This is a genomic window from Actinoplanes sp. NPDC051537, from assembly GCF_055586105.1.
The window spans coordinates 208,623-265,995 of record NZ_JBVJIU010000011.1 but is presented as its reverse complement, the minus strand read 5'-3'; the positions used below and the strand labels follow the sequence as shown (position 1 = coordinate 265,995).

Here is a 57,373-nt window from a genome sequence, read left to right as displayed (position 1 = left end):
CGCCGCCGCCAGGACGCCCAGCGCCGAGAGCAACGCGCCGATGCGGACCGCCCGGTGCGGGACGAGCACGGCCACGGCCAGGCTCGCCACCACGGCGCGGAGGGTGTCGGTGTGGCTGATGTTCATCCAGCCGCCGTCGCCGAACAGCAGGGCGGTGAGGGCGAGCGGCACCGCGGCGGGCACCGCGATCGGCAGGCCGCCGGTCACCCGGCCGGCCAGCAGCAGGGCGGCGCCGGCCAGGCCCAGGAACAGGGCGGCCACCGGACTCGTCGCGCCCGCGGCCAGGGCGGGGACGATCGCGAGCCAGCGCCAGCGGGGGACGGTGAGCAGGGTCAGGGCGGCCAGACCGAGGGCGACCCCCAGCCCGTACGTGACCCGGCCGCTCACCAGGTTGCCGGCCACGCACGCCGTCCCCACCAGGGCGCCGAGCCACGGGCGCGGGGCCGCCGTGCGCCGGAACAGGACGGCGAGCAGCACCGACGCGGCGATCAGCGCCAGCACGCCGGTCACCCGCACGCCCAGCAGCGCCATCACCGGCTGCGACAGCAAGCTGTAGCCGAGCTGGTCGACGCCCGCGTACCAGCGCAGGTCGATCGGCGTGTAGCCGTGCTGAGCGAAGAAGTCGGCCCGCGCCACCTGGGCCGACAGGTCGGACCCCATCGGCGGCAGCAGAAGGTATGCCACGCCGAGCACGGCCGCGACGACGGCCGTGCCCCACTCGAGCCGGTGCCGGGCCAACACGCGCCCGACCCTACCGGGCCGCCCGGAGGTTGCAGGCTGTCACGGTAGGGTGGCCGCCATGTCCCGCCCCGCCCTCGTCCGATACGCGGGCCTGGCAGGCAGTCTGCTGCTCGCGGTCGCCGCCTGGCTCGGCGGCGCGCACCGCCCGTGGGCGCCCACGATTACTCCCGGCACGATCGTGACCGGGAAGAACGGCGTCGTGCTGCCGATCGCCTGGTTCTTCGGCACGGCGCTGCTGATCGGGGCGTGGTGCGCCGGCCGGCGGCACGTGCCGTCGACGCGATGGGCCTACGTCACGGCGGGGCTTTGGGTGGCGCCGGTGGTCGCGTTCCTTCCGCTCGGCAGTTACGACATCTACTCGTACGCGTGCCAGGGCTGGCAGCAGGCGGCGGGGCTCGACCCGTACGCCGGCGGGGTCCATGCCCTGGGTTGCCCGTGGGCCGACGCCGTCGCGCCCACCTGGCGGGACGCGCCGGCACCCTACGGCCCGGTCTTTCTGCTGCTGGCCGGCCTGGCGGCGAAGGCCGGATCGCTCACCGGCACGCTCGCGGGCCTGCGGGTCATCGCGCTGCTCGGGGTGGCGCTCATCGCCGTCTGCCTGCCGCCGCTGGCCCGGCACGCCGGGGTGCCGCCGAAGCGCGCGGTCTTTCTGGTGCTGGCGTGCCCGCTCATCCCGATCCACCTGGTCTCGGGCGCGCACAACGACGCGGTGATGGTCGGCCTGCTGCTGGCGGGGCTGGCGTCGGCGGTCACGAGACGATCCCTTCTGGCGGGGGTGCTGCTGGGGCTGGCGATCGGGGTGAAGGCGACGGCCGTCGTCGTGGTGCCGTTCGCCGCCTTGCTCGTTGCGGGGCCTCCCGCTTTGCCTTGCTCCACACCGGGAAGCGCTCCACGGTTGCGTGAAAACGCTGCCAAAATCGCTCTGCTGCTCGGCGGGGTGGTGGGCAGCCTCGTGGCCGTCTCGTTCGCGTCGGGGCGTGGCCTCGGCTGGATCACCGGACTCGAGGGCAGCGGCGTCTCGGTGCAGTGGACATCCCCGTCCACGGCCGTCGGCATCACGATCGGCCTGTTCGGCGTGGACGCCGTCCCGGTCACCCGCGCGATCGGCGTCGTGCTGCTCGCGGTGGTGCTGATCGTCCTCTGGTGGCGCGCATACCAAGACGGGCCCAGGCTGGTCCACGCCGCCTACGCGCTGGCCGCCACGGTCGTCCTGGCGCCGGTCTTCCACCCCTGGTACGCGGTCTGGGCCCTGGCCCTGCTCGCGGCCACGGTCACGAGGGAGACGCTCTGGCTGGTCATCCCGTGCGCCGTCGTCGCCGCCCTCTGCACGCCCGACGGCTACAACCTCGCGCTGGCGACCAAGACGCAGGGCGCGGTGGTCATGACCGCTTTACTCGCCTACTTCGGCGTCAAATATGGAAAAGCGTGGCATGAAGCGAAAAATCTGGATCCTGTCGGCGCTGGCGATACTGACCCTGATCATCGACTACCTGGCCGAGAAACGTAACGGGTACTTCGACTCCAAGGTGTACTACGGCGCCATTCAATACTGGTTCCACGGCGATGGTGGCATGGTCTACGACTGGATGCGGCCGGGCACCCCGTACGGCTTCACCTATCCTCCCTTCGCCGGCCTGCTGATGTCGCCGATGGCCGTCATCCCGTACGGCGTCGTCGTGGTGATCGCCGTGGTCGCCACCGTTCTCACCACCGCGCTGCTGACCTGGTGGTTCGCCGGCCCGCTGCTGAAGCGCTGGGGCCGCCCGATGTGGTTCGGCTTCGGCATCGCCCTCTGCCTCGCGCTCGCCTTCGAGCCGATCCGCGAGACGATCAGCTTCGGCCAGGTCAACACGCTGCTGCTCACGCTGGTCGCCGGCGACATGCTGTTCGGCGTCGCGCGCGGCCGGAAATGGGCCGGCGTCGGGATCGGCCTGGCCACCGCGATCAAGCTCACCCCGGGCATCTTCATCCTCTATCTGCTGATCACCCGGCGCTGGCGGGCGGCGGCGGTCTCGACGGCGACGGCGGCGGGCGCGACGCTGCTGGCCGGCGCGGTCTTCCCGGACGAGACCCGCGAGTTCTGGACATCGGCGCTCTGGGACACGAACCGGGTCGGCGTGCTGGCCTATGTGTCCAACCAGTCCGAGCGCGGGTTCCTGGCCCGCCTGGAGATCGGTTCGATCGAGGCCCGGGTCTGGCTGGTCTGCGTCCTGCTCACGCTGGGTTTCTGGATTTGGCGCGTACGCCGTGAGCCCGGCGACGTGCTGGGCGGGCTCGCGCTGACCGGCGTCGTCGGCTGCCTGATCAGCCCCGTCACCTGGGTGCACCACTGTGTCTGGCTGATCCCGGCCCTGGTCCGCTGCGCCGACCGCGGGTTCGCCGGCCCGGACCGCCGCCCGCTCTACCTGGCCGGCGCGGCGTACCTGATCATGACCTCCCGGCTCACCTGGGCCTGGGAGTTCGAGCCGTTCCCGCCGTTCCGGATCATCGGCAGCAATCTCTATGTCTATTTCACCCTGGCCCTGCTTATCTGGACACCCATCGAAACTGTCCGTTCGACTCCCGTCCATGAACCGGACAAGATCATCGCGTAGCCAGGACACATGCCTCTACGCCGTTCCACCTCGGCGCTTGCCCTCCTCGGTCTGGCCGCCGCGCTGAACGCGACGCCGGCGTCCGCGCACGGCCGCTCGCACGACGCCGAATTCCGGCGCCTCGCGACCTTTCCCGCGTACCTGAACACCTCGATCGACGACACCGCGGCCGCCGAGATCTCCACGGTCACCGAGGACGGCCGGACCGTCGTCTACACCGACAGCCCGGGCAAGCGCCTCGGCTTCGTCGACATCACGAACCCGGGCACGCCCCGGCCCGGCGGCACGCTGGCCATGGGCGGCGAGCCGACGTCGGTGTCGCACCTCGGTCACCTGCTGCTCGCCGGCGTCAACACGAGCGAGAGCTTCGTGAACCCGTCCGGCAAGCTGGTGGTCGTCGACGACCGCAGCCACGCGATCGTCCGCGAGATCGACCTCGGCGGGCAGCCCGACTCGGTCGCGGTCGCCCCGAGCGGCCGCTACGTCGCCGTGGTCATCGAGAACGAGCGCGACGAGGACCTGAACGACGGCGCCCTCCCGCAGCTCCCGGCCGGGTACCTGTCGGTGGTCGACACCCGGACCTGGAAGGTCGCGAAGGTCGGCCTCACCGGCCTGGCCGCGATCGCACCCGAGGACCCCGAGCCCGAGTACGTCAGCATCAACGCGCGCGACGAGGCGATCGTCTCCATCCAGGAGAACAACCACTTCGCGATCGTCTCCCTGCGCGACCGGAAGGTCGTCCGGCACTTCGACGCCGGCTCGGTCACGGTGACCGGCATCGACGCGAACGACGACGACCAGATCGTGCTGGGCGACACGATCACCGCGAAGCGGGAGCCGGACGGCGTCGCCTGGCTCTCCGACGACCTGTTCGCGGCCGCCAACGAGGGCGACTACGAGGGCGGCTCGCGCGGCTGGACGATCTTCGACCGGAGCGGCAAGGTCGTCTGGGACGCGGGCAACTCGCTCGAGCACATCGCCGTCGAGCACGGCCTCTACCCGGACAAGCGGTCGGACGCCAAGGGCATCGAGCCGGAGAACGTGGCCTTCGCCCGGATCGGCGGCGTGCCGTACGTCTTCGTGAACGCCGAGCGCGGCAACTTCACCGCCGTCTACGACGTGTCGAACCCGCGCAAGCCGGTGTGGAAGCAGTTGCTGCCGACCGCGGCCGGACCCGAGGGCGTCGTCGCGGTGCCGTCGCGCGGCCTGGTCATCGTCTCCAGCGAGACCGACGACGCCGAGAACAACCTGCGCGGGGCGGTCGGCATCTACGGCCTCGGCCACGGGCAGTTCCCGTCGATCGTCTCCGGCGGCCTGATCCCGTGGGGCACGCTGTCGTCGCTGTCGGCGGTCCCCGGGCAGGGTGACCAGCTGGTGGCGTCGACGGACGCGGCCTACGTACCGACGCGTCTGGTCACCATCGATGTGCGCAAGTCGCCCGCCAAGATCTTCAAGCAGCTCACGGTGACCAAGGACGGCAAGCCGGTCGGGTACGACGCCGAGGGTCTCGTGGCCCGCAAGGGCGGCGGCTATTGGATCGCCTCCGAGGGCGACGCCAAGACCACCGCGAACCTGCTCGTCCGGCTCGATGCCAAGGGCGCCGTCCAGCAGGAGATCCCGCTGCCCGCCGACATCGCCGCCGCGGTCACCTCCAACGGTTTCGAGGGCGTGTCCGAGTCCGGCGACTACGTCTGGGTGGCCGTGCAGCGCTCGCTCAAGACCGACCCGCAGAACATCAACCGCATCGGCCGGTACGACACGAGGACCGGCCAGTGGTCGTGGCTGGGATACCCGGTCGACGCCGCGCCGCTGGGCTGGTCCGGCCTGTCGGAGATCGTCGCCGTGGACCGCGACACGTTCGCGGTGATCGAACGGGACAACCAGCGCGGCCCGCAGGCGTCGATCAAGAAGGTCTACGAGTTCGACGTCCCGTCGCGCTGGACCGGGTTCCCGACGGTCGAGAAGCGCCTCGTCAAGGACCTCCTGCCGCTGCTGAGGTCGGACAACGGCTGGGTGCAGGACAAGGTGGAGGGTCTCGCGATCGCGGGCAACGGCCGGACGTACGCGGTCACCGACAACGACGCGATCGACGACGCCACCGGCGAGACGCAGTTCTTCCGGCTCGGCCACCTCCTCTGACATCCGCTGACACGGTTTGTCAGCGCCGTGTCAGCGGGCCGGAGCATGCTGGCTCCCGTCAACGCAACCATGACGGGAGCTCACTCATGACGAACGCGATCGTCGCCGAAGGGCTGGTCAAGCGCTTCGGCGACACCGTCGCCCTCGGCGGCGTCGATCTTGCCGTACGCGAGGGGACCGTGCTCGGCCTGCTCGGGCCGAACGGAGCCGGCAAGACCACCGCGGTCCGGGTGCTCGCCACCCTGATCCAGCCCGATGCCGGGCACGCCACGGTGGGCGGCTACGACGTGGTCAAGCAGGCCCACCAGGTGCGTCGCCTGATCGGCCTCACCGGACAGTACGCGTCGGTCGACGAGACCCTGACCGGTGTCGAGAACCTGCTGCTGATCGGCCGCCTGCTCGGCCTCTCCCGGCGCGACGCCCGGGCCCGGGCCCGGGAGCTGCTCGGCCAGTTCCGCCTCGACGACGCGGCCGACCGGGCCGCCGGGAAGTACTCGGGCGGCATGCGGCGGCGGCTCGACCTCGCGGCCAGCCTGGTCGGCACGCCCCGGATGCTCTACCTGGACGAGCCGACCACCGGCCTCGACCCGCGCAGCCGTAACGACATGTGGGACATCATCCGCGGCCTGGTGCGGGACGGCGTCACCGTGCTGCTCACGACGCAGTACCTGGACGAGGCCGACCAGCTGGCCGACGAGATCGTGGTGATCGACCACGGCAAGGTGATCGCCACCGGCACGTCGGACCAGCTCAAGTCCCGCGCCGGCGCGCAGACCGTGACCGTGCGGCCGGCGTCCGACGAGGACCGGGACACCGTCGCCGCCATCGTCGGCTCGATCGCCTCCGGCGCCGTCGACCTGTCCGGGCCGATCATCAGTGCCCCGGTGACCGACCCGGCGGCGCTGGCCACCCTGGTGCGCCGGCTCGACGAGAAGGGCGTGCCGGTCGCCGAGCTCGCCCTGCGCAGCCCCAGCCTCGACGAGGTGTTCCTGACCCTGACCGGCCACTCCGCCTCGTCCTCGCCCGAAGGGAACGACGCATGAGCACCCCGACCATCGAGGCCCGGGTCAGCCCGATCGTGGCCGTGCGCAACACCGCCACGCTCGCCTGGCGCACCCTCGTGCAGATCAAGCACAACCCGTTCGAGCTGCTCGACTTCAGCGTTCAGCCGATCATGTTCCTGGTCCTCTTCACGTACGTGTTCGGCGGCGCCATCGCGGGATCGACCTCCGAGTACCTGGCGTTCGGGCTGCCCGGCATCATCGTGCAGAACCTGCTGTTCGCCACCCTGAACACCGGGGTCGGCCTGAACACCGACATCAGCAAGGGCGTCTTCGACCGGCTCCGGTCGCTGCCGATCTCGCGGTTCTCGCCGCTGGCCGGCCGGATCGTGGCCGACGTGGTCAAGCAGGCGTGGGCGGTGACGCTGCTGCTGGTCGTCGGCACGATCCTCGGCTTCCGGATCGGCACCGGGCCGGCCGAGGTGGCCGGCATGTACGCGCTGCTGCTGTTCTTCGCGTTCGCCACGTCGTGGATGTCGGTGCTGGTGGCCATGCTGGTCAGCGAGCCCGAGAAGGTGCAGATCTTCGGCTTCGTGCTGCTGTTCCCGCTGACCTTCGCCAGCAACGCGTTCGCGCCGACCGAGACGATGCCGGGCTGGCTCCAGGCGTGGGTGAAGGTCAACCCGGTGTCGATCCTCGCCGACGCGGTGCGCGGCCTGCTCAACGGCGGCCCGATCGCGACGCCGGTCACCCAGTCAGTGATCTGGGCGGTCGTCCTGCTGGCCGTCTTCGCCCCGCTCTCGGTCTGGGCCTTCCGCCGCCGCGTCTAGGCTAGCCCGGTCGCGTCGAGCAGCGTCGGCACGGTCAGCCCGGCCGCCCGCCGGTAGGCCGCTTCGAAGCCCGCGTCGCCCAGTGCGGCGCGGGCCGCGGCCGCGATCAGCGCCGTGTCCGGCACCGTCGCGTCCCGGGAGCCGCGTACCGCGTCGGCCGCGCCCAGCAGGTACGCCGCCCGCTCGGGATCGCCCTCGCGCAGCACCAGGTCGGCCCAGCCGGTCACGGCCATCGCCACCACCGGCGCGTCCCGGGAACCCACGGCGATCCGCAGCGCCTCCACGTGATGGCGGCGGGCCGTGGCCAGGTCGCCGGCGGCGGCCTCGATCAGCCCTTGCGTGTTGCGGGTCATCGCGCTGAACTGCGGCGCGAACGCCGGGTTCCCCATCATCTCGGCCGACCGGGCGATCATTTCGCGGGCCTCGTCGAGGTCGCCGCTCATCCGGGACATGGTCGCGTAGCCGTACTGCACCGAGGCCAGCACCTCGGGCAGGCCGATCTCCTCGGCCATCTCGCGCGCCCGTTTGAGCACCCGGTACGCCTCGTCGTGCTCGCCGGCCAGCCAGAGCTGGTGTGCCATCTTGGTCTCGAGCTGCGGCATGTCCTCCCGGATGCCCACCTCGCGGATGAGCGCCGCCGCCTCCCGCTGCCAGCGCACCGCCTGCGCGAAGTCGCCCTCGGCCGCGACCATGTCGGCGAGCGCGCTGAGCGTGAACCCCGTTCCCCAGCGGTCGCCGACGGCGCGGAATCCGGTCAGCGCGTCCCGCATGTCGGTGACGGCGGCCTCGCCGCTGTCGCCGAAGTTGAGCCGCAGGTGCGCGAGGATCATCTTGGCGGCCGCCCGCAGCCAGGGGTCCGGGTCCTCGAACAACGGCGCGACGACCCGGATACCGGCGTCCGGGTCGGGGTTGTCGAAGATCGCCGCCAGCGGCTTGAGCAGGCGCAACGCCGGATGCTTCGCGTCCGGGCCGGCGCCGTTCGTCTCGGCCGCGAGGAAATGCTCCTTCACCTGGTCGATGGTCAGCGCGCCCTCGAGGCCGTTGATCACGGCGAACGTGTGGGTGAGCGCGAGGTCCTCGGCGTCGGCCTCGCCGGGCATGGCGGCCACCTCGGCGGACAGGACGGCGCCCTCCATCCGGTGCCCGCGCAGCCACCAGTACCAGCCGAGCCGGGCCACGAACGCGGCCGCGGTGACCTTGTCGCCGGCGTCGACCGCGGCCCGGACCGAGGCTTGCAGGTTGTCGTGCTCGACGCCGAGGCGGCGCAGCCAGACCAGCTGCTCGGCGGTGCGCAGCCGGGGCTCGGCCTCCTCGGCCAGCGACAGCAGGTACCGGGCCAGGGTGCGCCGATGGGACTCGGACTCGCCGGCCGCGGCCAGCCGCTCGAGCCCGTACTCGCGGATCGTCTCGAGCATGCGGTAGCGACCGTCCGGGCCGAGCACCAGCAGCGACTTGTCGACCAGGGCGCCCAGCAGGCCGAGGTCGGCGTCGCAGACCTGCTCGACGGCGGTCACGTCGGCGCCGCCGTGGAAGACCGCGAACCGCCGCCACAGCCGCCGCTCGTCCTCGGTGAGCAGGTCCCAGCTCCAGTCGACCACCGCCCGCAGCGTCTGGTGCCGGGGGAGGGCGGCGCGGCTGCCGCCGGTGAGCAGCCGGAACCGGTCGGCCAGCCGGTCGGCGAGCACCGGCACGGGCAGGGTGCGCAGGCGCGCGGCGGCGAGCTCGATGGCCAGCGGCATGCCGTCGAGCGCCCGGCAGACGCGGACCACCGGCTCGGCGTTGTGGTCGTCGAGCACCAGCCCGGCGGCGCGATCGAGCAGCAGGCGTACGGCCGGAAATGCGGAGGCGGAGGCGGCGTCCGCGCCCACCGGGGGGAGAGCCAGCGGCTCGACCGGATGGATCCGCTCGCCCGGAATGCCCAAGGGCTCCCGGCTGGTGGTGAGCAGGCGCAGGCGCGGCGCGGCCCGCAGCAGCGCGTCGGCCACCTCGGCGGCGGCCGCGATCAGATGCTCGCAGTTGTCGAGGATGAGCAGCATCTCGCGGCCCGCCAGCGCCTCGCTGAGCCGGGCCACCGGCGTCTCGGCCACCGCCGGCCGGGCGATCTGCAGCTGGGACCGCAGCCCGAGCGCGCCCAGGATGGCCTGCGGCACCTCGGACGGATCGGTCACCGGGGCGAGCTCCACCCGCCAGACCTCGCCGGCGCGGCGGCCGCCGACCTCGACCGAGAGCCGGGTCTTGCCGCTGCCGCCCGGCCCGAGGAGCGTGACCAGGCGATGGGTGTCGATCAGGGCGCACACCTCACGTACGTCCGCATCGCGCCCCACGAAGCTGCTCACCTCGGCCGGCAGATTGCCCCGCGCCCGCGCCGGCGCCCGCAGCAGCTCGAGATGGACGGCGGCCAGCTCGGCCGTCGGATCGGCGCCGAGCTCGTCGGCCAGCCGGCGCCGCAGCTCCTGGTAGACCTCCAGCGCGCGCCCCGGGTTGCCCTGCTTCTGCAGCGCCCGCATGAGCAGGCCGGTGAGCGGCTCGTCGAGCGGATGGGCGGCGACCAGGCCCTCCAGCTCGGGGACGACGTCCCGGTGGCCGATCTGCGCCTCGAGATGACGGCGCAGGGTGGCGAGGCGAAGCTCGTCGAGCCGGACCGCGTCCGCCCGGGCCACCTCCGGGAACTCCAGATCGCCGCGCCAGAGGTCGAGCGCTCCCCGCGGGTTGCTCTCGGCCGCCCGGACGAACCGGATGGCATCAACGTTCTCCGGGTCGATGGCCAGGCGGTAGCCGTTGGCCGCCGACTCGACGGTCAGCGCCGGGGCCGCGCGGCGCAGGCGCGACACCAGTGCCTGAAGCGCGTTGCCCGCCGCCTGCGGAGGGTCGTCGCCCCACACCCCGTCGATCAGCCGGTCGGCGGTGACGACGCGGCCGGCGTCGAGGGCGAGCAGCAGCAGGAGGGTGCGCAGCCGGGCGCCCGCGACCGGCACGGCCTGACCGCCCCCGTCACGCAGCTCGACCGGACCGAGCACCGCGATGTCCACGTCCCGATTCTGCCTGTCCCCGCAACCGCCTTCTCGTGAGGGCGGGCTCGCTCAGCAGGAGCAGCAGTGCCACGCCGGTGAGCAGTCCGGCGATCAGGAACGTGCTGCGCAGGCCGGTGCGGGGGAGCAGCACGCTGCCGAGGAGGGCGCCGGAGGCGATGCCGACGTTGAACATGGCCGAGAAGACCGCCGAGGCGACGTCGGTGCTGCCGGGGGCCACCTGCAGGACCCGGCTCTGGAACGTGGCCGGGATCTGCGGCATCGCGAAGCCCCACAGCGCCATCAGGGCCACGGTCGCGGCCTGGCTGGTGCCGAACAGGTAGAGGGCGAGCAGGACGGGCGACAGGATCAGCAGCGGCGCCACGGTGGCGGCCCGGGGGGCGCGGTCGGCCAGCGCGCCGCCGGCGGCGACGCCGCCGAGACCGGCGATGCCGTAGACCAGCAGCAGGGCGCCGACGCCATCGGCCGGGAAGCCGCTGACCTGGGTGAGAAACGGGGAGATGTACGTGTACGCGCCGAACACGCCGGTGATCGCGACCGCGGTCGCGGCGATGAGCAGCCAGTACCGCCGGGTGTCGGGCGTCTCGCCGGTGGCCGCGTTGCCGTGCTCGGGCGCGGTGGTCGGGAGCAGCAGCGCGGTGCCGATCAGCGCCACCAGGCCGAGGCCGGCGACGGCGAGGAAGGCGACCCGCCAGCCGGCCTGCTGGCCGAGCCACGTCGCGGACGGCACGCCGAGCACGCTCGCGAGCGAGCCCCCGCCGATCAGCGCGGCGGTCACCCGGCCACGGACCCGCGGGTCGAACAGCGCGGCGGCGGCCGGCGCGGCGACGGCCCAGAAGATCGCCTGCGCGAGCGCGGTGACGACACGCCCGCCGAGCAGCAGCCGGTAGCCACCGGTCACCGACACGCAGGTCGCGACCACGAAGACGGCCAGCACCCCGGAGATCAGATAACGGCGCGGAATCCGGCGTACGAGATGGGTGAGCGGCAGCGACGCGATGGCCACCGTGACCCCGTAGCCGGTCACCAGCAGACCGGCCGTCGACAGCGAGACACCCACGTCGCCGGCGATCACCGGCAGCAGGCCGACCGGCAGCATCTCCACGGTGAAGAACGAGAACGCCGCGACCATGAGCGCCCCCAGCGCGAGCACGCTCCCCCGTCGGCCCGGCCCGTCGCTCACTTGATCATTATGCCGGGCCTGTCGGTGAGGTGACTGCCCGCGGCCGGGGATGTGGATACGTTCGGGCAATGGATCCCGCCTCTCTCGCGCTCGCCGCCGCCAGTCTGATCGCCACCAAGGCCGCCGAAGGGGCCGGGTCGGCGCTCGGCGAGGCGGTCCGCAACGGCATCAACCGGGTCTACGAGGTGGTGCGCTCGCGGTTCGGCGGCGACGCCGAGGTGACCGAGTCGATCGACCGGGTGGAGGCGAAACCGGAGAGCAAGGCCCGCACCGCCGAGCTCGCGGAGACCCTCCAGGACCGGATCGCGCACGATCCCGAGCTCGCCCGGCAGCTGGAAGACCTGATCAACGACATTCCCGCCGCGCCCTCGTTCATCACGACGGTGAAGGACAACGCGCGGGTCGGCAAGATAACCAACATCGGCGAGGTCCACGGCGACGTGACGTTCTGATCCGGCGGGCGGTGGGCGGTGGACGATCGGAAAGCGGTCCGGCCGGAGGTCGCCGCGGTGGTCAGCGGCGGCCAGGTCGAGAAGATCGTGCAGATCGCGCAGGCCGGTGACGTCAACATCATGCTGCGTTCCGGCCCGGAGCGCGCGCACGAGTTGCAGGACCTGCTCGACCTGCGTCTGGCGGCGGACGGGACCCCGCCGGCCGTGGAGGACGTCAACTACCACGACATCGGCGTCTCCCGGTCGAAGTACGTCCACCGCGCGCAGCCGTACGTGCGTCGCAAGGCCGACGCCGCGCTTCGTGAGGCCGTCCGCGACGAGTCGTTCGTGCTCCTGGTCGGTCTGTCGAAGTCGGGCAAGTCGCGCTCGCTGTTCGAGGCGCTGCTCGCGGAGGTGCCCAAGGCGCGGCTGCTGGTGCCCCGGGGCGACCCGTCGGCGCCGGCCAAGCTGCTGGCCTTCGGGCCCCTCTTCGCCTCGCTCGTCGCCGAGCGGAACGAGCGGATCGTGCTGTGGCTCGACGACATCGACCGCTACCTGGCCCCGTCCGGGCTCGACGCCCTCACCCTGGAGAGCTTCGCCGGCCTCGGCCCGTCCGTGCTGGTCGCCGGGACGATCCGGTCGAAGAGGCGCGACGACGTGCTGGCCGCCGCCGGCGAGACGGGACGCGCCGCCCACCTGATCCTCGGCCGGGCGCGGACGATCACGCTGGCCCGGAAGCTCCAGCCGGAGGAGCGGGAGGAGGCGGCACGGCTGTACCGGGACGAGGACTTCACGCAGCGGGGCATCGGCGAGCAACTGGTGGCCGCGCCCCTGCTCGAACAGCGCTACGAGGACGCGTACGAGAGCAACCCGGCCGGCTGGGCCGTCATCCAGGCTGCCATCGACTGGCGCCGGGTGGGTCTGGAGCACCCGCTGCGCCGGACGACCCTGCACCGGATGTTCGCGATGTACCTGGCCGACGCGGCGCCCGAGCTCGACGCCACCGACGACGCCTTCGCCGCCGGGCTGGCCTGGGCGCGGGAACCGATCGCCGGGTCGATCGCCCTGCTCCACACCGTGCGCGAGGACGACGACATCCGGTTCTCCGCGTTCGACTACATCCTCGCCTACGCCGACGGTCAGCGACCCGAGAGCGCGGTCGAGATTCCGGGCTCCACCTGGGACTTCGTCATCCGGGACAGCTCGCCGTACGACCTTCTCGACGTAGGCTTCGCGGCGATCACCCGGAAGGAGAGCGCGATCGCGCGGAGCGCCTTCCGGGCCGCGCTCGACGCGGACGACAGCGATGTGGCGCCCCTGGCGGCGCTGCTGCTGGGCGACCTCGAGTTCGAGGACGGCAACCTGGACCGCAGCCGGGTCCTGCTGACCCAGGCGATCGACTCGGGCGACCCCGACGTGGTGCCGATGGCCCGGACCGACCTCGGGGCCGTCCTGATCCGGACCGGCGAGTACCGGCTGGCGCGCGAGGTGCTGGAGGCCGCCATCGGCTCCGGCGACACCCGGGTCGTGCCGCTGGCGCAGGCGAGCCTCGGCGGGCTGTCGTTCAACACCGGCGAGCTGGCGCGGGCGCGTGAGCTGCTGGAGGCCGCGCTCGGCTCGGACAACCCGATCGCGGTGGCGCTGGCCCAGGCCAATCTCGGCGGCCTGCTGGTCAACGCGGGCGAGCCCGGCCGGGCGCGCGAGCTGCTCGAGGCCGCCCTCGCGTCGGACAACCCCCAGGTCGTGGGGCTGGCCCAGGCCAATCTCGGCGGGCTGTATTTCAACTCCGGCGAGCTCGAGCGGGCGCGCGAAATGCTGGAGGCCGCCGTCGGCTCGAACAACCCCCAGGTGGCGGCCCTGGCCCAGGCCAACCTCGGCGGGCTGCTGTTCAACGCCGGGGAGGTCGGCCGGGCCCGCGACCTGCTGAAGGCCGCGGCCGACTCCGGCGATCTCCAGGTCGCGGCGATGGCGCAGGTGAGCCTCGGAAGCCTGCTGGTGGCTGTCGGGGAATGGGACGCCGGGCGACGGCTGCTGGAGCAGGTCGCCGCCTCCGGCAACACCGAGCAGAGGCCGCGCGCGCTGGCCGTGCTCGGCGAGCTGCTGACCGGCCGGGGCGACGCTCCCGGCGCGGAGGATGCCTTCCGGGCGGCGATCGCCGCGGCGCATCCGAAATGGACGCCGGTCGCGGAGAACGACCTGGCCCTGCTGTACATCGGCCAGGATCGCGGCGACGAGGCGCGCCCGCTGCTGGAGCGGGCGAGCGCGTCGGACAACCCCGACCAGAGGCCGCGCGCGCTGGCCGTGCTCGGCGAGCTGCTCGCCGGCCGCGGGGACGAGACCGGCGCCGAGGAGGCCTACCGGGCGACGATCGCCACGGCGCACCCGCGCTGGGTCCCGGTCGTGCAGATCGACCTGGCCGTGCTGTACCTCGGTCAGGGCCGCGGCGCGGAGGCGCGCCCGCTGCTGGAGCAGGTCGCCGCCGCCGGCGACCCGGACCGGAAGGCCGAGGCCCTCGCCCTGCTCGGCGGGGTGCTGGCGAACGAGGGTGACGTCCCCGGCGCGGAGGCGGCCTACCGGGCGGCGATCGGCACGGCGAATCCGAAGTGGATGCCGATAGCGCGCACCGACCTGGCCGTGCTGTACCTCGGTCAGGACCGGGGCGACGAGGCGCGCCCGCTGCTGGAGGAGACCATCGCCGACGGCGACCCGGGCCAGACGCCCCGCGCGCTGACCCTGCTCGGCGAGGTGCTGGCGGCCCGGGGCGACCTGCGCGGGGCGGAGGCGGCCTTCCGGGCGGCGATCGGCACCGGCCACCCGCAGATCGCGCCCGTGGCCCGGGCGAGCCTCGGCGGCCTGCTGTTCAACCTGGGCGAGGTCGGGCCGGCCCGCGATCTGCTGGAGGCGGCCGTCGCCTCCGGCAACCCGACCGCGGTGGCGATGGCCCAGGCCAATCTCGGTGGCCTGCTGTTCAACGCCGGTGAGAACGGGCGGGCCCGCGAACTGCTGGAGGCCGCGATCGACTCTGGCAACTCGACCGCGGTGGCGATGGCCCAGGCCAATCTCGGTGGCCTGCTGCTCAACGCCGGCGAGGCCGGGCGGGCACGGGAGCTGCTGGAGGCGGCCGTCGCCTCCGGCAACCCGCAGATCGTGCCGCTGGCCCAATCCAACCTCGGCGTCCTGCTGGTGACCGAGGGCGAGGTCGAGCGGGCGCGCGAGCTGCTGGAGGCGGCGGTCGCCTCGGGCAGCGCCCAGGTGGTGCCGCTGGCCCAGGCGAGCCTCGGCGTCGTGCAGTTCAACGCGGGCGAGACCGAGCTCGCGCGGGAGACGCTGGAGGCGGCCGTCGCCTCCGGCAATGCCCACGTCCTGCCCATGGCGCAGACCAGCCTCGCCGCCCTGCTGATGGTCGCGGACGAGATCGACCGGGCCCGCGAGCTGCTGGAGGCCGCGATCGCCGCGGACGACCCGGACCAGAAGCCGCGCGCCCTGGACCTGCTCGGCGACCTGCTGGTGGGTCAGGACGACATGGCCGGGGCGGAGGCGGCCTACCGCGCGGCCGTCGACACCGGCCATCCGGGCTGGACCCCGATCGCCCAGACCGACCTGGCGATCGTTTACATCGACCAGGAGGAGTACGCCGAGGCGCGCCCGCTGCTGGAGCAGGCCATCCGGGGCAGCGCCGATCCGGTACGCAAGGCCCTGGCCGCCGGACTGCTCGGCGACGTGCTGGTGAACCTGGGCGAGCCGGCCGAGGCGGAGGCCGCGTACCGGACGGCCGGGGAGTCGGGCAACGACCTGCTCACCGCCGTGGCGCGCGCGAGATCGGCGACGCCGGGCGACTCGCCGGACCCGAACGACTGGTTCGCGATCCCGGAGTAGACATGCCCGGCGCGGTGTGTCGGATCCGCCGCGGCTCGTTCGTAGAAAGGTGGAGAGCCCGGCGTAGGGTCGGGCCGGGGAGGTTGATCACCATGACTACGTCGACCAGGTCGTTGCGCTTCGGGGCCGTTGCTCCGATCACCACCGATGTGCGGGCGTGGCGCGACCAGCTGCGTGGTCTGGCCGACAGCGGCTACTCGACCATCCTGATGCCCGACGTGCCGGAGTGGCAGCCGGCGCCGGCTCCCGCGCTGGCCGTCGCGGCGACGGTCACCGATCTGCGGGTGGGCACCTGGGTGTACGCGTCGCCGGTGCGGCCGGCCTGGAGCACCGCGTGGGAGGCGCACTCGCTGACCGTGCTCACCGAGGGCCGCTTCGACCTGGGCATCGGCACCGGCCGGCCCGGCATCTCGGACCAGCTCCGCGAGCTGGGCCTGCCGGTGGTGCCCGCGAGCCGGCGACTGGACCAGGTGCGTGCGGTCGTCAAGGCCCTGCGCGAGCTGGACGGCCCGGACCGGCACACCCCGGTGGCGATGGCCGTGGGCGGCCCGAAGGCGCAGGCGGTGGCGGCCGAGCTGGCCGACACGGTGACCTTCGTGATGCCGCACACCGAGTCGCGGGCCGACACGACGCGCCGGGTCCGCGACTTCGGCAACGGCCGCGACGTGGAGTTCGCGCTGCACGTGCCGGTGGTCGGCGACGGGGTCGCCCCGTTCATGGCCGGCCCCGACACCGACCCCGCCGCCCTCCGCGCCGCGGACTCGCTGGCCTTCCTCCCGACCGACCCCGCCGCGGCCGCCGAGGAGATCCAGCGGCGACGTGACGAGATCGGCTTCACGTACTTCGTGTTCGGAGCGGACGTCGCCGCCGCTCTCGCCCCGGTCGTGGCCGAGCTGGCCGGACGGTAAAGCAGGCACACATGGCCAAGTATCGATGGCGTACGAGACTGCGGGTCATCCTGCCGTTCTGGACCATGCCGCTGTTCCCGAAGGGCAAGAAGGACTGCGGTGCGCACGAGTGGTACCGCTCCGACGAAACCAGCTACGGCTGCTATCACTGCACGGCCGTACGACGGCAAACGACGGTCACACCGGCCGAGGGCCAGGCGTGACCGTCGTTAGTTGCTTCAGCCAACGCACCGTTGCTTCGCTGGTTTCGACTATGCCGATGTCAGGGTGGCGAGGTAGCCGCGGTCCGCTCTCGACCAAGGCCAGTGCCTTCGTTGCGGCCGCTGTCCGGGCCGGCTCGTCGCCGAGCCTGTCGGCGAGTCGTGCACGTGCGACGTTCCAGCGAAAGATGGCGTCGTTGAACGCCAGGCCCCGGCCACGTTCCGCGCATGCGGTGAGCAGCGCGTTTGCTTCCTCCAGGTGGTCTGCGTCGCCGTGTTCGGTGAGCAGTTCGGCAAGCGAGAGTTCTGCCAGGTGGCTCGTGCCGTTCAGGGTCGGCCATCGGTCGAGCAGTGTTCGGTAGTGCTCTTCGGCCGCGGCGGCGTTGCCGTGGGCTCGTTCCAGGTCGCCGAGCAGCTCGGTGGCTGACGCCGCTTCTGAGCCATCGGGATCACCCTCCAAGACGCGTCGATAGAGCTCCCGGGCGCCGTCGGCGATTCCCGCCTCGGCCAGGCTGAGAGCTTTGATCCGAAGGTACTGACCGCGGCTCGAAGGCCGCGCCCTCGCGAGGCGCCGTTCGAACTCGGCTCGGGCCGATTCGTGCCACTCCGTCGTTCGGTACCAGTCGGTCGGCATGTCGCTCCTCTCGCAGTGGCTGTGCTGACCCTACGAGCGCCGCCGAGGCTGGAGTGCGGGAATCGGCGACAGGGGCGGACAGCGGGAAGCGGCGGCCACGCCGGCTCGGAGCCGGGCATGACCGCCGCTTCGCAGCTTGTCGCCGAGTTGTCGCGGTTGCTGGGGTGTACGACGAAACCCCAGGTCAGCGAGCTGAAACGGGTCAGACGTTGTAGTACATCTCAAACTCGTGCGGGGTCGGGCGGAGGCGGACCGGGTCGATCTCGTTGGCGCGCTTCCAGTCGATCCAGGTGGAGATCAGGTCGTCGGTGAAGACACCGCCGGCGGTGAGGAACTCGTGGTCGGACTCGAGCGAGTCGAGGACGGCGTCGAGGGAGCCGGGGACCTGCTTGACGGTGCCCCACTCCTCCGGCGGGAGGTCGTAGAGGTCCTTGTCGATCGGGGCCGGGGGCTCGATCTTGTTCTTGATGCCGTCGAGGCCGGCCATCATCTGGGCGGCGAACGACAGGTACGGGTTCGACGACGGGTCCGGCACGCGGAACTCGACGCGCTTTGCCTTCGGGTTGCTGCCGGTCACCGGGATGCGGGTGCAGGCCGAGCGGTTGCGCTGGGAGTAGACCAGATTGACCGGGGCCTCGAAACCAGGGACCAGGCGACGGTACGAGTTGACCGTCGGGTTCGTGAAGGCGAGCAGGCTCGGGGCGTGGTGCAGCAGGCCGCCGATGTACCAGCGCGCGGTGTCGGACAGGCCCGCGTAGCCGGTCTCGTCGTAGAACAGCGGCTCGCCGCCCAGCCAGAGGCTCTGGTGGGTGTGCATGCCGGAGCCGTTGTCGCCGAACAGCGGCTTGGGCATGAAGGTCGCGGTCTTGCCGTTCTCCCACGCCGTGTTCTTGATGATGTACTTGAACAGCTGCATCTGGTCGCCCGCGTGCAGCAGGGTCGAGAACTTGTAGTTGATCTCGGCCTGGCCGGCGGTGCCGACCTCGTGGTGCGAGCGCTCGACGGTGAAGCCGGCGTCGAGCAGGCGGCGCACCATCGAGTCGCGCAGGTCGGAGTAGTGGTCCAGCGGCGCGACGGGGAAGTAGCCACCCTTGTACGCGGTCTTGTAGCCGCGGTTGCCGCCCTCCTCCTCCTTGCCGGAGTTCCAGGCGCCCTCGATCGAGTCGATGTAGTAGAAGGCCTGGTTCGCGGACGTGGAGTGGCGGATCGAGTCGAAGATGTAGAACTCCGCCTCGGCGCCGAAGTACGCGGTGTCGGCGATACCGCTGGAGGCCAGGTAGGTCTCGGCCTTCTTGGCCACGTTCCGCGGGTCACGCGAGTAGGCCTCGCGGGTGAACGGGTCGTGGATGAAGAAGTTCAGCGCGAGCGTCTTCTGCTGGCGGAACGGGTCGATGAACGCGGTGCTGACGTCCGGCAGCAGCATCATGTCGGACTCGTGGATGGCCTGGAACCCTCGGATCGAGGATCCGTCGAAGGCGAGACCGTCGGTGATGACGCTGTCGTCGAACGACTCAACCGGGGTGTTGAAGTGCTGCATCACACCGGGCAGGTCACAGAACCGTACGTCGACGAACTTGACGTCCTCGTCCTTGAGGTATCGCAGGAGCTCCTCGGGATTGGCGAACAACACGTCCTCCTGGCACATGATTTCGACACCGGGGCGGCGTGGTTCCGCCGCGTGGCTAGGCTGGTCGCGACGCTATGGGTACGGAGTTGCCCGGGCGTATCCCTATTGTTTCCGTCGTGTTACGGCACCGGAGAGTGAGCCGCGATCCAGGCCACGCTATCGCGGCCGTCACATACCGCGTGCCGGGTCGCGAAAACCTGCCCGGTTACGCTTGGCGTCGTGGCGACGACCAGCGAACCGAGAACCGATGTGGCGTCGTTCGCACGGCGAGCGCTGGCGCTGCTGATCGATTGGGCGGCGGCCACGCTGGTCGCCAGCTTCCTGGTCGACGACCTGCGGGCGAACCCGTGGCCGCAGCTCGGCGTGTTCGTGCTGGCGCACGCGTTCTTCGTCGGCCTCTTCGGACAGACGGTCGGCATGGCGCTGGCCCGCATCCGATGCATCTCCATCACGGACGGAGGCGCCATCGGCATCCCGCGGGCGCTGCTGCGGGGGTTGCTGATCGCCCTGATCATCCCCGCGGTGATCTCCGATGGGGACGGTCGCGGCCTGCACGACCGAGCGGCGCGCTCGGTGATGGTGGTGTCCCGCCCGCGCGAGTGACCCGCCCGCGGGGTGCGGCCACGTCGGTGGCGGGTTGGGATCTGGTCGGGAGCTCTGCTTACCTATACGCGCGTCGGGCTGTGGCCGCGTTGGTGGCGGGTTGGGATCTGGTCGGGAGCTCTGCTTACCTATACGCGCGTTGGGGTGCGGCCGCGTTGGTGGCGGGCTGGGATCTGGTCGGGAGCTCTGCTTACCTATACGCGCGTCGAGTGGCGGCTGCGGCTCTGCTTACCTATACGCGCGTCGGGCTGTGGCTGCGCGGCTCTGCTTACCTATACGCGCGTCGGGTGGCGGCTGCGGCTCTGCTTACCTATACGCGCGTCGGGCTGTGGCTGCGCGGCTCTGCTTACCTATACGCGCGTCGGGCTGTGGCTGCGCGGCTCTGCTTACCTATACGCGCGTCGGGTGGCTGCGCGGCTCTGCTTACCTATACGCGCGTCGGGTGGCTGCGCGGCTCTGCTTACCCATACGCGCGTCGGGCTGTGGCTGCTGCTGCGGCGGCGTGCGGGGACTTCGGCTGCCGGGCGCGGCGGGGTGGGTGACCCATCGCTACACGCGAGAGGCGCGCTGCGGCCCGGTGTTTCCGCCGGGTCGCGCTGCGCGGCGTGGGCTTGTCCGGACCGCGTACCTCTGCTGCTTGTTCGTGATTTGTCGTTTTGGGCTTTATCAGCGCTGACGCTGCTGCCGGAACGCGCCCTTGGCCGGCCGCATGTTCTTCGGGATCGCGCCCTTGGGCATCTGCGGGCGGGCCATGAGCGCGCCGAGGCGCTTGTCGAGGGCGTTGACGTCCTTGCCGGTGAGGTTCTTCGGGAGGCGCATGAGGGTGGTGCGCAGCTTGCGGATGTTGAGCTGCCCCTCCTCGTGCCCGATGATCCAGTCGAAGATCGGGGCGTTTCCGATGACCTTGGAGAGCCGCTTCTTCTCCTGACCTAGCAGGCCTCGTACGCGCTGAGGGTTGCCCTCGCCGAGCAGGATCACGCCGGGGCGGCCGATCACCACGTGCACCATGTCGAACTGGGTGGTCGAGCTCGCGGCGGGGCGCACCCGCCAGTCGCCGCGCATGTTTTCGATCAGGCTCGCGGCGGCGCCGGGCTGGCCCTCGGCCGCGTTCATCATCGCGGCGTTGGAGCGCAGGTTGAGCACGATCACGGCGGCCAGCAGCGTGAGCATGAGGCCGACCGGGATCCAGATGTAGCCACCCGTCAGGAGAACGACGAGCACGGTGAGCGCGACCGGGATCAGAACCGCGGCGACCAGCAGCGGAATGAACCACTTGTCCTGCTTTGCCGTGAAAGAGAACACCTGACCGATCTGCTTCAGGCGCTCGCCGAACGACACCTTCTCCTGGGGTTTTGCCATAACACGGAAGTGTAGTGGGACTGCGGTGCCTTACGCGGGCCGGGCACCGGTCGCGGGCCCGGGTAAGGAGGGTGCGGGCCCCGAAATGAGGCGGCTTCCTCATGTGGGCGGGGTGCCTTCGCGCGAAGAGTCGACATCAACAGCGAACGACCTGTCGAAAGGCGCGAAGAGATGTTTCCGAACAGCGACCCGGCCATGACCCTCCAGCTGCACCGTCAGCGGGTGGCCGAGATGATCCGTGAAGCCGCCGACCACGAGCTCGCCCGCACCGCGGGCCAGGGGCAGCACCGCCGCTTCGGCCGGTGGCGCTCCAAGCGCGAACGGGGGCGGAGCGCGCGGGTGACCGCCGCGGCATGAGCGGCGAAAAAGGGGCGCGATTCTTGTCGTACCCCCATGGCATGCTCGACCTCATGACAGCGCAAGCGCACAGCGAGGTTCTGGTCGGCCGCGAGGCCGACCTGGCCGCGCTGCGCGACGCGCTCAAACGTGCCCGCAGCGCCGAGCCGTCCACCCTCCTGGTGGGCGGCGAGGCCGGGGTGGGCAAGACCCGGCTGGTCGAGGAGTTCTGCCGCACGCTGGCCGGCGAGCCGGTGCGGGTGCTCAGCGGCCAGTGCCTCGAGCTCGGCGAGGAGGGCCTTCCCTTCGCGCCGTTCGCGGCCGCCCTGCGCGAGCTCGTGCGGGCCGACGGGACGGCGATCCTCGACGGGCGGGAGCGCGAGTTCGCCCGGCTGCTGCCCGATCTCGGTCCGCCGCCCGAGCCCGGCGATGCCCGGCGCGGCCTGCTCTTCGAGTCGGTCGGCGCCCTGCTCGAGCGGGTCAGCGGCGCGCAGCCGATCGTGCTGATCCTGGAGGACCTGCACTGGGCCGACCGGTCGACGCGCGACCTGATCGGCTTCCTGGTGCGCTCGGCCCGGGTGCCGCAGATGCTGCTGATCGGCACCTATCGCACCGACGAGCTGCATCGCGGCCATCCACTGCGGCCTTTCCTGGCCGAGCTGGATCGGGTACGCGGAGTGCAGCGCCACGAGATCGACCGGCTCGACCGCGACGGCACCGCCGAGATGCTCACCCAGATCCTCGGCGTGGAGCCGGCGGCCGCCACGGTCGACGCGGTCAACGAGCGCTCCCAGGGCAACCCGTTCTTCATCGAGCAGTTCGCGGCGGCCGCCGACCCGGCCTGCAGCGACATCCCGACCAGCCTGCGCGACCTTCTCCTCTCCCGGGTCGACCAGCTGCCCGAGCCGGCCCAGCAGGTGCTGCGGGTGGCGGCGGTCGGCGGCACCAAGTTCGGCCACGAGCTGCTGCTGCGGGTCGCGGGAATGGACGAGGCCGCCCTCGAGTCGGCCCTGCGCACGATCGTGGCCGCCCAGCTGGTGGTGTTCGACCCTGACGGCGGCTACGAGTTCCGGCACGCGCTGGTCCGCGAGGCCGTGCACGACGACCTGCTGCCCGGTGAGCACGCCCGGCTGCACGCGCGCTACGCCCAGGCGGTCGAGGACGAGCCGTCGCTGGTCGCGATGGGGCGGGCGCCGGCCGAGATCGCCCACCACTGGTATGCGGCACGCGATCATCCGCGGGCGCTGGTGTCGGCGAAGCGGGCGGCCGACGTCGCGGGGCGGCGATATGCGTACGGGGAACAGGCCCGTCTGCTCGACCGCGTGCTCGAGCTGTGGGAGGACGTGCCCGAGGCCGAGTCCCTGCTCGAGATCGGCCACCTCGACCTGCTCGAGGAGGCCGCGATGGTCGCCGTCGACGCGGGCGACCACCAGCGCGCCCTCACGCTGACCAAGGCCGCGCTGCGCGACCTCGACAAGGACGCCGAGCCGCTGCGCGCCGCCCGGCTGTTGTTGCGCCGGGTCAAGCTGCTGCGCAACACCGGCAAGAGCGACGGCGCCGACGAGTGCCGCGAGACGTACCGGCTGCTCGGGCTCGCGCCGCAGGGCGCCGACCGGGTGCGGCTGCTGGCCGACCTCGCCCGCCACTACTCCGACATCGACGAGGAGATCGCCGCCCAGATCGCGACCGAGGCCAAGCAGGCCGCGGCCGACGAGGGCGACCTGGCCACGATCGTCGCGGCCGAGGTGGTCTTCGGCGAGGTCTGCACGGGCCGGGTGCACGTGGGCGACGCTCTCCCGATCATGTACGCGGCGGCCGATCGCGCGCGGGCGTCCGGCGACCTGTCCAGCCTGACGCATTCGCTCGTCAGCATCTCCGACTCGCTGTTCGAGCTCGGGCGCTACGCGGAGTCGGCGGCGGCCGCGGCCGAGGGCGTGCCCGACGCCGACCGGGTCGGCGTGAGCCGCACGACCGGCGTCTTCCTGCTGGCCAACCACGCCGAGGCGCTCATCGCGCTCGGCCGGTGGGACGAGGCCGACGCCCGGCTCGCCGAGGCGGCCCGGCACGATCCGCCCGGCCGGCTCGAGCTGCCCTGGCTGCGGCTGCGCGCCTGGCTGCGGCTGGCGCGCGGGCAGGAGGGTTCCGAGCCGCTGGTGACGAAGGCGACGATGTGGCTGGGCAAGCCCTATCTGCACGCCGAGAACCGGCTCTACCTGTTCGAGCTGCGCGTCCTCGCGGCGCTCGACGCGGGCGATGTGATCACGGCGGCCGAAGTGGCGCGGAGCGCGGTCGCGCATCCGTGCGTCTTCGAGCGGCCGCGGTACGGGTGGCCGTTGCTCGCCACGGCGGCGCGGGCGGCGGTGGCGGCGCCGGGCGCGGAAGACCTGGCCGAGGCGGTGGCCGACGCGGCGGCGCGGCTGGCCCAGCGTTATTCGGCCGAGTGGGCGTTCGCGCTGCAGGTCGACGCGGTGCTGTCCGGGGGCGAGCAACGGTGGCGGGCGGCGGTCGAGGCGTGGCGGGCCGACGGCCGGCGCTACGAGCTCGCGGCGGCGCTGCTCGGGCTCGCGGAGGCGCAGGCCGCCGACCGGGCCGCGGCGGCCGAGACGCTCAGCGAGGTCTGCTCGATCGCCGACGAGCTGGGGGCGGCGCCGCTGGCCCACCACGCCGAGACGCTGGCGCGGCGCCTCGGGCTGCGGACCCCGGGCGCGGCGGCGGTGGTCGCGGCCGGTACCGAGATCTTGACGGCCCGCGAGCGCGAGGTGCTGCGGCTCGTGGCCGAGGGGCAGAGCAACAGCCGGATCGCGCAAAGCCTGTACATCTCACCCAAGACGGCCAGCGTCCACGTCTCCCGCATCATCGCGAAGCTCGAGGTGGCCAACCGGGTCGAGGCGGCGGCGGTCGCCCACCGGCTGGGGCTGCTCGACGAGTGAGGGCCTAGGCCAGGCGGCGGTTCAGGCGGACCAGGTAGGTGAGGGCGGCGACGCCGGCACCGATCAGGGCCAGGCCGAAGGCGATCGCGAGGACGCTGCCGGCGCCCATGCCCGACTCGGCGAGGGCGGCGGCCTCGGCCTTGGTGTCGGTGCCGTCCGGGAAGGTGGGGTAGGCGGCGGGGGCCTGGGTGTAGTTCGCGCTGGGTGAGCTGCTGGTGGTGGCCGGGGACGGCGCGGTGGTTGTGGGGGTGGCGGCCGGCGTCGTCGTTGTGGTCACGGCGGGCGGGGCGGCGGTGGTTGCGCACGTGGTCGACGGGGTGCGCCACTGGGCCACGTGGGTGGTGAAGGTGCTGTCCCGGACGGTGAACGTTGCGCCCTTGGCGACCTTGATCGTGGTGGAGCGGCCGGGGGAGAGGCGGATGCGGCTTCCGTTTGCCGTTCCCGTTCCCGTTCCCGTTCCCGTTCCCGTTCCCGTTCCCGTTCCCGTTCCCGTCAGGAAGACGGCCTGGGTGCCGGCGTCGGGGGTGTTGGCGAGGGTGGCGGTGAAGGTGCCGTCGCAGGCGTTGGCGTAGGTGACCGTGGGGGTGGCGGCGCAGGCGGTCGAGCCTCCGGTGTACGAGGCGATCGAGGCGCTGCCGTAGGGGTCGGCCATGCTCGTGGTCTCGGTGCGGACGGCGGCGCCGCGGAAGGCGTCGACCTGGGTGTAGCAGTTGGGGACGGCGACCTTGAGGGTCACGCTGCGCTTGGCGGGCGTGATCGTCGCGGCGGCGGTGTCGTAGACGAACTGGCCGGCGTTCGAACCGGGGGCGTCGCTCGTGTACGAGACCAGGGTGAACGTCTGCTTCTGACCGGCGCAGAGGGCCTTGCTCGCGGTGATCGTGACGGTGCCGGCGGGGCCGTTGAAGGTGTGGCGGTAGGTCGCGGGGGCGCAGGCGGTGGCCGTCGTCGTCGCCGCCGTCGTCGCCGCTGCGGCGGGGGCAGCGGTCAGGGCGAGGACGGATGCCACGCCGGCCAGGAACAGCAGGAAACGGCGCACGGCCGGACCACCCCTACCTTCGAACGGTTGGGGTCGGTCTCACCACTGACTCGCCGGGCCGTGGAACGGTGACCGAGGTGCTCGGCCCGGGTCTGCGTCTCCCCTCGGGGCGATTTGCCCCGGCTGATCAAGGTTAGGCCGGGCAAATCGGTATCGCCCACTGGCCGAAAGGTCCGAAAAATACGACATGCCCGGTGGGCGGGGTGCGGTGGTGGGCCGGGCGGGGTGCGGCGGGGTGGCGGTGGCCGGGAGGGGTGCGGTGCCGGCACGGGCGGCGGGTGATGCGCGTATTGGTGAGCAGAGCTAAGTGGTGGCGGGGTGCGGTGCCGGCGCGGGCGGCGGGTGATGCGCGTATTGGTGAGCAGAGCTAAGTGGTGGCGGGGTGCGGTGCCGGCGCGGGCGGCGGGTGATGCGCGTATTGGTAAGCAGAGCAAAGCGGTGGCGGGGTGCGGTGCCGGCGCGGACGGCCGGTGATGCGCGTATTGGTAAGCAGAGCAAAGCGGTGGCCGGGGTGCGGCGGTGGGCCGGAGTGCGGCGCGGCCGAGTGAGTGGGGGCCGGGCGGGGTGCGGCCGGGAGCCCAGCGGTCGCCGGGCGGGGTGCGGCGGTGGCCGGGTAAGGAGCGACGCCGGCCGGCTCGGGCGGGGTTCGGCGGTGGGCCGGGCGTGGCGCGGTGCCGGCACGGGCGGCGGGTGATGCGCGTATTGGTGAGCAGAGCTAAGCGGTGGCGGGGTGCCGGCCGGGGATGACGCGGGCGGGGAGGGCGGGCGTCAGCCGCGGGCTTCGAGGGCCTGCTTGTAAAGGCGACCGGCGCGGTAGGACGACCGGACCAGCGGGCCGCTCATCACGCCGGCGAAGCCGATCTGGTCGGCCTCCTCGCGGAGCTCGACGAACTCCTCCGGCTTCACCCAGCGCTCGACCGGGTGGTGACGCGGGGTGGGACGCAGGTACTGCGTGATGGTCACCAGCTCGCAACCGGCCGCGTGCAGGTCGCGCAGCGCCTGGGAGATCTCGCTTCGCTCCTCGCCCATGCCGAGGATCAGGTTGCTCTTGGTGACCAGGCCGGCCGCGCGGGCCTGGGTGATCACGTCGAGCGAGCGCTCGTAGCGGAAGCCGGGGCGGATGCGCTTGAAGATGCGGGGCACGGTCTCGACGTTGTGTGCCAGCACCTCGGGGGTCGCGCCGAAGACCTCGGCCAGTTGCGCGGGCTCGGCGTTGAAGTCGGGGATCAGCAGCTCGACGCCGCAGCCGGGCTGGAGCTTGTGGATCTGGCGGACGGTCTCGGCGTAGAGCCAGGCGCCGCCGTCGGGCAGGTCGTCGCGGGCCACGCCGGTGACGGTCGCGTAGCGCAGGCCCATGGTGGCGACGGACTCGCCGACCCGGCGCGGCTCGTCGGCGTCGAACTCGGCCGGCTTGCCGGTGTCGATCTGGCAGAAGTCGCACCGGCGGGTGCATTGGTCACCGCCGATGAGGAAGGTCGCCTCGCGGTCTTCCCAGCACTCGTAGATGTTGGGACAGCCCGCCTCCTGGCAGACAGTGTGCAGGCCTTCCTTCTGCACCAGGCCCCGCATCTGCGTGTACTCGGGGCCCATCTTGGCCTTGACCTTGATCCACGGAGGCTTCCGCTCGATGGGAGTTTCGGCGTTGCGCGCTTCGATGCGCAGCATGCGGCGGCCCTCGGGAGCAATAGTCACAGCCCCGAGATTACGCCTGAATAGGGCCCTGCCTAGACAGGGGCGACGAGGCTCACGTGACGGTCGGTGTGACCGCGGTCACCCCACATGCCGGTAATTCGGTTTCCCCCCAGGTCGCTTGCTGTTAACGTCCCGCCGGCAAGAGGAAAGCAAGAGCGAACGGCGTTGACGGAACCGAGTAGCGCTCCGATCGCCGGCCGAGAGAGCCGCCGTGGCTGTGATGGCGGCCCGCGCGCCGGGGCGTGAAGACACTCCCGAGCCGAGCATGACAAGAGGCGCCCCGACGAGGGGCGCGAAGGTGTGGTGGCACCGCGAGGATCCCGCTCGCCCACACCTCCCTGGGGCCGCGTTGCAGACCCGAGGAGGTAAACGCCATGCAACGCATCCTCTCCACCCAGCTGACCGCGCACCAAGGCGAGACCGTCACGATCGCGGGCTGGGTACACCGCCGGCGCATGCTGAAATCGGTGGCCTTCCTGATCGTCCGCGACGCCGAGGGCCTGAGCCAGGTCGTCGTCGGCCCCGCGGAGAAAAAAGCCCTCGAGACCATCGGCGAGGAGAGCGTGGTCGAGGTCGTCGCCACGGTCACCGCCAACGAGCAGGCGCCGGGCGGCGTCGAGCTCACGTCACCGGTCATTCGCGTGCTGTCGGCGGTGGACGTACCGCTGCCGTTCGAGCTGCATCGCCCCGAGCTGAGCGCGAGCCTGCCCACCCAGCTGGACCACGCGGCCCTCGCGCTGCGTCACCCCGCGCGACGCGCCTCACTCAGGGTGTCGGCCGCGGCGACCGCGGGCTTCCGTACGGCGTTGTCCGAGCAGGGCTTCACCGAGATCCAGACGCCCAAGATCGTCGGGTCGTCCACGGAGTCCGGCGCGAACGTCTTCCCGATCGACTACTTCGGCCGCCCGGCCTACCTGGCCCAGTCCCCGCAGCTCTACAAGCAGCTGATGGTCGGCGTCTTCGAGCGCGTCTTCGAGGTCGGCCCGGTCTTCCGGGCCGAGCCCAGCGACACCGCGCGCCACCTCGCGCAGTACACGTCGCTCGACGCCGAGATGGGCTTCGTGAAGGACCACCGCGACGTGATGGCCGCCCTCACCCGCACACTGTCGGTGATGATGGCGACCGTCGCCGCGCGCACCGGGGTCACCACCCCGAAGGTCCCGGACGAGATCCCGTCGGTGTCGTTCGCCGAGGCGCTGCGAATCGCGGGCGCCCCGGCCGACGAGGGCGACATGACTCCCGCCTACGAGCGGGCGCTGGGCGAGTGGGCGCTGCGCGAGCACGACTCCGAGTTTTTGTACGTGACCGGCTATCCGATGCGCAAGCGGCCGTTCTACACGCACCCGGACCCGGCCGACCACGCGTACTCGAACGGCTTCGACCTGCTCTTCAAGGGCCTGGAGATCGTCACCGGCGGGCAGCGGCTGCATCGCTACGACGACTACGTGGCGGCGCTGACCGCGGCCGGCGAGCCGCTCGAGCCCTACCGGGGATATCTTGACGGCTTCCGGTACGGGATGCCGCCGCACGGCGGATGGGCGATCGGTCTCGAGCGGTTCGTCGCCCGCCTGCTCGGCATCGCGAACGTGCGTGAGGTGACCGCGTTCCCGCGCGACCTTCACCGCATCACGCCGTAGCTCACCGCGGTTTGACGGGGACGGGGATCCACTGTGGCGGTGCTGATCGATCTCGATGCCACGCCGCCATCGCGGGCGCCCCGCCCCCGCCCTCGCCTGCGGGGAGTGGCGGTGCTGCTCCCGCTGCTGCTGCTCGCGTGCCTCGGCGGGGCGGCGCGGCCGGCGCCGATCGACGGCGTGACCCTGGTGGCCGGCGTCGACGGCTCCACGGCCCACCTGCTCACCGCCGACGCGGTCATCTCCGCTCACCCGCAGCCGACCGGCTCCCGGATCGAGTCGACGCCGCTGATCCCGGGCGGCCCCCGGTGGGTGGCGACGATGGCGGCCGACCTGCCGGCGCTGTCGCTCGGCGGGGACGGCCGCACGCTGGTGGCGCAGCCCCGTGATCAGGGCCGCACCACGTTCCTCGACCGGCGTACGGGAAAGGTGCTCTGGAGCGCACCCCAGTTTTCCAAGATTCACCTCGCCGGCGACGCCGTCGCCGTGTGGACCTGGGAGGACGCGAGCGCGACCGGCCGGCTGCGGATGGCCGACCTCGCCACCGGCCGGACCCGGTGGGACCGCACGGCCGACCTGCTCGCCATGGACGGGGACGCGACCCGGCTGATCATGGTCGACCCGATCGGCCTGGGCACGGTTCTCGCGGTCGCCGACGGCGCGGTGCTGTCCCCGGCGCGAGATCTCGGCCTCGACGTCGAGGGGTGGGGCTTCGACTACGCGGGACGGTCCACCGCCGAGATCGTGCTCGGCGACACGCTCTACTGGTGGTCGCCGACGTCGCTGGCCGCGTACCGGCTGGCCGACCTCGGGCTGCGCTGGCGGGCCGACGCCGCCCCGATCGAGCGGATCGTGCCCTGCGGCGCGCTGATCTGCGCCGTCGGGCGGAACGTCACGACGGCGATCGAGCCGGCGACCGGGACGACGCGGTGGGCCGGTCCCTGGCGCGTGATCACGCCCGGCGGGGTGGCGGCGACCGTGGGCGGCCGGGCGGTCCGGCTCGACCCGGCGACCGGGCGCGTCGTCCAGGAACTGGGCCGCGGCAGCCCGCTCGACGACCTGCTGCTGCGGTTCGAGCGGAACCGCACCTGGGTGGCCGAGCCGCCCGGCGGCCGGATCGTCGGCGTGCTGCCGCTGGTGTTCCCCACCGAATGCGACCGGTCCGGACCCTTCCTGGCCTGCCCGGCGACCGGCGAGACTGTTTCGGTATGGCGAGTGGACTGATCGACCTCGACGCCGCCCCGCCGCTGCCCCGCCCCCGGGGGCCGCGGGGCTGGGCGCGTCGCGTCCGCCTGCTGGTCGCCGCGTCGCTGATCCTGCTGCTCGGCGGGGCCGTGGCGCCGGCCGCCCGCGACCGGATCGTCCACGTCGCCGACACCGGCGGGCAGCCGACGGCGTTTCTGCTCACCGCCGGCATGCTGTTCGCCGCCCACACCCGGGTCGGCGGGGGCGCGACGGTGATCGAGGCGATCCGGTTCGGCGGCGGCGCCGGGTGGTCGGTCGCGCTGGCCGGCGAGCGGCCCGCGCTGGCCCTCGACCACACCGGCACGACGCTGACCTACTGGCCGCTCCAGGACGGGCGGATCACGTTCCTCGACGCGGCCACCGGGCGGGTGCGGTGGGAGGCGCCCGAGCTCGGCATCGCGCGGGTGCTCGGCGATCGGGCGATGGTCTCCGACCCGGTCCGGTCGGTGATGCGGATGGCCGACCTGGCCACCGGCCGCACGATCTGGGAGCGGCGCGGCGAGGCGTACGCCTTCGACGCCGACGAGGCGGGGGGAATGGTGCTCTCGTTCGACCGGGACGGCCGGGGCACGCTGCGCTCGGCGGCGGACGGCACGACGCTCGCCGCGGGCCGCGACTTCGGCATCGACCCGTACGAGCAGGGCATCGGCCGGGCCGGCACGTCCAGCACCGAGGTCATCATCGGGGGCACGATCTACGTACATCCGCAGACGTACGTGGCCGCGTACCGCCTGCGTGATCTGACGCCGCTCTGGCGCACGCGCGTCCTCGAGCCGCGCTATGTCTCCGGGTGTGGCCTGCTGATCTGCGTCACCGGCTCGCACGGCGCGACCGCGCTCGACCCGGCGACCGGCGCCATCCGCTGGACGAACCCGCTCTGGCAGACGATCACCGGTGGGCTCGCGGTGGACGGGGGCGGCGGCACGGTCCGGATCGACACGTCGACCGGCCGCGTGCTGGAGAACCTCGGCCGGGGCGGCCCGGTCGGCGGCCTGATGCTGCGCTTCGACCGCGACCGCACCTGGGTGAGCGACCGGACCAGCCGGCGTCTGCTCGGCTCGCTCCCGGTGCTCGCGCCCGGCCCGTGCGCGGTGGCCGGCAACTACCTGGCCTGCTCGACCGGGCCGGGAGTGACGGTGTGGAGCCTCAGGTGAGCACGCCGATCGTCACGACCGCGACGATGGCGAGCGGGATGATCGTGGTGAGGACCAGGATGGCCCAGGCGACGGGGTGGCCGAAGTTCAGCACCACGCCGCCGCCCTTCTTGGGCACGAAGACGCGTTTGTCGCGCGGGTCGCGGTAGAGAGCCATCAGAACAGCGTGGGCAGATGCCGCTCGAGGACCGGCATCACCTCGGCGACCGGCACGTCGCGGCCGAGCTCGGCGCTCAGCGAGGTGACTCCCGCGTCGCGGATGCCGCAGGGCACGAAGCGGTCGTACGCCGACAGATCGCAGTCGCAGTTGAGAGCGAACCCGTGCTGGGTGACGCCGCGCGCGACCCGGATGCCGATCGCCGCGATCTTGCGGTCCGGCCCGCGGTCGTCGGCGAGCACCCACGCGCCGCTGCGCCCCTCGACCCGGTCGGTGGCCACGCCGAACTCGGCGCACACGTCGATCAGCAACTGCTCGGTGCGGCGGACGTAAGCGACCACGTCGACCGGGTCGGCCAGCTTGAGGATCGGGTAGCCGACGAGCTGGCCCGGGCCGTGCCAGGTGATCTTGCCGCCGCGGTCCACGTCGACGACGGGGGTGCCGTCGAACGGGCGGTCGGCCGGCTCGGTGCGCTTACCGGCGGTGAAGACGCTGGGGTGTTCCAGCAGCAGGATGGTGTCGGGCTGGTCGCCCGCCACCACCGCTTCGTGCAGGCGGCGCTGCTCGGTCCAGGCCTCGCGGTAGTCGACCAGGCCGGGGCGCAGCACGGTGAGCGTGGAGGATGTCACGGCCCCAGGCTAGTCCGCGTTCAGCGATCTATCGGATCCACACCGGGACGGATGCGCCACACCAGCACGTCGTCGACCTTCTCCGGCGGGCCGAGCAGCTCGGTCGCGGTGAGCTCGACGGCCGCGCGGTAGAGCATGCCCTCGGCGCCGGTGATCTCGTCGGTCAGGAACAGCGCGTCGATGCCCCAGTACTGGAAGTCGGCCCGGGCCTGGGCCCGGTCCCAGTTGGTGACCTGGGCGACGTAGCCGTAGAGCGAGGCGCGCAGGAACAGCCAGTCGGTGCGCCGGGGGAGGGCGCCGATCCGGCCCTTCTCCTTCGGGCCGCCGGCCTCCGGACCGAGGAAGTAGCCGTCGGGGATGCGGAACTGCGGCCCACCCCGGGCCATCGTGTACGCCTGCCAGCGCTGCCCGTCGGCGGCCACGTTGATCGGGAAGGGCAGCGAGCTGATCGTCCCGCCCGCGGGCACATACTTCTGCCAGGTGCCGTCCGCGATGAACTTCGGCTCGGGCGTACGCACGGTGGTGAGCAGCGGCAGCGGGAACAGCGGGATCAGGGCGAAGGCGAAGGCGGCCGCGAACGACGTGTGCGCCGGGTGCGGGATCGTCTCGCGGTCGAGGAGCAGATCGGCGGTCATCGCCAGGATCACCCCGAAGACCCCGACCAGGACCAGCGCGAAACGGGCCGGCAGGGCGGAATCGAACAGCGGCAGGCGCTGCAGCAACGCGTACGGGAGGGGAATGTCCGTCTCGTTCCCGAAGAACAGCAACCGGGGCCCGAACGAGATCACCATGAAGGTGATGCCGACCACGGCCAGCGCGCGCAGCGTCGAGCGGCGACCGGGATCGGCGCGGCGCCAGAGAAGCACCCACGCGGCGACGATGAGGATCATCAGCGGCAGGCCGAAGAACGAGGTCTGCTCGGTCGGGTTGGGCGCGAGATTGTTCTCGAGGCCGGCCCAGGCCGCGAGCGTACGGTCGGAGAAGGCGAAGTAGGACGCGATGTCTTCCGCGTAGTGCCGCTGGTTGAAGCCCGTCCCCGCGAAGGTCTGCGGCCCGCCGAAATGCATGTAGAGCGGGTAGGCCAGCAGCGCGCCCGCCACCACCGCGGTCACCCCGAGCCCGGCCAGCACGGTCGGCAGCGCCGCCCGCGCCTCGGCCCGGGTCGCCCGCGGGACCGACCACGCGATGAGGAAAACCCCGCCGGCCAACGCCACGAAGAACAGGCCCTCGGCCGCGATCGAGAAGCCGACCGCGAGCAGCACGCCCAGCACGACGCCGTTGCGCAGCCACCGGCCGTCCTGCCGCAGCCGCAGCAGACCCCAGAGCACGGCCGGCGCGATCCAGCCGGACGACCAGTTGAGGTGGCCGTTGGCGTGCGCCACGAAGCCCGGCGCGAAACCGCAGAACAGCCCGGCCACCGCGGCCGACGCCCGGTTGCGGGTGACGAACTTGCCGAGGAACAGGTACCACGCGAAGGCGGCGGCCGCCATGTTCAGCGTCAGCACCGTCACGAAGGTGACCTGGGGGCCGGCCAGCACGGTGAGCGGGGCGAACAGGATCGCGTACACCGTGATCGAGGTGTTCGCCGCCAGGTTCACCCCGAGCGGCGTGTTCATCATGGTGGTGAAGAAGGGGTCGCCGCCGTGCCGCAGCAGCTGGGTGCCGTAGGCCAGCACCCACTCGAAGAACGCCTGGTCGCCCACGTTGTCGGCGATGACGTGCGTGTACGGCTGCCGCCAGAGCCCCTGGGTCAGGTAGACGGCGAGGCCGAGCGAGGCGAGCGCCATGAGGAGATGGGAACGGCGGAGACGGGTCGTCGTCCCGACGACTGGCGGGGCCGGACGATCCTCTCCGGCTTCGGTGACGGGCGCGGCGACGGACATCAGCCGCAGGTTAGCAAGCGAACGCCCCTTGCCCCACGTCAAACATCTGTCGCCGCGCGCAGCGCCGATTCAACATCCGGATAAGACCACCTAAAACCGGACTTCTCGAGTACGGCGGGGACCGCCCGCTGGCTGATCTGGAGCTCCTGCGCGAGGCCGCCGAGCGCGACGTCGAGCGCGAACCCGGGCACGCTCAGCAGCGTCGGCCGGTGCAGGACGCGGCCCAGCGCGCGGGTGAACTCGGCGTTGGTGCACTGCACCTGGCCGACCATGTTCACCGGTCCGGCGATGTCCTCGCGGTCGAGCAGGAACTCGGCGGCGCCGAGCCAGTCGGCCAGGGCCATCCACGCCATCCACTGCCGGCCGGCGCCGAGCTTGGCCCCCGCGCCCAGGCGGAACGGGACGAGCAGCGGCTTGAGCATGCCGCCGTCGCCGTCGAGCAGGGGCGCCGTGCGGAGCAGGACGACCCGGGTGCCGGCGTCCTCGGCCGGCCGGGCCGCGGCCTCCCAGACCTGGCACAGGTCGGCCAGGAACGTGGTGCCGGCCGGCGCCTCCTCGGTGGCGGGCCGGTCGCCGGTGTCGCCGTAGCGGCCGACACCGGAGGCCTGGAGCATCGTGCGCGGCCGGTCGGCCTCGGGCAGCTGCTTGATCGCGCGGGCCAGCGTGCCGGTGGTGTCGACCCGGCTCGACCGCAGGGTGCTGCGGTAGCGGGCGGTCCAGCGGTGTGTGCCGACGTTCGCGCCGGAGAGGTTGACCACCACGTCGGCGGCGGCGACCACGGCCGGGTCGATCTGGCCCTGGGACGGTTGCCAGGTGGATTCCGCCGGACTTTGGGGCGGTCGCCGGACCAGCCGGGTGATCTCGTGCCCGGCCGCGGCGAGCCGGTCGGCCAGCCGGGTGCCGAGGAAGCCGGAAGCGCCGGCCATCAGAATCCGCATGGGTTCCATGATGCCCAAATTCGAACCCGTTCAAAACGAAGGGCGTGCCGGATCACTCCGGCACGCCCTCTCGCTTGTTGTCCTTACAGACCGAGCTCGGCCTCGAACTGGCCGCCCTCGAGGCGCTCCTTCATCGTGCCGAGGAAGCGGGCCGCGTCGGCGCCGTCCACGATCCGGTGGTCGTAGCTGAGCGCCAGGTAGACCATCGACCGCGGCGCGATGATCTCGCCGAGGTCGGGGTCGGTGATGACCACGGCGCGCTTGACCACCGCGCCGGTGCCGAGGATGCCGACCTGCGGCTGGTTGATGATCGGCGTGTCGAACAGCGCGCCGCGGCTGCCGGTGTTGGTCAGCGTGAACGTGCCGCCGGACAGCTCGTCCGGGCCGATCTTGTTGTTGCGGGTGCGGTCGGCTACGTCGGCGATGCGCTTGGCCAGGCCGGCCAGGTTGAGGTCGCCGGCGTCGCGGATCACCGGGACGATCAGGCCGCGCGGCGCGTCGACCGCGACGCCCAGGTGCTCGCCGTCGTGGTAGGTGACCGTGTTGTTCTCGAGGTCGATCGACGAGTTGACCACCGGGTGCTGCTGGAGCGCCTCGATCGTGGCCAGCGCGAAGAACGGCATGAAGGTCAGCTTGACGCCGTGCTTGGCCTGGAAGTCGGCCTTGGCCCGGTTGCGCAGCTGGGCGACCCTCGTGACGTCGACCTCGACGACCGTGGTGAGCTGCGCCGAGACCTGCAGCGACTCGACCATCCGCCGGGCGATCGTCTGGCGGGTGCGGGTCAGCTTCTCGGTGCGGCCACGCAGCGGGCTCGGCGACGCCTTGGCGGCGGGCGCCGCGGCCGGCTTGGCGGCGGGCTGCGCCGCGGGGGCCGGAGCCGGAGCCGCCTTGGCCTTCTCGGCGGCCTCGGCCGCGTCGATGACGTCCTGCTTGCGGATGCGGCCGCCGACGCCGGTGCCGGTGAGCTTGGACAGGTCCACGCCCTTCTCGGCGGCCAGCTTGCGGACCAGCGGCGTGAGGTAGCCGGCGTCGCCCGCGCCGTTGGCCTGGGTGGCCTCCCGGCTCGGGGTGGCGACGGCGGCCGGCGGCTCGGCCTTGCTCTCGGCGGCCGACGGGTCCTGGGCCGTCTCGGCCTCGGCCGACGGCTCGGCGTAGGAGTCGCCGGGAGCGAACGAAGGGGCCGGCGCCGATTCGATCTTCGGGGCGGGCGCGGGCTCTTCCTGCTCCTGCTTGGGAGCGGGAGCCTGCTGCGGCGCGGGAGCGGCGGCCGGGGCAGCGCCCTGCTCGCCCACGACGGCGAGCACGGCGCCGACGTCGGCGGTCTCGTCCTCCTGCACCTTGATCTCGAGCAGCGTGCCGGCGACCGGCGACGGGATCTCGGTGTCGACCTTGTCGGTGGAGACCTCGAGCAGCGGCTCGTCGGCCTCGATGGTCTCGCCGACCTGCTTGAGCCAGCGGGTGACGGTGCCCTCGGTGACGCTCTCGCCCAGGGCCGGCATCGTGACGTCGGTGCCGCTTGCCCCGCCGGACGACGGCGCGGCGGCCTGCTGCGGCGCGGGCGCTTCGGCCTCGACCGGCTTCTCGGTGGAGGGAGTGGCGGGAGCGGGCGGCTCGGGCTCCTCTTCCTGCTGAGGGGCCTCCTGCTGGGCGGCCTCCTGCTGCGGGGCCTCCTGCTGGGCGGCCGGGGCCGGGGCCGACGAGCCCGCGTCCTCCCCGTCGCCGGAGATGACGGCGAGCTCGCTGCCGACGTCGGCCGTCTCGTCCTCGCCCACGACGATGCGCGTCAGGACGCCCGCGGCCGGCGACGGGATCTCGGTGTCGACCTTGTCGGTGGAGACCTCGAGCAGCGGCTCGTCGGCCTCCACCCGCTCACCCTCCTGCTTCAGCCAGCGCGTGACGGTGCCCTCGGTGACGCTCTCACCCAGCCGCGGCATGGTGACCGATACCGGCATTCTTCGAACTCCTTAACCGCTTCGTCTTCTTGACAGAGATCAGCTGTGGGCGTGCAGGGGCTTGCCGGAAAGCGCGAGGAACGCCTCGCCGAGAGCCTCGTTCTGCGTCGGGTGGGCGTGCACCAGCTGCGCGACCTCCTCCGGGAAAGCCTCCCAGTTGTAGATCAGCTGCGCCTCGCCGACCTGCTCGCTCATCCGCGCGCCGATCATGTGCACGCCGAGGACCGGGCCGTCGTTCAGGCGGACCAGCTTGACGAAGCCCGCGGTCTTGAGGATCTGGCTCTTGCCGTTGCCGCCGAGGTTGTAGTTGTACGTCGAGACCTTGTCCGCGCCGTACTTCTCCTTCGCCTTGCCCTCGGTCAGGCCCATCGAGGCGATCTCGGGGTCGCAGTAGGTGACCCGCGGGATGCCGGCCTCGTCGATGACCGCCGGGTGCAGGCCCGCGATCTCCTCGGCCACGAAGATGCCCTGGGCGAAGCCGCGGTGCGCGAGCTGGAGGCCGGGGACGATGTCGCCGACCGCGTAGATGTTGCCGACGCCGGTGTGCAGGCGCTCGTTGGTGATCACGAAGCCGCGGTCGAGCGTGATGCCCTGCTGCTCGTAGCCGAGGTCCTTGGTGGTCGGGCCGCGGCCGACCGCGACCAGCAGCACCTCGGCCTCGACCGTCTCGCCGCCCTGGATGGTGGCGCGCACGCCGTTGTCGGTGTGCTCGATCTTCTCGAACGGCTTGCCGACCTTGAAGTTGATCTTCCGCTTGCGGAACGCCCGCTCGAGCTGCTTCGAGACCTCCTCGTCCTCGGCCGCGACCAGCCGGGGCAGCGCCTCGAGGATGGTGACGTCGGCGCCGAACGCCTTCCAGACGCTGGCGAACTCGACGCCGATCACGCCGCCGCCGAGCACGATCGCGGAGGACGGCACGCGGTCGAGCTTGAGGGCGTGCTCGCTGGTGATGACCCGCTTGCCGTCGACCTCGAGGCCGGGCAGCGAGCGCGAGTAGGAGCCGCTGGCGAGGATGACGTTGCGGCCGGTGTAGCGCTGGCCGTCGACCTCGACGGTGTCCTTGCCGACCAGCTTGCCCGCGCCGTTGACCACGGTGATGTTCTTGTTGTGCGTGAGCAGGCCGGTCAGGCCCTTGTACAGCCGGGAGACGACACCGTCCTTGTACGCGTTGACGCCGGCCATGTCGATGCCGACCAGGTCGGCCTTGATGCCGAACTGCTCGCTCTCGCGCGTCTGCTCGGCGATCTCCGCGGCGTGCAGCAGCGCCTTGGTCGGGATGCAGCCGCGGTGCAGGCAGGTGCCGCCCAGCTCGGCCTTGTCGATCAGCGCTACGGAGAGGTCGAGCTCGGCGGCACGCAAAGCGGCCGCATAACCGCCGCTGCCGGCGCCGAGAATGACGATGTCGAAGGTTCCGCCGTTCGGCTGGCTCACGTTGACTCCAGTGGTCGCATCGCCGCCATGTGGGTCACACAATGGAAACGGTCACAGTACGTCTTGGCCATCTTGTCACTTGTGGAACCGATCGATGCAGGCAGGTGCCCGTCGGCGTGCCCTCTCGACGTACCCTTGCGGGAATTGAGCGTGAGGAGCGGGGAGTGGCCTGGTTTCGGCGGCGCACGGAGCCCCGGCGGCCTGCCGGGCGGCCGGTCGATCGTGCCGATCTCGATTATCTTGCGGAGTTCGTCCGGTCCCGCCGCGGCGTCGAAGCGTTCATCGAGCCCCGCACCACGGTGACCGAGACCACGGTGTTGCTCGTGGCACACGACGGCGAGTGGACCCGCCGCCGCATCGAGTCGCCCGAGGTCGCCCGCCGCTGGGCCCACCAGCTCGCAGTGCCGATCTACGACGTGCGGCTGATGGGCTACCCGCAGCGCATGCGCGACTACAACGCCCGTCAGAAGCGGCGGAGCTAGCTCAGATCGTCGATGGCCTGGAGGAACGTGCGGACCGGCACGCCGGTGCCGCCCTTCGTCCAGTAGCCGTTGGCCTCGCCCGAGTGGTAGCCCGGCCCGGCGATGTCGACGTGCGCCCACTCGACCCCGTCGGCCACGAACTCGCGCAGGAACACGCCGCCCTGCAGCATGTGCCCGGCCCGGTCGAGGTTCGCGTTGGTCTGGCAGATGTCGGCGATGTCCGACTCCATGCCCTTGCGGACCTCCTCGGGCAGCGGCATCGGCCAGGCCGGCTCGCCGACCTTGTCGCCGGCCGCCCGGATCAGCTCGACCGCCGCGTCCGAGCCCATCAGCCCGGCGATCCGCTTGCCGAGCGCGACCACCTGGCCGCCGGTGAGCGTGGACGCCTCCAGCACGTACTCGGCGCCGTCCGCGCAGGCCCGGGCGATCGCGTCGCCGAGCACCATGCGGCCCTCGGCGTCGGTGTTGAAGACCTCGACCCGCTTGCCGTTGAACATCGTGATCACGTCGCCGGGCCGGTACGCCGAGCCGGACGGCATGTTCTCGGCCATGGCCAGATAGGCGCTGACCGCGACCTGGGGCTTGAGCTCGGCGATGGCGAGCATCGCGGCGCCGACCGCGGCCGCGCCGGCCATGTCCGACTTCATCTCCCACATGCCGGCCGTCGGCTTGATGCTGATGCCGCCGGTGTCGAACGTGATGCCCTTGCCGACCAGCGCCACCTTCTTCGGCGACTCGACGCCCTCCGGCACGTAGCTGAGCTTGACCAGCCGCGGCGGGGCCTCCGAGCCCTGGCCCACGGCCACGATGCCGCCGTAGCCGCCGGCCTTGAGCTGCTCGAAGTCGAGCACCTCGACCTCGAGCCCGGTGCCCTCGGCGGCCGCCACCACGGCGTCGGCGAACTGCGGCGGGCGCAGGTTGTTGGGCGGGGTGTTGACCCAGTCGCGGGTGGCCCGCACCGCCTTGGCGACCGCCGCGGCCCGGGTCAGCTCGGCGCCGGCGGCGGCGTCGGACGCGTCCGGCACGTACACCTGCAGCGCCGACACCGGCTCGCGGCGGCCCGGCTGCGGCTTGGTCTTGTAGCCGGCGAAGCGGTAGCCGCCGAGCAGCGCGCCCTCGAGGATCGCCCGCAGCACGGCCGGCGCGTCCTCGTCGTCCGGGATCGGCAGGGCCAGCGCCACCTGTACGCTACCGGCCAGCGCGCAGACAGCTACCCCCCCGCCGCGCCGCAGCTTCTCCAGCTCGGGGGCGGAGCCGGACGGCTCGTCGCCGAGCCCGACGGCGATCACCAGGGGGGCGGCGATCGTGCCGAGCGTGGCCAGCTTGGTCACCTCGCCCGGGGCGCCGCCGGCGCCGAGCAGCGCCAGCGTCGAGGTGAGCTTGCCGTCGAAGGCGGCGGCGATGCTCTCGGCGCCGGCCGCCGGCAGCAGGGCGCCGCCCTCGTCGGGCTGGCTGTGCAGGCCGATGACGATGGCGTCGACGGCCAATTCGGCCGGGTCGTTGTCGACCAGGCTGAGGCTGGGCTGGCTCACTCGGGCACTCCGGGGACGGTCGGGCCGGCGGCTTCTTGGGCGCACCGGCTGCGCTGGCGGAACCCCGGCACGATCGCGCCGGGATGAAGGGTGTCCCCGCGACAATAACGAGTCCCAAGGTCACGGGTAAGTTGACTCTCATGTCTGCCGAGGTCACCGATGCCCTTTTTCGTTCGCCGCTGCACGAGCGCCACGTCGCGCTCGGCGCCAAGTTCGCCGCGTTCGGCGGCTGGGAGATGCCGCTGGAGTACGCGGGCGGCGGGGTGCTGCGCGAGCACGCCTCGGTTCGCGAGGCGGCCGGCGTCTTCGACGTCTCCCACCTGGGCAAGGCGCGGGTCCGGGGCGCGGGCGCGGCCGCGTTCGTGAACTCCTGCCTCACCAACGACCTGGGCCGCATCGAGCCGGGCAAGGCGCAGTACACGCTCTGCTGCGACGAGAGCGGCGGCGTCGTGGACGACCTGATCGCGTACCTGTTCGCTGATGATCATGTTTTTCTGATCCCGAACGCCGCGAACACCGCCGAGGTGGTGCGCCGGCTGGCCGCGGCCGCGCCGGAGGGGCTCACGGTCACCGACGAGCACCAGGGCTTCGCCGTGCTCGCCGTGCAGGGTCCGCTGTCGGCCGAGCTGCTCGGCAAGCTGGGCCTGCCCACCGCCCACGACTACATGTCGTTCGCCACCGCGCCGCTGTTCGGCGCCGACCTGATCGTCTGCCGCACCGGCTACACCGGCGAGCACGGCTATGAGCTGGTCGTGCCGTGGGACGCGGCGACCATGGTGTGGGACGCGATCGTGGCGGCCGGCGTCCAGCCGTGCGGGCTCGGCGCGCGCGACACCCTGCGCACCGAGATGGGCTACCCGCTGCACGGCCAGGAGCTCTCGCTCGACATCACGCCGGTGCAGGCCCGCTCGGGCTGGGCGGTGGGCTGGTCGAAGCCGGCCTTCTGGGGCCGCGAGGCGCTCGTCGCGGAGAAAGAGCAGGGTCCGCGGCGCCTCCTGCGCGGACTGGAACTGACGGGCCGCGGCATCCCCCGGGGACACATGCACGTGTACGCGGGGGAGCAGCCGATCGGCGAGACGACCAGCGGCACCTTCTCGCCGACCAAGAAGGTGGGCATCGCGCTGGCGCTCATCGACACCGCGGCCGGCGTGCAGGACGGCGACCTGGTGCAGATCGACATCCGGGGCCGCCGCACCGAGGCGAAGGTGGTCCGGCCGCCGTTCGTGCAGCCGTCGGTGCGGTGACATGGCGGTCACGTACGACCAGCTCAAGGGTTGGGTTCTGGCGCTGCCCGGCACCCGCGAGGTGTTCGTCGAGGGCTGGGGCCACCCGACCCTGCGCTACGGCGACAAGATGTTCGCGGCGGGCAGCCCCGAGTCCTCGTACGCGTCGGTGAAGGCCTCGGTCGAGGACCAGGCCGAGCTGATCGCGAGCGCGCCGGACGTCTACGAGAAGGCGGCGTACACCGGGCGGTACGGCTGGGTGCGGGTCGACCTGAGCAAGGCCGACCCGGGGGAGCTGCGCCGCGTGGTGACCGACGCGTGGCGGCGCACGGCCCCGAAACGGGTCGTCAAGGAGTTCGACTCAGCGCAGGGATAGCCCGGCCAGCGCGACGGTGGTGGCGATCTCGGTGACCGCACCGAGGACGTCGCCGGTGATGCCGCCGAACCGCCGCCGCGCGTGCCGCAGCACCAGCACGACGGCGAGCAGCGAGGCGGCCACGGCGGCCGGGCCGAGGGCCGGCCGGTGCGGAACCGCCGGGATCGACCCGAGCGCCACGACGATCGCGATCACCCACGCCGTCGCCCCGCCGACCGTTCCCGCGACCAGCGCGCCCAGCCCCTCCGGCCGGGCCGCGGGCACGCCCTTGCGGCAGGCCACCGTGATCGCGAGCCGTCCCGCGGTCCAGGCCACGACGACGGCGCTGACGGGCGCGGTGGCCAGCGCCGCGGTCTGAATCAGCAGCACCAGCACAATCGCCGCCACCCCGAACGCCCCGATGTCCGACTTTTTCATTATTTCTAATGCTTTATCGCCGGTCTGGTACGAGCCGAAGCCGTCGATCGTGTCGGCCAGCCCGTCCAGATGCATGCCGCGCGTGAGCAGCGCGCCGGCCGCCACCGTCACCGCCGCCGCGACCAGCGCCGGGAAGCCCAGCTCGCGCAGACCCCAGAGCAGGCCGGCGAGCACCCCGCCGAGGGCCAGCCCGACGGCCGGCGCGAGCGTCATCGCCCAGCGTGCGGCCGCCCGGTCCACCCGGCCGCCGCGGACCGGAAACACGGTCAGCGTCGTGACCGCGAGCCGCAGACCGTCGCCCTTCCGGCCGCCGTCGTCCACGCCATCGTCGCCGCTCACGCCATCGTCGCCGCTCACGCTGTCGTCGCCGGTCACGCTGTCGTCGCCGCTCACGCTGTCGTCGCCGGTCACGCCATCGTCGCCGCTCACGCCGCGGCTGTCGCTCACTCCTCGGTCGTCGTCGCCGGGCCCGGACCGTCCGGCTCGGGCTCGGCGAAGTCCACGTCCTCGTCGTTCGGCACGATCAGGTCGGTGGCGCCGCCGTCGCCCGGCTCGGTGAGCAGGGCCGGGTGCACCGGCGCGGCCGCGGCCAGCCCGATCGCCGTGCGCAGCAGCGGCAGCGCGGCCAGGGCGTTCGCCCCTTCGCCCAGCCCCAGGCCGAGGTCGAGCACCGGGTTGAGCCCGAGCACGTCGGCGCCCTTGCTGACGATCGCGAGCCGGCCGGCGTCGGGCAGCAGGCACCAGTGCCGGGCCTGGCTGCCGAGGTCGCGCGCGACGAGACCGGCCGCGATGCCGACCGGCCCGTCGAGCAGCACCGGCAGGCGCCGCGACGCCGCGCCGAGCAGCGCGCCCACGGCCACCGCGAAGTCCGCGCCGCCCAGTTCGCGCAGCAGATCCTTGGCCCCGCGCGGCGCCTGCCGAATCCGGTGCAGCGCATCCCGCACCGCCGCGCAGCGCCGCATCCAGGCCTCGTCGTCGAACCGCCCGCCCGCCTGAAACACCCGCGGCAGCAGCTCGACCGGCTCGGCCCCGGTGATCGCGGCCGAGAGCGCCGCCGCCACCGCGTCGGTGCCGACCCCGATCGACGACAGCACGAGCAGATCGCGCCCGGCGTCGGCGGCGGCCTCGGCGATCCGCCACCCCTGCCGCAGCGCCACGTCGACCGCGGCCTCGTCGGCCACCGGCCCGTCCTCGATCGCCCCCGCCCGCGCCACCCGCAGCACGGCCACATCGGCCCCCGCCTGCCCGGCGAGCCGGCTGAGCACACCTTCACCGTGCTCGACCTCGGCAACCCGCCGCTCGACGTCGTCCGCGTCGTCTCCCGCGGCCGCCCCGCCTTCATGGCGCCCCGAGACGAGCAGCACCCGAACCGAAGTCCAGGGCCGTGGGATGGTCGTCCCCTGCGTGGCCGCGGCAAACTCAACGGCCTCGACCAGCGCCCCGAGTCCGGCCCCGGCAAAGTCGACGTTGACAAGCCGATCCCGGGCGTCGGGCCCGGCGTCGCTGTCGGGCAGCGGCAGATCCATGCCCGGCTCGATGGGCGTGCCCGTCCCGATGACGGGAAGCTGCTGCGTCGGCTCATTGAGCACCGCAACCGGCGCCGAGCTCGCGGTCGGCTCATCCACACTGACCGGCGCAACCACCTGCGCCTCGGCGAGGTCAGCCGCACCCACCTCGGCCGCGCCCACCTCGGCCGCGCCCACCTCGGCCGCGGCCACCTCGGCCGCGCCCACCTCAGCGACGGCAAGGCCGGAAACGGCATCCCCGGCCGACTCCTTCAGCCACACCGGCCGGCCGGCCACGATCAGCGCAACCCGGTCGCAAACCTCCGCGAGCGCCTGGTTGGTCGTCCCCAGCGCATCGGCGAAGGCCCGCCCCACCGGCGTGGTCGGCACGAGGGTGAGCCCCACCTCCGGGCTGACCAGCACGACCCGGGCCGTGCAGCCCCGCACCGCCGCCGCCAGCGCGGCCACGTCGGCCTCGTCGTCGTTGGGCTGGCGCGCCGGGTCGAGCAGCGCCGTGACCCAGCCGCCGAGGTCGTCGACCAGCAGCGTGTCGTCCGGCTTGGCCTCGGTCAGCAGCGCCGCGAGGCGGGCCGGGTCGGCGCCGGTCTCCTCGGTCGACCAGGACTGCGGCCGGCGCCGCTGATGGGCCTCGATCCGGGCCAGCCATTCGGGGTCGCCCTCGCCGCTCGCCGCCGTGGCCACGTACCGCACCGAGGGCGCGTCCGAGACCAGCGCCTCGGCGAACGCGGACTTGCCGGAGCGGATCCCGCCGAGCACCAGGACGGTGTTCCACCGATCATCGGACATGCCCCGTACCTTAAGGCCGGGCCGCACAGCGGGACGCCGTAGGGTGGAGCCCACGATTGCAGACGTGAGGGGGAACGGCGGATGCCGTGGAGTTGGCGGTACGAGAACGTCGACGGAGAGCAGGTCTCCGGTCCGGGTGAGACGTTCAGCAGCCAGGCCGACGCCGAGTCGTGGATCGGCCAGGAGTGGCGCGAGCTCGCCGGTGCCGGGGTCGCCCAGGTGATCCTGCTCGAGGACGACCGGGTCGACTACCGGATGAGCCTCCTTCCGGCGGACTGAGGCGGACCGACCGTGACCTACGAGCCCGTCTACACGCGGACGCCGCGCAACGCCTTCGTGCCGAGCCCGGTCTTCGTCGGCATTCTCGCCATCTTCGCCGTCAGCGGCTGGATGACCTGGACCCGCTTCGGCAACGTCCGGGTCGACATCTTCCTGTTCATCGTGACCGGCTGGCTGGTGTCGCTCTGCCTGCACGAGTACGCGCACGCCCTGGCCGGCTTCTTCTCCGGCGACAAGACCGTGGCCGATCGCGGCTACCTGCGGCTCAACCCGCTGAAGTACACGAACCCGCTGCTGTCCATCGTGCTGCCGGTCGTCGTGGTGATCCTCGGCGGCATCGGCCTGCCCGGCGGCGCCGTCTGGATCGACCACCGCTACATCAACAGCAAGGTCAAGGACTCGCTGATCAGCGCCGTCGGCCCGCTCACCAACGTAGTGCTGGCCCTGGTGCTGTCGGTGCCGTTCCTGCTCGGCTTCGGCGACGTGCACCTGGCGCTGCTGCCGACCGGCGAGGTTGGTCTGTCCGGCGCGCACCCGCAGTTCTGGTGCGCGATGGCGGCGCTCGCCTTCCTGCAGATCACGGCGAGCGTGCTCAACTTCATCCCGGTTCCGGGCCTCGACGGCGGCAGCATCATCGCGCCCTGGATGAGCCCGGCCTACCAGCGGGCCTGGGCGCTTTTCGCCCCGTACGGCTTCATCCTGCTCTTTCTCGCTCTGTGGCAGACGAAGATCGGGGACTGGTTCTTCGAGGCGGTCTACTGGATCGGCGACCTGCTGAACCTCGACCGCACGGTGATCCAGATCGGCTTGGAGCTGATGCGCTTCTGGAGTGGGAGCTGAGCTTGATGGCGTCGCCTCCGGCGCCACGGGCGATCGCCCCCTCGAGGTCGTGGGGGAGGCCGCCAATTTCCGACACCGCAAAACCGGCGGCGGCGAAAATCGACGGCCTCCCCCACGACGGGGCGATCGCGGGCCGTTCCGTGGGATGGGAGTCCCCGGCGATGACGGCCGTTGTCTACGGGCGCTTGGCCGGCGAGACGGTCTTCGCCGGGTCGCGCTCGGCGACGGGGTCGAGAGCCGCGTCGATCGCCTTCATCAGGTCGGCCTCCAGCCGTACGCCCGATGCCTTGGCGTTGTCGCGGACCTGCTCCGGCCGGGAGGCGCCGATGATGGCCGCCGAGACGTTCGAGTTCTGCAGCACCCACGCCACCGCGAGCTGCGCCATCGACAGCCCGGCCTGCTCGGCCAGCGGCTTGAGGCCGGCCACGGCGGTCAGCACGTCGTCGCCGAGCAGGCGGGAGATGAACTGGGCGCCGGACTTCTCGTCCGTGGCCCGCGAGCCCGCCGGCGGCTGTTTGCCCACCTCGTACTTGCCGCTCAGGACGCCCTGCGCGATGGGTGAGAAGACCACCTGGCCGATGCCCAGCTCGATCGAGGTGGGCACCACCTCGGCCTCGATGACCCGCCAGAGGGCCGAGTACTGAGGCTGGTTGGAGACGAACGGGATCTTCAGGTCCTGCGCCATCTCCCAGCCCGCCCGCAGCTGCGTCGCGCTCCACTCCGACACGCCGATGTAGAGCGCCTTGCCCGAGCGCACCACGTCGGCGAACGCCTGCATGGTCTCCTCGAGCGGCGTCGAGTAGTCGTAGCGGTGGGCCTGGTAGAGATCCACGTAGTCGGTCTGGAGCCGGCTCAGCGAGGCGTCGATCGACTCCATGATGTGCTTGCGGGACAGGCTGCGGTCGTTCGGACCGGGACCGGTCGGCCAGAAGACCTTGGTGAAGATCTCCAGGCCGGCGCGGCGCTCGCCCTTGAGCGCGCGGCCCAGCACCTCCTCGGCGCGCCCGCCCGCGTACGCGTCGGCGGTGTCGAAGGTGGTGATGCCCTCGTCGAGGGCGGCGCGCACGCAGGAGACTGCGGCGTCCTCCTCGACCTGGGAGCCATGGGTGATCCAGTTGCCGTAGGCGATCTCGCTGATGAGCAGGCCGGAACGGCCGAGATGACGGAACTCCATGCGTTCGACCCTACCCATACGCCGATTTTGCATTCTGTTTTCCGCCGCGGGTTAGCTCAGAGCACGGGTCGCCCGTCGGTCAGCGTGTGATCGATCTCGTCCAGCACGTCCGACTGCTCGCGGTACTTGAGCTCGACCAGCGGCTCACCCTTGCGGTTCAGCGCGCCCCACAGCCCGAACTGGTCGGCGACCAGGAAGGCCACCGGGTGGATCACGAGTTCCGCGTGCGCGGTCGGGACGATCAGCCGGCCAGTACGGTCGACGACGCCGAACCGCTCGCCCTCCTCGACCACCGCCAGGCCCTCGTCGGTGAAGCCCTCGATCGGCCCACCGGTGACGAGCGGGGTCAGGAACGCCCGATAGCGCGGCTGCACGATGACCCGCCCATGCCGGTCGATCACGCCCCAGCCGCCCCGCTTGATCAGCGCCAGCCCGTGGTGGAACGCCTTGGCGTCGTCGAACCCGCCCGGCACGATGAGGCGGTTCTGCCGGTCGATCGCGTACCAGCCGCCGTCCTCGTCCCGGGTGACCCAGGCCAGCCCCTCGGCGAACCGCTCGGCCGCGACGTACCCGGCGGACGCGTCGATGACGACCTCACCGGCGAGATCGATCAGCTCCCAGGCCGGCGACTCGGGCCGCCGCACCCAGGCCAGGTCGTCGGCGAAGGGCTGCGCCTGCGCGTACCGGGGAGGCACCGCGCCCACGTAGCCCCACAGCCCCGTCCGTTCGTCCCGGAGAGGCCGCGGCGGTTCCGCGATGCCGAGAATCTCGTCCCGCGTCCGCGGATAGGGCCCCCACCCCCCGCCGGAGGTCCGCGCGGTGATCGTGTCGAGCGCCGCCTCGATCCGCTCCACGAGCTCCGGATCGGCGCCCTTGCGCAGGTCGAGGGCCGTCTCGAAGTGGTTCATCGACTCGAGATAACGCCCCTGATCGAACGCCGACCGCCCGGCCAGCTCCTCGATCTCGGCCCGCAGCCGCGACGGAAGCTCCGGCGAGCTCGCCTCGGCGTAGTGCTTGTCGGCCTCGGCATAGTCCGCCCGCCACTGCAGCACATGCGCGAGCCGAGCCCGCACGACGGCGATCCCTTGCAGCTCACCGGTGGCTTCCGCGTGCCGGAGCGCTGCCCGCGCATCCTCGAGCGCCGGGTCCAGCTCCCCGAGCAGCCGCTCGGCAACGGCCCGCAGACTGAGCAGCCGCGCCCGCACGCCATCCCGCTCGGCGTACTCGAGCTTGTCGCTGAGCCGATCGACGACGGTCCACATCTGATCGTGGTCGTCGGCCTCTTCCCGCAGCGTCGCCGCATCGAACGACCACGGATAGGTGGCAAGCACCTGCTCCGGATCAGCACGCCGAGCGCGAGCGTTACCCCGGCCGGGCGCGGCGGCTTCCGCTTCCGGGGTTTCCTTTTCCCGTACGGTTGAGGCCGCCCCCGCCGCAAGACCAATCACCGACTCGGCGTCGTCGTGCGCCTCGGGTTCGCCGGGCGTCTCGAGCTCCGGCCCCACCGAGGCTTCTGCGGCCGGCGCCGGCTCTGCTTCGGGCTCGGCCTCCGCCTCCGCTGTCGGCTCCGCCGCGACTTCCGGCTCGGGCTCCGCCTCCGCTGTCGGCTCCGCCTCGTATTCCGGCTCCGCCTCGTATTCCGGCTCCGCCTCGTCCTGGGGCTCCGCCTCCGCGGTCGGCTCGTCCTCAGGCTCCGGCTCGTCTTCCTCAACCGCCGCCTCGATGGCCAGCGGTTCGTCCTCGGGCTCGTCGTGCTCCTCCACCCGGACGGGCACCTCGGCCTCGACCCACATGGCGTCAACCGGTGCGATGTCGACGAGCTCGGCGTCAACCGTCTCCTCAACGATGTCCGTCCCGGGAGCAGCAGGCTCATCGATCGGCACCGCCGAAACCGGCGCGGCGCTCACCGGGGTGGCACTGACTGGTGCCGCGCTGACGGGTGCGGCGCTGACGGGTGCCGCGCTGACCGGGGCCGCGCTGACGGGAGCGGCGCTAGTCGGAGCCGCGCTGACGGGTGCGGCGCTGACCTGGGCCGCGCTGACGGGTGCGGCGCTGACGGGCGCCGCGCTGACCGGGGCCGCGCTGACGGGAACCGCACTGACCGGAACCGCACTGACCGGCGCGACATCGACCGGTTCCGTGACGTCAACGGGTTCCGGCTCCTCAACCGCCCCATCTCGCGGCGTGATGATCGGTTGCGAGCCGGTGACCGGCACGAACCAGCTCTCCTTCGCCGGCGCCCCACTGACCGGAGCCGGATCGTCCTCAACCGCGGCAACCGGCTCAGGCTCGGGCTCGACCACCGGCGGCGCGCTGACCTCCGGCGCCGGCTCGACCACCGGCGTGGTCGCACCCAGCCCACTCTGCGACAGCAGCCACCCAAGCCCATGCGGTTCTTCCGCAACTTCCGCAACTTCCGGAACCGCAGTGCGGGCCCAGGCCGACTCGGCCCAGTCCGGCTCGGCCGAGGCCGCAACCGGAGGCGCCGTGACCGGCTCGACCCCCGACCCCGCCTGAGGCCCGTCCGGAAGCACAAACTCCCCACCCGGCGGCGCCGTAACCGGCTCAACGGCCGAGTCGAACACCCGAGCCCGATCCTCCGCGTTCTCGCCCGACGGGGCATGCCGGGGCCGGGGCGCATACGGGTGGTCCGCATATTCGGCCGCCCCCGCCTGAGGCAGCTCGTCATGCGGAGGTTCACCAAAGGCAGGCGAGGAAACCGGCCGAGGTCCGCCTTGACCGGTTTCCGCCGGCGACGCAGGTCGAGCGGAAACCGGCGAAGGCGCAGGCTGACCGGAAACCGGCCGCGGTCCCGGTTGAGCGGAAACCGGCCACGCCCCGCCCCCCGAAACCGGCTGAGCGCCGGCCCCGGATACGGGTCGTGGCGCGGGTTCGTATCCAGGCTGCGGTGCGGGCCCGGACACGGGTCGTGGCGCGGGTTCGTATGCGGGCTGCGGTGCAGGCCCGGACACCGGTCGCGGGGCAGGCTGCGGGCCGGGGCCGGACACCGGCTGCGAAGCAGGCTGCGCCGAGACCGGGCGGGCCTGTCCGGGCACCGACGGGTAGACGGGGGCCGGCGGCGTGGCCGGGTGCGACGGCGTGACCCGGGTGGGCTGGGGTGCGGGCCGGGCGGGGGCGGGGGTGCCTACCTCGGGCGCGGGCCGCAGGTCGAAGGGCGCGTCGTGGCGGCGGCTGGGCTGCTGCGCTTCGGGCCGGGCGGGGAACGCGTCGGCCGGAGCCGGACGGGCACTGCCGTAGACCCCGGCCCCCGGCGACACCGGACGAGGCCCGGCGGCGTGCGGACGGCCATCGGGCTGCGGGCGATTGTCGGCGGGCGGGCGATCATCACCGACCGGGCGCTGCGGCTCGTCGGGACGACGGCCGTAATAGGGCGAGGCGGCCCGCGCCGCGCCGTAGACGCCGGGGTTGGCCGGTGAGACGGGCGCTACGCCGTGTTGCTGCGGCGGGCGACCGGGCTGCGGCGGCCGCGGGCCCTGCGGTGGCTGGGCGTGACCCTGAACGTGCGGCGGCGACATGGGCGCGCCGCCCTGCGCGCGCGGCGGCCCCGGCGGCGCGGATTGCGGGCGCTGCTGCTGCCCAGGCGGCGCGGATTGCGGGCGCTGCGGGGACCCAGGCGGCGCGGATTGCGGGCGCTGCTGCCCGGGCGGCGCGGATTGCGGACGCTGCTGCGGCCCGGGCGGGCCACTCACCCCGCCGGGCCCGGGCGTGACCGGCGGCCCGGACTGCGACCTCTGCTGCGGACCGGCTGAACCGGACGAACCGGACTGCGGCCGCGGCGCCGACCCGGAAACGGGCGCCACGGAGGCGCGCCCGCCGGGGGAGACCGGCGCACCCGGGTTGACCGGCACCTGCGGCGCGGGCCGGAACGACGCCTGCCCGGCCGGCGGCCGCCCAGGCTGATCCCGGTGACCGGCGTCAGCGAACCCATCCCGGCGACCGCCGTCGCCGAACCCATCCCGGCGCCCGGAGGTGTCGGCGGCGAACCCCTCGCGACGACCGCCACCGGCCTCGGGAGCGCCACCGAACCCGTCACGGCGACCGGCCTCGGGAGCACCACCGAACCCATCACGGCGACCGGCCTCGGGAGCGCCACCAAACCCTTCACGGCGACCGCCACCGGCGTCCGCGGGGAAACCCTCGCGACGACCGGGCTGCGAATACTGGCCCTCCCGGCCGTAGACCGGCGCGGCACCCCGGCGCTGGTCGGGCGCGGCGGCACCGGAGCGGCCGGGCTGGGCGGCGGCGGATGCGGGGCGGGGCCACGACGGCTCGTCGCGCTGCTGCTGAGGGGGCACGGGGGCGCTGCGGGCGGCGTACCCACCCCGGGTTTCCTGCGGCGCGGAACCGGAGGACGCCTCATACACCGGCGTGTGCACCGCCTTGCGCCGCCCCGGGTCGCCGGGGTAGCGCTGACCGGGCAGTGGCTCCCACTCCCAGGTGATCTCGTAGACCCACGCCGGCTCGTCGCCCCAGCGGTCCTCGCCTATCTGTGAGCTCCAGCCGTTCATCGGGCACCCAAGGTGAGGCCCAGTGATTGGCGACGCTCCGTCACGGCTAAGTCCACTTCTTCTTGGTCAGAAAATGTGCGGTGGCCGTCCGGAGACCCGGGTAGAGTCGCCCGGCTCCACTGCGGGGGTTCGGAAGGAGATTAACGGCGTGGACGGGATTGACGCCAGCGTGCTGACGATCTCTCCCGGTCGTCCGTTGCGCGCCTCCATCACTACGTTCGGTGCACTCGCATGGTCGGGTTTCCGGCGCTACGCGACCTATCGGCAAGCCACCATAGCCGGATCGTTCACCAACATAGTCTTCGGCTTCCTTCGCTGCTACGTGCTCCTGGCCGTGGCCGAGGGCGCGACCGGCGGCCGTCCGGGCGGGTACGACCCGGCGCAGCTCGTCACGTTCGTCTGGGTGGGGCAGGGGCTACTTACCGTCACCGGCATCTGGGGCTGGACCGAGCTGGCCGACCGGATCCGCACCGGGGACGTCGCATCCGATCTGTTACGACCGATCCCGCCGGTCACCGCCTACCTCGCCGCCGACCTGGGCCGCGCCGGCCACGCCATGCTCACCCGATTCGTGCCTCCGGTGATCGCGGGCTACGTTGTTTTCACCGGATATATCCCGAAAAACCCGCAGACCGTTCCGCTCTTCCTGATCTCCGTGGTACTGGCCGTAGTGGGGAGCTTCGCCTGCCGCTTCCTGGTCAACGCGGCCGCCTACTGGCTGATCGACGCCCGCGGTCCGCTCATGCTCTGGACCCTCGGCTCGGGCGTCCTCTCCGGCCTCTACTTCCCGTTGCGCCTGCTCCCGGAGTGGGCCACGGTCACCCTCTGGATCGCCACCCCGCTGCCCGGCCTGCTCCAGACCCCGCTCGACGTGCTGGTCGAACGCGACCCGCCGGCCGCTCAGCTCGGGCTGGTGCTGCTCCAGGCGGGCTGGGCCGTGATCTTGCTCGCCCTGTGCCGGGTGGTGCAGCGGCGCGCGGAGCGGAAACTGGTCGTGCAGGGTGGATGAGCTCCGGGCGTACGCCGCCATGATCGCCGGAAAGATCCGTTCGGTCGCCTCCTACCGGGCGTCGTTCGCGATCGAGATGCTCAGCAATCTCGGCGCCACCGTCCTCGACGTGCTCACGGTCTTCGTCCTGTTCCGCGCCACCACCACGATCGGCGGCTTCACCCTGGCCCAGAGCGTGCTCATGACCGGCCTGGCGGTCTCCGGCTTCGTGCTCTGCGACGCCGTGGTGGGCAACATCGACGATCTCAAGAGGTACGTGCGATCCGGCACCCTGGACACGATCCTGCTCCGGCCGCTGGGTGTCCTGCCGCAGCTCGTCTTCATGGATCTGCCGATCCGCAAGGTGCTGCGGGTCGCGTTCGGCCTGACCGTCTACGGCGTCGCGCTGCACGTCAACCACCTGGCCTGGACGCCGGCCCGGGTGCTGCTGGCGGTGCTGGCGCCGGTCGGGGGCGGGTTCTTCTTCGGGGCGATCTTCGTGCTGAGCGCGAGCCTGGCCTTCTGGTGGGTCGACTCCGGGGAGATCGGCAACGGCTTCACCTACGGCGGACGGGACTTCACCTCGTACCCCATCTCGGTCTATGGGGGTTGGTTCCGCGACCTGTTCGCGTACGCCCTCGGCTTCGGTTTCGTCTCTTATCAGCCGGCGCTGGCCCTGCTCGGGCACGCCGACCCGCTCGGGCTCCCGGCCTGGGCCGGCTTCGTGGCGCCGCTGGTCTGCCTGCCCGCCACGCTCATCGCCGCCGTCGTGTGGCGCTCGGGCGTCCGTCACTACCGGAGCACCGGCTCATGATCAAAATGCAGAACCTCCGCAAAGATTTCGCCGTACGGGTCAAAGCCGGCCGTTTCCGCCGAGAGAAACGCGTGGTGCCGGCCGTCGACGGGGTCAGCCTGACGATCGAGCCGGGTGAGATGGTCGGCTACATCGGTCCCAACGGCGCCGGGAAGTCGACCACCCTGAAGATGCTGACCGGCGTGCTCTCGCCCACCTCGGGCGAGGTATCGGTCTTCGGCCTGACCCCGGTGCCGCAGCGCACCCGGCTGGCGCTGCGGATCGGCGTGGTCTTCGGGCAGCGCTCCCAGCTCTGGTGGGACCTGCCGCTGCGCGAGTCGTTCCGGCTGCTCCGGCACATCTACCGGGTGCCGCCGGCCGACCACGAGGCCCGCCTGCGCCGCTGCCGCGCCCTCCTGGAGCTGGATGCCTTCCTCGACACCCCCGTGCGGCAGCTCTCACTCGGCCAGCGGATGCGCGGCGAGATGACCGCGGCGCTGCTGCACGGGCCGAAGGTGCTGTTCCTCGACGAGCCGACGATCGGCCTCGACGTGGTGAGCAAGCAGGCGGTCCGCTCGTTCCTGGCCGAGCTCGGCGCGACCGGCGACGTCACGCTCGTGCTGACCACCCACGACCTGGCCGACATCGAGCGCCTGTGCGACCGGCTGGTGGTGATCGACCACGGCCGCGTCGTCCACGACGGCACGATCGAGGCGCTGCACGCCCGCTACGGCTCGCGCCGCAGCCTGGTCGTCGACCTCGAGGCCCCACTGCCGGCCGGTTTCGCCCTCGACGGCGCCACCCTGACCGGCGTCGAGGCCGACGGCCACCGGGTGACGTTCGCCCTCGACTCGGCCGCGGCCGGCACGGCGGTCGCCACGCTGGTGACCGCCGCGTCCGTGCGTGATCTCTCGGTGGTCGAGCCCGACATCGAGGATGTGGTCGCCCGCCTGTATGCCGCGGGCTGACCGTCGCGGCTCGGGATTTGCCGCCCCGTGCCCCGCGCCGTTTACCGCGCCCGAAACCCCACCCCGTTTACCGCGCCCGAAACCCCACCCCGTTCACCGCGCCCCGAGACCCCACCCCGTTCTTCGCGCCCCGAAACCCCACCCCGTTCACTGGGTGGGGTCGAGTAAAGCGCCAGGGTCTGACACTTTTCAGCCGGCGTCCACAGGCCTACTCCGGTTCCGGCTTCTCCTGCTCCGGCTTCTCCGGCTTCGGGATGCGGCGGCGGACGTCGTCGACCACGGCCGGGCCGGGCTGCCAGGCCGCGACCCAGGCGTCGTCGCCCTCGGGGGAGGTCAGGATGCCGTCCTCGAGGAAGGCGTAACGGCCCTCCAGCACGCGGCGCGAGGCCTTCACGTCGATCGCGTCGGTGTTGTCCCACAGCGCCGCGAACAGGGCGTCGGCCCGCAGGCGGGATTGGCGGCAGAACAGGTCGGCCAGCTCGAGGCCCTCGGGGCGCCGCTCGCGCTCGGCGTGGGCGCGCATGCAGACGGCCGACATCGCGAACAGCTCGGCGCCGATGTCGACGATCCGGCTGAGGAAGCCCTGCTTGCGCTCGAGCTTGCCCTGCCAGCGGGACATCGCGTAGAAGGTGGACCGGGCCAGCTTGCGGGACGCGCGTTCGACGTACCGCAGATGGGCCGCGAGCGGGGCGAACTCTGCATAGGACGACGGCGCCTGGCCCTTGCCGACCGCCAGGGTGGGCAGCCAGCGGGCGTAGAAGCCGCCGGCCCGGGCCGCCGCCTTCGCCTTGCGCCCGACGCCCGCCTCGGGGTCGATGATGTCGCCGGCCACGGCCAGGTGGGCGTCGACCGCCTCGCGGGCGATGAGCAGGTGCATGATCTCGGTCGAGCCCTCGAAGATGCGGTTGATCCGCAGGTCGCGCAGCATCTGCTCGGCCTCGGCGGCGCGCTCGCCCCGGGCCGCGAGGGAGTCGGCCGTCTCGTAGCCGCGGCCGCCGCGGATCTGCACCAGCTCGTCGGCGATCAGCCACGCCATCTCGCTGGCGAACAGCTTCACCAGCGCGGCCTCGATGCGGATGTCGTTGCGGTCGTCGTCGGCGATCATGCAGCAGAGATCGAGCATGGATTCCATCGCGTACGTCGTGGCGGCGATGAAAGCGATCTTCTTGGCGACCGCCTCGTGCCGCGCGACCGGCAGTCCCCACTGCACGCGCTCGGCCGACCACTCGCGGGCGATGGCGAGCGACCGCTTGCCGGCGCTGATGCACATCGCGGGCAGCGACAGCCGGCCGGTGTTGAGCGTGGTCAGGGCGATCTTGAGGCCCTTGCCGGGGGCGCCGATGACGTTCTCGTCCGGGACGAAGACGTCGTGGAACCGGGTGACGCTGTTCTCCAGGCCGTGCAGCCCGAGGAACGCATTCCGCCGCTCGACCGTGATCCCCGGCGAGTCGCCCTCGACCACGAACGCGGTGATGCCCTTGTCGGGCACCCGGGCCATGACGACCAGCAGGGTCGCGATCGTGCCGTTGGTGGCCCACAGCTTGACGCCGTTGAGCCGGTAGCCGCCCTCGACCGGGGTGGCCTCGGTGGCGAGCCGGGCCGGGTCGGAGCCGACGTCGGGCTCGGTGAGCAGGAACGCGGACACCTCGCCGGCCGCCAGCCGGGGCAGGAACGCCTTCTTCTGGGCCGGGGTGCCGAAGATCTTGAGTGGCTGCGGGACGCCGATCGACTGGTGGGCCGACAGCATGGCGCCGACCGAGGCGCTGGCCGAGCCGACGAGGGTCAGCGCGCGGCAGTAGTGCAGGTTGGTGAGGCCGAGCCCGCCGTACTCCTTGTCGATCTTCATGCCGAACGCGCCGAGCCGGGCGAGGCCCTGGAAGACCTCGTCGGGGATGTGCGACTCGCGCTCGATCCGGGCGCCGTCCACCCCGGTGCGGGCGAACTCGCCGAGATCGCGGAGGAACTGGTCGGCGTCGGGCCGGGGCTGTTCGCTGGGCCAGGGATCGATCAGGTCGAGCCGGAACTTCCCGAGGAACAGCTCCTTGCCGAAGCTCGGTTTCCGCCACTCGGACTCGCGTGCGGCCTCGGCGACCTTTCGGGCCTGCCGTTCGTCGACATCGGTCTGATGGGGCTGAGTCGTGGTCACGGCTCCACCTCCCTATGGACGCCAGGTTACCGAGGCGTGTTACCCAGGGGTAGGTCTGAGCAACCATCTGTCACACCGATCTACAGGTGCTCCATGACGAGCACCGCCCACGAGTTCTCGAGCGCCTCGTAGTGGTGCGGGACGTCGCCCGGGAACGTGGCGTAGTCGCCGGGACCGAGCTCGATCGCCTCGCCGATCGGACCGGCCAGCACCCGCCCGGCGCCGACCACCATGTGCTCGATGCTGCCCGGAATGTGCGCGGCGGCCTCGCGCGGCTGGCCGGGCTCGAGCTCCATCACGTAGATGTCCCGCCGGGTGTGCGGCGAGCCGGCGGCGAGCAGGGTGACCACGAAGTCGGCCTCGTCGGCCTGCAGGCGCGGCCCCTCGCCGGCCCGGATCACCCGGATCTGGGCGACCGGCGGCTCGACCAGCCGGCTGAACGGCACGCCCAGCGCGACGCCGAGCGACCAGAGCGTCTCGATGCTGGGGTTGCCGGTGCCCGACTCGAGCTGGGAGAGCGTCGACTTGGCCAGCCCGGCCCGGCGGGCGAGCTCGGCCAGCGAGATGCCGACCCGCTCCCGTTCGCGCCGCAGGGCCGCGGCGATGGTGGCGAGCGGTGGCGTGGGCTGGTGCATGTTCGCTCCGTCGATCAGTTCGTTCGGTTTGACGAACGAGGCGGTCATCGTTCAGTATTTCAAACCATGCGTACGGTACAGCGAACGGATGCGGATCGCGCCCTGCTGCGTGACGCCGCCACGATCGCGGCCGCGATGGTCGCGGTGGGTGCGTCGTTCGGGGCGATCGCGATCGCGTACGGGCTGCCGGTGTGGGTGCCGTTCCTGATGTCGACGGTCGTGTTCGCCGGGGGTTCCCAGTTCCTGGCGGTCGGCCTGCTGGCGGCCGGCAACCCGCTCGCCGCCGTCTTCGCGGGCCTGCTGCTGAACGCCCGCCACCTGCCCTTCGGCCTGGCCGTGGGCGACGCGCTGGGCCCACGCCTGCGGGCGAAGGTGATCGGCAGCCACGTCCTGACCGACGAGGTCGCGGCGTTCACGCTGGCCGAGCCCGACCCCACCCGCCGGCGCCGGGTCTACTTCATCATCGGCGCGACGCTCTTCACGTCCTGGAACATCGGCACCGCCCTG

Annotated in this window: 46 protein-coding genes (2 of these 46 only partly in view); 25 read left to right on the top strand and 21 right to left on the bottom strand. The window is 72.2% G+C overall.

What is annotated here, in order from left to right:
* Positions 1–660, bottom strand: the 5' end (the start) of a protein-coding gene (locus ACZ6TB_RS27500; protein ID WP_465558636.1) for a hypothetical protein. Its footprint begins 849 nt before the window's first position; only the first 660 of its 1,509 coding nucleotides appear in the window; its start codon is at positions 658–660; the stop codon falls past the left edge of the window.
* 139 nt (positions 661–799) lie between these two features.
* Here ACZ6TB_RS27500 and mptB point away from each other — a divergent pair, with 139 nt between their 5' ends.
* The 5 genes from mptB (at position 800) to ACZ6TB_RS27475 (ending at position 7,305) form a co-directional block, all read left to right on the top strand.
* Entirely contained in the window at positions 800–2,248 is a 1,449-nt protein-coding gene (gene mptB, locus ACZ6TB_RS27495) for a polyprenol phosphomannose-dependent alpha 1,6 mannosyltransferase MptB (protein WP_465558435.1), read from the top strand.
* Positions 2,172–3,335: a glycosyltransferase 87 family protein gene (locus tag ACZ6TB_RS27490; RefSeq protein ID WP_465558433.1), complete on the top strand. Its 1,164-nt coding sequence runs from the start codon at positions 2,172–2,174 to the stop codon at positions 3,333–3,335. The genes mptB and ACZ6TB_RS27490 overlap by 77 nt, the downstream gene beginning before the upstream one ends.
* A 9-nt stretch (positions 3,336–3,344) precedes the next feature.
* Positions 3,345–5,474, top strand: coding sequence for an esterase-like activity of phytase family protein (locus tag ACZ6TB_RS27485; protein ID WP_465558431.1), 2,130 nt, complete (start codon positions 3,345–3,347; stop codon positions 5,472–5,474).
* Between the two features lie 86 nt (positions 5,475–5,560).
* Positions 5,561–6,517, top strand: a complete 957-nt coding sequence (locus ACZ6TB_RS27480; RefSeq protein WP_465558429.1) for an ATP-binding cassette domain-containing protein — start codon at positions 5,561–5,563, stop codon at positions 6,515–6,517.
* Positions 6,514–7,305 carry an ABC transporter permease gene (locus ACZ6TB_RS27475; RefSeq protein ID WP_465558427.1) on the top strand — a complete coding sequence of 264 codons (792 nt, stop codon included), beginning with the start codon at positions 6,514–6,516 and terminating at the stop codon, positions 7,303–7,305. Before ACZ6TB_RS27480 ends, ACZ6TB_RS27475 begins: the two co-directional genes overlap by 4 nt.
* Here ACZ6TB_RS27475 and ACZ6TB_RS27470 read toward each other — a convergent pair.
* Both ACZ6TB_RS27470 and ACZ6TB_RS27465 read right to left on the bottom strand, forming a co-directional pair.
* A complete protein-coding gene (locus ACZ6TB_RS27470; RefSeq protein ID WP_465558426.1) occupies positions 7,302–10,334 on the bottom strand; it encodes an AfsR/SARP family transcriptional regulator in 3,033 nt (1,010 codons plus the stop codon). The genes ACZ6TB_RS27475 and ACZ6TB_RS27470 overlap by 4 nt on opposite strands.
* Positions 10,297–11,517 carry an MFS transporter gene (locus ACZ6TB_RS27465; RefSeq protein WP_465558424.1) on the bottom strand — a complete coding sequence of 407 codons (1,221 nt, stop codon included), beginning with the start codon at positions 11,515–11,517 and terminating at the stop codon, positions 10,297–10,299. The genes ACZ6TB_RS27470 and ACZ6TB_RS27465 overlap by 38 nt, the downstream gene beginning before the upstream one ends.
* A 68-nt stretch (positions 11,518–11,585) precedes the next feature.
* On the opposite strand from ACZ6TB_RS27465, the gene ACZ6TB_RS27460 reads away from it, so the two are divergent.
* From ACZ6TB_RS27460 to ACZ6TB_RS27445, 4 genes are all read left to right on the top strand, one after another.
* Positions 11,586–11,969 (top strand): hypothetical protein, encoded by a 384-nt coding sequence (locus ACZ6TB_RS27460; protein ID WP_465558422.1) that lies wholly within the window; start codon positions 11,586–11,588, stop codon positions 11,967–11,969.
* Between the two features lie 18 nt (positions 11,970–11,987).
* Positions 11,988–15,824, top strand: a complete 3,837-nt coding sequence (locus tag ACZ6TB_RS27455; RefSeq protein ID WP_465558420.1) for a tetratricopeptide repeat protein — start codon at positions 11,988–11,990, stop codon at positions 15,822–15,824.
* Between the two features lie 92 nt (positions 15,825–15,916).
* Positions 15,917–16,732 (top strand): LLM class flavin-dependent oxidoreductase, encoded by an 816-nt coding sequence (locus tag ACZ6TB_RS27450; protein ID WP_465558418.1) that lies wholly within the window; start codon positions 15,917–15,919, stop codon positions 16,730–16,732.
* Positions 16,733–16,743: 11 nt separating this feature from the next.
* Positions 16,744–16,935: a hypothetical protein gene (locus ACZ6TB_RS27445; protein ID WP_465558416.1), complete on the top strand. Its 192-nt coding sequence runs from the start codon at positions 16,744–16,746 to the stop codon at positions 16,933–16,935.
* On the opposite strand, the gene ACZ6TB_RS27440 is transcribed toward ACZ6TB_RS27445, so the two are convergent.
* Entirely contained in the window at positions 16,910–17,566 is a 657-nt protein-coding gene (locus ACZ6TB_RS27440) for a tetratricopeptide repeat protein (protein WP_465558414.1), read from the bottom strand. The two genes, ACZ6TB_RS27445 and ACZ6TB_RS27440, sit on opposite strands and share 26 nt — an antisense overlap.
* Positions 17,567–17,768: 202 nt before the next feature.
* Positions 17,769–19,193 (bottom strand): type I glutamate--ammonia ligase, encoded by a 1,425-nt coding sequence (gene glnA / locus ACZ6TB_RS27435; RefSeq protein ID WP_465558634.1) that lies wholly within the window; start codon positions 19,191–19,193, stop codon positions 17,769–17,771.
* Positions 19,194–19,412: 219 nt separating this feature from the next.
* Here glnA and ACZ6TB_RS27430 point away from each other — a divergent pair, with 219 nt between their 5' ends.
* Complete coding sequence (locus tag ACZ6TB_RS27430) at positions 19,413–19,796, top strand: RDD family protein (RefSeq protein ID WP_465558412.1); 384 nt, start codon at positions 19,413–19,415, stop codon at positions 19,794–19,796.
* Between the two features lie 666 nt (positions 19,797–20,462).
* Here ACZ6TB_RS27430 and ACZ6TB_RS27425 read toward each other — a convergent pair.
* Positions 20,463–21,155 (bottom strand): DUF4191 domain-containing protein, encoded by a 693-nt coding sequence (locus ACZ6TB_RS27425; RefSeq protein ID WP_465558410.1) that lies wholly within the window; start codon positions 21,153–21,155, stop codon positions 20,463–20,465.
* 171 nt (positions 21,156–21,326) lie between these two features.
* On the opposite strand from ACZ6TB_RS27425, the gene ACZ6TB_RS27420 reads away from it, so the two are divergent.
* Together ACZ6TB_RS27420 and ACZ6TB_RS27415 are read left to right on the top strand one after the other, a co-directional pair.
* Entirely contained in the window at positions 21,327–21,512 is a 186-nt protein-coding gene (locus ACZ6TB_RS27420; RefSeq protein WP_465558408.1) for a hypothetical protein, read from the top strand.
* Between the two features lie 53 nt (positions 21,513–21,565).
* Complete coding sequence (locus ACZ6TB_RS27415) at positions 21,566–24,421, top strand: helix-turn-helix transcriptional regulator (protein ID WP_465558406.1); 2,856 nt, start codon at positions 21,566–21,568, stop codon at positions 24,419–24,421.
* A gap of 4 nt (positions 24,422–24,425) precedes the next feature.
* On the opposite strand, the gene ACZ6TB_RS27410 is transcribed toward ACZ6TB_RS27415, so the two are convergent.
* Entirely contained in the window at positions 24,426–25,457 is a 1,032-nt protein-coding gene (locus ACZ6TB_RS27410; protein ID WP_465558404.1) for a hypothetical protein, read from the bottom strand.
* Between the two features lie 768 nt (positions 25,458–26,225).
* Positions 26,226–27,122, bottom strand: coding sequence for a lipoyl synthase (gene lipA, locus ACZ6TB_RS27405; RefSeq protein WP_465558632.1), 897 nt, complete (start codon positions 27,120–27,122; stop codon positions 26,226–26,228).
* A gap of 401 nt (positions 27,123–27,523) precedes the next feature.
* Here lipA and aspS point away from each other — a divergent pair, with 401 nt between their 5' ends.
* The 3 genes from aspS (at position 27,524) to ACZ6TB_RS27390 (ending at position 31,182) form a co-directional block, all read left to right on the top strand.
* Positions 27,524–28,786: an aspartate--tRNA(Asn) ligase gene (aspS, locus tag ACZ6TB_RS27400; RefSeq protein WP_465558402.1), complete on the top strand. Its 1,263-nt coding sequence runs from the start codon at positions 27,524–27,526 to the stop codon at positions 28,784–28,786.
* A 111-nt stretch (positions 28,787–28,897) separates the two neighbouring features.
* Positions 28,898–30,007, top strand: a complete 1,110-nt coding sequence (locus ACZ6TB_RS27395) for a PQQ-binding-like beta-propeller repeat protein (RefSeq protein ID WP_465558400.1) — start codon at positions 28,898–28,900, stop codon at positions 30,005–30,007.
* On the top strand, positions 29,992–31,182 hold the full coding sequence (locus tag ACZ6TB_RS27390; RefSeq protein ID WP_465558398.1) for an outer membrane protein assembly factor BamB family protein: 1,191 nt from the start codon (positions 29,992–29,994) through the stop codon (positions 31,180–31,182). Before ACZ6TB_RS27395 ends, ACZ6TB_RS27390 begins: the two co-directional genes overlap by 16 nt.
* Here ACZ6TB_RS27390 and ACZ6TB_RS27385 read toward each other — a convergent pair.
* The 6 genes from ACZ6TB_RS27385 to lpdA all read right to left on the bottom strand — a co-directional run bounded on the left by ACZ6TB_RS27385 (position 31,175) and on the right by lpdA (position 38,172).
* Positions 31,175–31,339 carry a peptide ABC transporter substrate-binding protein gene (locus tag ACZ6TB_RS27385; protein ID WP_465558396.1) on the bottom strand — a complete coding sequence of 55 codons (165 nt, stop codon included), beginning with the start codon at positions 31,337–31,339 and terminating at the stop codon, positions 31,175–31,177. The two genes, ACZ6TB_RS27390 and ACZ6TB_RS27385, sit on opposite strands and share 8 nt — an antisense overlap.
* Positions 31,339–31,968: a lipoyl(octanoyl) transferase LipB gene (gene lipB, locus ACZ6TB_RS27380; protein WP_465558394.1), complete on the bottom strand. Its 630-nt coding sequence runs from the start codon at positions 31,966–31,968 to the stop codon at positions 31,339–31,341. The genes ACZ6TB_RS27385 and lipB overlap by 1 nt, the downstream gene beginning before the upstream one ends.
* Positions 31,969–31,988: 20 nt before the next feature.
* Positions 31,989–33,851, bottom strand: coding sequence for a DUF6311 domain-containing protein (locus ACZ6TB_RS27375; RefSeq protein WP_465558392.1), 1,863 nt, complete (start codon positions 33,849–33,851; stop codon positions 31,989–31,991).
* Between the two features lie 38 nt (positions 33,852–33,889).
* On the bottom strand, positions 33,890–34,789 hold the full coding sequence (locus ACZ6TB_RS27370) for a TIGR01777 family oxidoreductase (protein ID WP_465558391.1): 900 nt from the start codon (positions 34,787–34,789) through the stop codon (positions 33,890–33,892).
* Positions 34,790–34,872: 83 nt separating this feature from the next.
* Positions 34,873–36,741, bottom strand: coding sequence for a 2-oxoglutarate dehydrogenase, E2 component, dihydrolipoamide succinyltransferase (gene sucB / locus ACZ6TB_RS27365; RefSeq protein WP_465558389.1), 1,869 nt, complete (start codon positions 36,739–36,741; stop codon positions 34,873–34,875).
* Between the two features lie 39 nt (positions 36,742–36,780).
* The gene (gene lpdA, locus ACZ6TB_RS27360) at positions 36,781–38,172 is read right to left on the bottom strand and encodes a dihydrolipoyl dehydrogenase (protein ID WP_465558387.1); all 1,392 of its coding nucleotides are present in this window, start codon (positions 38,170–38,172) and stop codon (positions 36,781–36,783) included.
* Between the two features lie 164 nt (positions 38,173–38,336).
* Here lpdA and ACZ6TB_RS27355 point away from each other — a divergent pair, with 164 nt between their 5' ends.
* Entirely contained in the window at positions 38,337–38,654 is a 318-nt protein-coding gene (locus ACZ6TB_RS27355) for a hypothetical protein (protein WP_465558385.1), read from the top strand.
* Here ACZ6TB_RS27355 and ACZ6TB_RS27350 read toward each other — a convergent pair.
* Positions 38,651–40,186, bottom strand: a complete 1,536-nt coding sequence (locus ACZ6TB_RS27350) for a leucyl aminopeptidase (RefSeq protein WP_465558383.1) — start codon at positions 40,184–40,186, stop codon at positions 38,651–38,653. The two genes, ACZ6TB_RS27355 and ACZ6TB_RS27350, sit on opposite strands and share 4 nt — an antisense overlap.
* A 140-nt stretch (positions 40,187–40,326) precedes the next feature.
* Here ACZ6TB_RS27350 and gcvT point away from each other — a divergent pair, with 140 nt between their 5' ends.
* Entirely contained in the window at positions 40,327–41,430 is a 1,104-nt protein-coding gene (gcvT, locus tag ACZ6TB_RS27345) for a glycine cleavage system aminomethyltransferase GcvT (RefSeq protein ID WP_465558381.1), read from the top strand.
* Position 41,431: 1 nt separating this feature from the next.
* Complete coding sequence (locus ACZ6TB_RS27340; protein ID WP_465558379.1) at positions 41,432–41,785, top strand: MmcQ/YjbR family DNA-binding protein; 354 nt, start codon at positions 41,432–41,434, stop codon at positions 41,783–41,785.
* Here the strand turns inward: ACZ6TB_RS27340 and cobS are convergent.
* A complete protein-coding gene (cobS, locus tag ACZ6TB_RS27335; RefSeq protein WP_465558630.1) occupies positions 41,771–42,523 on the bottom strand; it encodes an adenosylcobinamide-GDP ribazoletransferase in 753 nt (250 codons plus the stop codon). The genes ACZ6TB_RS27340 and cobS overlap by 15 nt on opposite strands.
* Positions 42,524–42,645: 122 nt before the next feature.
* Entirely contained in the window at positions 42,646–44,514 is a 1,869-nt protein-coding gene (locus ACZ6TB_RS27330) for a bifunctional adenosylcobinamide kinase/adenosylcobinamide-phosphate guanylyltransferase (protein WP_465558377.1), read from the bottom strand.
* A gap of 81 nt (positions 44,515–44,595) precedes the next feature.
* Between ACZ6TB_RS27330 and ACZ6TB_RS27325 the strand changes: the two genes are divergently transcribed.
* Complete coding sequence (locus ACZ6TB_RS27325; RefSeq protein ID WP_465558375.1) at positions 44,596–44,793, top strand: hypothetical protein; 198 nt, start codon at positions 44,596–44,598, stop codon at positions 44,791–44,793.
* A gap of 12 nt (positions 44,794–44,805) precedes the next feature.
* Positions 44,806–45,633 (top strand): site-2 protease family protein, encoded by an 828-nt coding sequence (locus ACZ6TB_RS27320; protein ID WP_465558373.1) that lies wholly within the window; start codon positions 44,806–44,808, stop codon positions 45,631–45,633.
* Positions 45,634–45,808: 175 nt separating this feature from the next.
* Here ACZ6TB_RS27320 and ACZ6TB_RS27315 read toward each other — a convergent pair whose 3' ends face one another.
* Together ACZ6TB_RS27315 and ACZ6TB_RS27310 are read right to left on the bottom strand one after the other, a co-directional pair.
* A complete protein-coding gene (locus ACZ6TB_RS27315; protein WP_465558371.1) occupies positions 45,809–46,807 on the bottom strand; it encodes an aldo/keto reductase family protein in 999 nt (332 codons plus the stop codon).
* Between the two features lie 56 nt (positions 46,808–46,863).
* Positions 46,864–47,715 carry a WG repeat-containing protein gene (locus ACZ6TB_RS27310; protein ID WP_465558628.1) on the bottom strand — a complete coding sequence of 284 codons (852 nt, stop codon included), beginning with the start codon at positions 47,713–47,715 and terminating at the stop codon, positions 46,864–46,866.
* A gap of 814 nt (positions 47,716–48,529) precedes the next feature.
* Here ACZ6TB_RS27310 and ACZ6TB_RS27305 point away from each other — a divergent pair.
* The 4 genes from ACZ6TB_RS27305 to ACZ6TB_RS27290 all read left to right on the top strand — a co-directional run bounded on the left by ACZ6TB_RS27305 (position 48,530) and on the right by ACZ6TB_RS27290 (position 54,085).
* Positions 48,530–49,324: a pentapeptide repeat-containing protein gene (locus tag ACZ6TB_RS27305; protein ID WP_465558369.1), complete on the top strand. Its 795-nt coding sequence runs from the start codon at positions 48,530–48,532 to the stop codon at positions 49,322–49,324.
* Positions 49,325–51,493: 2,169 nt separating this feature from the next.
* Positions 51,494–52,345: an ABC transporter permease gene (locus tag ACZ6TB_RS27300; RefSeq protein WP_465558626.1), complete on the top strand. Its 852-nt coding sequence runs from the start codon at positions 51,494–51,496 to the stop codon at positions 52,343–52,345.
* On the top strand, positions 52,338–53,138 hold the full coding sequence (locus ACZ6TB_RS27295; protein WP_465558367.1) for an ABC transporter permease: 801 nt from the start codon (positions 52,338–52,340) through the stop codon (positions 53,136–53,138). The genes ACZ6TB_RS27300 and ACZ6TB_RS27295 overlap by 8 nt, the downstream gene beginning before the upstream one ends.
* Positions 53,135–54,085: an ABC transporter ATP-binding protein gene (locus tag ACZ6TB_RS27290; RefSeq protein WP_465558365.1), complete on the top strand. Its 951-nt coding sequence runs from the start codon at positions 53,135–53,137 to the stop codon at positions 54,083–54,085. The genes ACZ6TB_RS27295 and ACZ6TB_RS27290 overlap by 4 nt, the downstream gene beginning before the upstream one ends.
* Before the next feature lie 208 nt (positions 54,086–54,293).
* Here the strand turns inward: ACZ6TB_RS27290 and ACZ6TB_RS27285 are convergent, their stop codons facing one another.
* Positions 54,294–56,231, bottom strand: coding sequence for an acyl-CoA dehydrogenase family protein (locus ACZ6TB_RS27285; RefSeq protein WP_465558363.1), 1,938 nt, complete (start codon positions 56,229–56,231; stop codon positions 54,294–54,296).
* A gap of 80 nt (positions 56,232–56,311) precedes the next feature.
* Entirely contained in the window at positions 56,312–56,866 is a 555-nt protein-coding gene (locus ACZ6TB_RS27280; protein WP_465558624.1) for a helix-turn-helix domain-containing protein, read from the bottom strand.
* A 66-nt stretch (positions 56,867–56,932) separates the two neighbouring features.
* Here ACZ6TB_RS27280 and ACZ6TB_RS27275 point away from each other — a divergent pair, with 66 nt between their 5' ends.
* Positions 56,933–57,373 carry the 5' portion of an AzlC family ABC transporter permease gene (locus ACZ6TB_RS27275; RefSeq protein WP_465558361.1) on the top strand. It continues 252 nt past the right edge of the window, so only the first 441 of its 693 coding nucleotides appear in the window; it begins with the start codon at positions 56,933–56,935; its stop codon lies off the right edge, out of view.

What these genes read in the sequence shown, in the direction of transcription:
- mptB (WP_465558435.1), top strand. Translation starts at nt 800, where the DNA reads ATGTCCCGCCCCGCCCTCGTCCGATACGCGGGCCTGGCAGGCAGTCTG.
- ACZ6TB_RS27490 (WP_465558433.1), top strand. Translation starts at nt 2,172, where the DNA reads ATGAAGCGAAAAATCTGGATCCTGTCGGCGCTGGCGATACTGACCCTG.
- ACZ6TB_RS27485 (WP_465558431.1), top strand. Translation starts at nt 3,345, where the DNA reads ATGCCTCTACGCCGTTCCACCTCGGCGCTTGCCCTCCTCGGTCTGGCC.
- ACZ6TB_RS27480 (WP_465558429.1), top strand. Translation starts at nt 5,561, where the DNA reads ATGACGAACGCGATCGTCGCCGAAGGGCTGGTCAAGCGCTTCGGCGAC.
- ACZ6TB_RS27475 (WP_465558427.1), top strand. Translation starts at nt 6,514, where the DNA reads ATGAGCACCCCGACCATCGAGGCCCGGGTCAGCCCGATCGTGGCCGTG.
- ACZ6TB_RS27460 (WP_465558422.1), top strand. Translation starts at nt 11,586, where the DNA reads ATGGATCCCGCCTCTCTCGCGCTCGCCGCCGCCAGTCTGATCGCCACC.
- ACZ6TB_RS27450 (WP_465558418.1), top strand. Translation starts at nt 15,917, where the DNA reads ATGACTACGTCGACCAGGTCGTTGCGCTTCGGGGCCGTTGCTCCGATC.
- ACZ6TB_RS27445 (WP_465558416.1), top strand. Translation starts at nt 16,744, where the DNA reads ATGGCCAAGTATCGATGGCGTACGAGACTGCGGGTCATCCTGCCGTTC.
- ACZ6TB_RS27440 (WP_465558414.1), bottom strand. Translation starts at nt 17,566, where the DNA reads ATGCCGACCGACTGGTACCGAACGACGGAGTGGCACGAATCGGCCCGA.
- ACZ6TB_RS27425 (WP_465558410.1), bottom strand. Translation starts at nt 21,155, where the DNA reads ATGGCAAAACCCCAGGAGAAGGTGTCGTTCGGCGAGCGCCTGAAGCAG.
- ACZ6TB_RS27420 (WP_465558408.1), top strand. Translation starts at nt 21,327, where the DNA reads ATGTTTCCGAACAGCGACCCGGCCATGACCCTCCAGCTGCACCGTCAG.
- ACZ6TB_RS27415 (WP_465558406.1), top strand. Translation starts at nt 21,566, where the DNA reads ATGACAGCGCAAGCGCACAGCGAGGTTCTGGTCGGCCGCGAGGCCGAC.
- lipA (WP_465558632.1), bottom strand. Translation starts at nt 27,122, where the DNA reads ATGCTGCGCATCGAAGCGCGCAACGCCGAAACTCCCATCGAGCGGAAG.
- aspS (WP_465558402.1), top strand. Translation starts at nt 27,524, where the DNA reads ATGCAACGCATCCTCTCCACCCAGCTGACCGCGCACCAAGGCGAGACC.
- ACZ6TB_RS27390 (WP_465558398.1), top strand. Translation starts at nt 29,992, where the DNA reads ATGGCGAGTGGACTGATCGACCTCGACGCCGCCCCGCCGCTGCCCCGC.
- ACZ6TB_RS27385 (WP_465558396.1), bottom strand. Translation starts at nt 31,339, where the DNA reads ATGGCTCTCTACCGCGACCCGCGCGACAAACGCGTCTTCGTGCCCAAG.
- ACZ6TB_RS27375 (WP_465558392.1), bottom strand. Translation starts at nt 33,851, where the DNA reads ATGTCCGTCGCCGCGCCCGTCACCGAAGCCGGAGAGGATCGTCCGGCC.
- ACZ6TB_RS27370 (WP_465558391.1), bottom strand. Translation starts at nt 34,789, where the DNA reads ATGCGGATTCTGATGGCCGGCGCTTCCGGCTTCCTCGGCACCCGGCTG.
- sucB (WP_465558389.1), bottom strand. Translation starts at nt 36,741, where the DNA reads ATGCCGGTATCGGTCACCATGCCGCGGCTGGGTGAGAGCGTCACCGAG.
- gcvT (WP_465558381.1), top strand. Translation starts at nt 40,327, where the DNA reads ATGTCTGCCGAGGTCACCGATGCCCTTTTTCGTTCGCCGCTGCACGAG.
- ACZ6TB_RS27340 (WP_465558379.1), top strand. Translation starts at nt 41,432, where the DNA reads ATGGCGGTCACGTACGACCAGCTCAAGGGTTGGGTTCTGGCGCTGCCC.
- ACZ6TB_RS27330 (WP_465558377.1), bottom strand. Translation starts at nt 44,514, where the DNA reads ATGTCCGATGATCGGTGGAACACCGTCCTGGTGCTCGGCGGGATCCGC.
- ACZ6TB_RS27325 (WP_465558375.1), top strand. Translation starts at nt 44,596, where the DNA reads ATGCCGTGGAGTTGGCGGTACGAGAACGTCGACGGAGAGCAGGTCTCC.
- ACZ6TB_RS27315 (WP_465558371.1), bottom strand. Translation starts at nt 46,807, where the DNA reads ATGGAGTTCCGTCATCTCGGCCGTTCCGGCCTGCTCATCAGCGAGATC.
- ACZ6TB_RS27310 (WP_465558628.1), bottom strand. Translation starts at nt 47,715, where the DNA reads ATGAACCACTTCGAGACGGCCCTCGACCTGCGCAAGGGCGCCGATCCG.
- ACZ6TB_RS27305 (WP_465558369.1), top strand. Translation starts at nt 48,530, where the DNA reads ATGGCCAGCGGTTCGTCCTCGGGCTCGTCGTGCTCCTCCACCCGGACG.
- ACZ6TB_RS27290 (WP_465558365.1), top strand. Translation starts at nt 53,135, where the DNA reads ATGATCAAAATGCAGAACCTCCGCAAAGATTTCGCCGTACGGGTCAAA.
- ACZ6TB_RS27280 (WP_465558624.1), bottom strand. Translation starts at nt 56,866, where the DNA reads ATGCACCAGCCCACGCCACCGCTCGCCACCATCGCCGCGGCCCTGCGG.